This window comes from Aerophototrophica crusticola, from assembly GCF_012913305.1.
Lineage (GTDB): Bacteria > Pseudomonadota > Alphaproteobacteria > Azospirillales > Azospirillaceae > Niveispirillum > Niveispirillum crusticola.
In genome coordinates, this window is record NZ_CP051775.1 from 833,967 (window position 1) to 886,516 (window position 52,550).

Sequence of the window (52,550 nt, forward strand, 5' to 3'; positions counted from 1 at the left end):
CCAGGGTCGTCGGCAGCACCTGGTCGGCATAGAAGCGGCCGGTGACCAGCTTGGCATCCAGGAACTTGTGGTCGGCGGACGGGTCGCGCTGCTGCTCCACCGCGGCCATCATGCCCTTGGCGGTCAGGTAACCGCCGATGGTGACGCCGAACATGCGCAGGTAGTTCACCGCACCGGACGCCGCGGCCACCGGGTCGGCCTTGCCGGCTTCCAGCAGCCACGTCGTCGCCTGCTCCACCGCGTGGGCGGCGGCCTGCAAGTTGGTGCCGATGGTGGCCAGGTCGTCGCCCGGGCCGTCCTTGGCCTGGGCTGCCACGTTCTTGATGTCCGCCAGCAGGGCGAAGGCGGCGGCCCCGCCGTCGCGGATCACCTTGCGGAACACCAGGTCGTTGGCCTGGATGCCGTTGGTGCCCTCATAGATCGGGGCGATGCGGGCGTCGCGGAAATGCTGGGCGGCGCCCGTCTCCTCGATGAAGCCCATGCCGCCATGGACCTGCACGCCGATGCTGGTCAGCTCCACGCCCAGGTCGGTGCACCAGGCCTTGCAGATGGGGGTCAGCAGGTCATTCAGCCCGGCATAGTGCTTGCGCGCCTCGGCGTCCGGGTTGTTGTGGGCGTTGTCCAGGGCGAAGGCGGTCAGGTAGGCCAGCGCGCGGGCCGCCTCCACCTGGCTCTTCATGGACAGCAGCATGCGCCGCACGTCCGGGTGGTTGATGATGGCGACCGGGTTGGGGTCCTTGCCGGTCAAGGCGCGGCTCTGCACCCGGCCCTTGGCATAGTCGCGGGCCTGCTGGTAGGCGCGCTCGGCGATGGCCACGCCCTGCATGCCCACGCCCAGCCGGGCGTTGTTCATCATGGTGAACATGTACTCGATGCCGCGGTTCTCCTCACCGACGAGGTAGCCGACGCACGCATCGTTGTCGCCATAGGCCATCACGGCGGTGGGGCTGGCATGGATGCCCAGCTTGTGCTCCAGCCCCGCGCAGCGCAGGTCGTTGCGGTCGCCAAGGCTGCCGTCGGCGTTCACCAGGAACTTGGGCACCACGAACAGGCTGATGCCCTTGATGCCCGCCGGGGCGGTGGGCGTGCGGGCCAGGACCAGGTGGATGATGTTGTCGGTGAAGTCATGCTCACCGAAGGTGATGTAGATCTTCTGGCCGCTGATCCTGTAGCTGCCGTCGCCCTGTGGCACGGCCTTGGTGCGGACGGCACCCACGTCGGAACCGGCCTGCGGCTCCGTCAGGTTCATGGTGCCCGTCCACTCCCCGGTGATCATCTTCTCCAGGTACAGGCGCTTCTGCTCCTCGGAGCCATGGGCCGTCAGCAGCTCCACCGCCCCCTGGTTCAGCATGGGGCAGAGGCTGAAGCTCATGTTGGCGCTCTGCCACATCTCCTGGATCGGTAGGGCCAGGGTCCAGGGCAGGCCCTGCCCACCATAGTCCGGGCTGAAGGGCACGCTGTTCCAGCCGCCCTCCACATACTTCAAATAGGCGTCGCGGAAGCCGGTGGCGGTGCGGACGACGCCGTTCTCCAGCGTCGCGCCCTCCTGGTCGCCCACCCAGTTCAGGGGCGCCAGCACGTCCCGGGCCAGCTTGCCCGCCTCTTCCAGCACGGCGTCCACCAGGTCGGGGGTGACCGCGTCGAACCCGGGCAGCTCCGCCACCTTGGGCAGGCCCACCACATGGTTGAGCGTGAAGCGCATGTCCTGGATCGGCGCGTTGTACGGAATCATGGCGAGCAAACCCCTCCCGGCTTTTCGAATTCGAAAGGCGGGGTGCCGTGCCCGCCCGGGCCGTAACATGGCCGGAAGCGCGCGGCCGGACAAGGGCCGGGGGGGAAGGCCGCTCAACCCGGGGTGACAGCCCTGGGCGCCATCGCTAGGCTGTCCGGAAAACGCCCGCAAGGTTCCTTGGAGGAAGCATGCCCACCGTCATCGTCACCGGCGCGAACCGCGGCATCGGCCTGGAGTTCGCGCGCCAGTATGCCGCGGACGGCTGGCGGGTCATCGCCACGACCCGTGATCCGGCCAAGGCCGCCGACCTGTCCGCCACCAAGGGGGTGGAGGTACGGGCGCTGGAGGTCGCGGACCCCGCCTCGATCCAGGCCTTCGCGCAGGGCTGGGCGGGGAGGCGGTAGACCTGCTGGTCAACAACGCCGGCGTCATGGGGCCGGAATTCCCGCGCCAGTCCAAGGACGGCATCGACGTGGAGGGTTGGCTGCACACCATGCGGGTCAACACCCTGGCCCCGCTGCTGCTTGTCCTGGCCCTGCGGGAGAACCTGGCCAAGTCCAAGGCGCCCAAGGTGGCCAGCATCACCAGCCAGCTCGGCAGCATCGGGAGAACGAATCCGGCGGCATGTACGCTTACCGCGTCTCCAAGGCCGCCCTGAACATGGGCAACAAGAGCCTGGCGGTGGACCTGCGGGATCGGAACATCTGCTGCATCGTCCTGCATCCCGGCTGGGTGCAGACCGACATGGGCGGCGCCAACGCCCCGGTGAAGCCCACCGACAGCGTCGCCGGCATGCGGCGGGTCATCGCCCGGGCGGGGATGGAGGTCACTGGCTGCTTCTTCGGCCATGACGGCCGCGAAATTCCCTGGTGACCCGCGGTCCCTGACCGATCCCCCGGCGGGCGTCGTTCAGGCCGACGCCCGCAGATCCATTCCGGAATTGGCTGCCTGGATCAGGCGGGCGGCCTCCGCCATCTGGGCCGCGGCCTCATCCAGGGCGCGGCGGCTGGGCAGGCGGGACAGGTGGGACACCCTTTCCAGCAGGCTGAGGGCGGCGTCCAGGTCTTCCACGGCGGACAGGATGCGGTCGTAGCTCACGGGTTCGGCTCCGTCGGCGCGGGCGACCCGCCCTGGGCGGGCGTAGGTCGTCTTTGCCTAAAATCCAAAGTTGTTGGCGGGCTACCCATGCCACGGGTCATTTGGCCGGTCATTGATCCAAAGGGTTAGGGTGCCCTGCGCGGCCATCCGCCGCGCCTGACCCTTGCCCCAGGCCGCGGCGGGGCGCAGGATCAGGGCCAAGGCAGGCCAAAGACCTGCCGAACGGGGATGGAAGCGCGGCCATGCGCAAGAACGTGACCTTCTACTTCGATTTCGCGTCGCCCTACGGCTATCTGGCGGCGACGCAGATGGACCAGTTGGCGGCCGACACCGGCTGTGACGTGGTCTGGCGGCCCATCCTGCTGGGGGTGGTGTTCAGGGCCACGGGCAGCGCGCCCAACCTGCAGCGTCCCCTGGTGGGCGACTACCTGCTGCGGGACGTGCCCCGCTTCGCCCGCAGGCTGGGGGTGGAGCTGCACCTGCCCATGCCGTCGCCCTTCGCCTCCCTGGCCGCGGCCCGCGCCGTCTATTGGGCGGAGCAGCGGGATCCGCACCTGGCATCATCGTTGGCGAAGGCCGTCTTCGCCGCCCATTGGGCGGAGGGGCGGGACATGGCCCTGCCGGAGAACGTGCTGGACGTGGCCGCCAGCCTGGACATCAACCGGGACGACCTGGACTCCGGCATGCAGGACCCGGCCGTGAAGGACCGGCTGCGGCGGGAGACGGATTCCGCCATCGCCCGGGGCGTCTTCGGCTCCCCCTTCTTCCTGGTGGGGGATGAGCCTTTCTGGGGCGTGGACCGGCTGCCCCAGGTGGCGGACTGGCTGCGGACCGGCGGTTGGTAACCGGGGGAGGGGTCGGATGCTGTTGCTCCTGCATGCCTGGTTCACCTTCCTGCCGCCGATCCTGGCGGTGCTGGGCCTCACCTGGGGCGGGCCCTGGATCTTCCTGGCCCCGGCCTGGAGCCTGGGCGTGGCCGTGCTGCTGGACCTGGTGGTGCCGCCAGACCTGCGGCCCCGACGCGTGGGGCCGGTGACGCAGGGCCTGCTGGGGCTGCTGACCTGGCTGGTGTTGCCGGTGGTTGGCTTCGTGGTGGGCTACGGCCTGTGGATCGTTGCCACCGTGCCCTCGCCTGGTGGGAGGTGTGGGCGACGGCGCTGGCGGTGGGCATGGTCTCCGGCGGGATCGGCATCAACACGGCGCATGAGCTGGTCCACCGCCGCCATGCCTGGGAGCGGGGTTTGGGTGTCGCGCTGCTCAGCCTCACCCTCTACGCCCATTTCCGGATCGAGCATGTGCACGGCCACCACCGCCGCGTGGCCACCCCGGACGACCCGGCCACGGCCCGGCTGGGGGAGGGGGTCTATGCTTCTATGCCCGGACCATCCCGGCCCAGTGGCGCAGCGCCTGGACCCTGGAGGCGGAGCGGCTGGCCCGCCGCGGCCACGGAACCTGGTCCTGGCGCAACCGGATGCTTTGGTACGCGGCCGTCCAGCTCGGCCTGCCGGCCCTGGTCCTGGCGTTCCTCGGGCCCTGGCCCTGCTGTTCTTCCTGCTCCAGGCCCTAGTGGCGGTGCAACTGCTGGAGACGGTGAACTATGTGGAGCATTACGGGCTGGAGCGGCGGCCCACCCGGCCCGGCGCCTATGAGCCGGTGCGCCCCCGGCACAGCTGGGACTCGGCCCACCGGCTGACCAACTGGACCTTGTTCAACCTGGGCCTCCATGCCGACCACCATACCCATGCCGGCAAGGCTTCGCCGAGTTGCAGCCGGAACCGCAGAGTCCGCAGATGCCCACCGGCTATTCCGGCATGGTCCTGCTGGCCCTGGTGCCGCCCCTCTGGCACCGGGTGATGGACCCGCGGGTGCGGGCGTGGCAGCAGGGCATGGCGCTCAGCGCGGCGGGCTGACGGGGCGGGCGCGCAGCCGGTCGAAGCCAAGGCCCAGCGCCATCGCCGACAGGGCCACCCCAGCCACAGCAGCCGGTTCAGCAGCAGCCCGCCTTCCAGCGGCACGGGCAGGCTGTTCCGCTCCTGCACCGACCAATAGCGCGTCGCCTCCGCCAGGGCGCGCAGGCCGGACGGGTCCGCCAGGGCCGCGGTGCCGCGGCAGTCCGGCCCCACCATGAAGACCTGGCCCCCCAGCCACCAGGCCAGCAGCCCCAGTATCGCCAGCCGCCCAGCCCAGGCATTGCCCGTCACCCGCCCGCGCGCGAAGGCCAGGGCGCAGGCCAGCAGCAGGGTCGGCCAGCCCATCAGCAGCAGCGCCGCGACGTGGCCCCAGGGGCGGAAAGGACCCGTCTCCACCGATCCGAACGGTCCCAGGGCACTGCCGACCGCCAACCCCAGCGGCACGCCCGTGAAGGCCAGGACGACGGCCGCGGTCGCGCCGGCGAAGCGGGCGCCATCCACGGTCCCGCCCTCGGCCGGCAGCAGCAGCTGCGGGATCGCCAGCCCGAACAGGCTGAGGATCGCCACGGACTCGGCCAGCGTCACGGGGCTGTTCGCCGCGACCCCCGCGCCACCGCCCCCCCGGCCAGCACGGTCGCGGCGCTGGCCAGGAACGACAGCCCGAAGCAGGCCCAGAAGGCCGGCCGGCAAATCTCCAGACAGAAGGCGGACAAGGCGGGGTGAAGGGTCATGACACCCCATCCATCCCCCGCGCGGCGCTCGGTGCCAAGGTCCAAACGATGGGCTGGCGGGGGTGCCGCCCGCCTGCTTCCGCCGCCCGCCCGGACGGGCTATACAGTGCCGCCGCAGCCCACCCCCGGTATGCCGTGATCAAGCGCACCTACACCCGCAAGGAAGTCCAGGACCTGCTCAACGCGCTGGAGCGCCAGGCGCGCGACGCCCTGCGCCTGGCCAAGCTGGCGGAGGATGAGGCGGCCAAGGACAGCTTCCAGGCCTATAACGACTTCCGCGCCAAGGTGGGGGAATTCAAGGCCCTGTGCATCCTGATCGAGGGCCGGCTGAAGAACCTGGAGGCCGTCCGCGCCGACGACCTTCAGGAGGAATATGCCCGCCTGGACACCATGATGCTGGGCGTGCTGGTGCGGGCCAGCATGCGCGCTTCTTCTTCGTCCTGTCTGCCAAGACCATGCTGCCCATCGGCGCGCGGGAAATCTTCGTGTCTGAGCTGCGCAGCCTGTACGAGGCGGCGGAAAAGCTGAAGCGCCCGAATATGCCGGCAAGCTGGGCGACAAGCTCCAGGGCGACCTGGACACGGCGGAGATGATCCTGGAAGAGATCATCCACAAGGCCCCGTCGATGCTGCAATTCAGCTGAAGCGAAACAGTTTCAAAGCCGACGCGGTTGCGCCCTGCCCGTAGGTCGGATTAGGTGCGCTAGCACCGTAATCCGACGTTGGCCCAGCCGATGGCTGTCGGATTACGCTCCGCTAATCCGACCTACGGCACGACCACGGGATGCCCCATGACCGACCGCGACGCCCATTACCTCCGCCATGCCGCCGACCTGTCCCGCAAGGGCATGGATTCCGGCGCCGGGGGGCCGTTCGGGGCGGTGGTCGTGCTGGACGGTCAGGTGGTGGGGGAGGGGTGGAACCGTGTCACCAGCACCAACGATCCCACCGCCCATGCGGAGGTGGTCGCCATCCGGGAAGCCTGCGCCAAGCTGAACCGCTTCGACCTGCGCGGCGGCGTGCTCTATGCCAGTTGCGAGCCCTGCCCCATGTGCCTGGCCGCCAGCCTGTGGGCCCGGCTGGACCGGATCGTCTATGCCAACACCCGGGACCAAGCCGCCGACATCGGCTTCGACGACGCGGAACTCTACGCCCAGGTGGCCCTTCCCCCCACCGCCCGTGCCGTCCCCTGCATCCACCAGCCGTCCGACGCGGCGCTGGACGTGTTCAAGGCCTGGGCGGACAAGACGGACAAGATCCCGTACTAGGTTCCCTCTCCCTGGGGAGAGGGTGCCGAGCGAAGCGAGGCGGGTGAGGCAGACGGGAGCAGGCCGACGACAGGGTTTGCGTCTCGCCCTACGCCCACCTCCCCCGCCTTCGCGGGGCAGGCTCTCATCCGGCGCTGGCGCGCCACCTTCTCCCCAAGGAGAAGGAACGGAGGAAAGTCCATGCACCCCACCGACACCGACGTCCTCATCCTCATCGACATCCAGAACGACTTCTGCCCCGGCGGCGCCCTGGCCGTGCCGGACGGGGACGCGGTGGTGCCGGTTGCGAACGCCTTGGTGCGCCGGTTCCGCCATGTGGTGCTGACCCAGGACTGGCACGCCCCGAACATGCCAGCTTCGCCAGCCGCCACGGCCTGGCACCCTTCTCCGAGGTCAGGCTGGACTATGGCCAGCAGACCCTGTGGCCCGACCACTGCGTCCAGGGCACGGCGGGCGCCGACTTCCACCCGGGGCTGGAGGCGACCGAGGCCGAGCTGGTGATCCGCAAGGGCTTCCGCCCCGCCATCGACAGCTACTCCGCCTTCTTCGAGAACGACCGGCGCACCGCCACGGGCCTCGCCGGCTATCTCCGGGAACGGGGCTTCACCCGCTGTGTCTTCGCCGGCCTGGCCACCGACTATTGCGTCGCCTTCTCGGCGGAGGACGCTGTTCGCTGCGGCTTCCAAGCGGTGGTCGTGGAGGATGGCTGCCGCGCCATCGACCTCAACGGCTCCCTCGCCGCCGCCATGGCCCGGCTGCGGGCGGCGGGGGTGGGGGTGGTGCAGAGCGGGGAGATCGGTTGACTCACGGCAGGCTTTTTCCTGCTTCCCCGCGAAGGCGGGGGCCCACAGTTCTTTTGCGACGGTTCCGCTGCTGATGGGGTCAAAAACCGTGGACCCCCGCCTTCGCGGGGGATGCGTTGTCTCTGCGGCAACGGTGGTTCACCTACCTTGGCGATTTCCCCGCCATGCGCCCCATGGCAGGCCGTCCCCGGAAACCGTCACTGGCGCGGTACCGTCCGTTCGGGCTATGACGCGGCGCAGTGGGGTGCCTTGCGCGCCGTCCCGGGTGAGGGTCCCTTGGTTTCCTATTCGGTCGTCATCCCTGTCCTGAATGAGCAGGACAACATCCTGCCGCTGGTGGAGGAGCTGGTGGCGGCGTTGTCCGCCGGCCCAGCCTTCGAGGTGGTGTTCGTTGATGACGGCTCCACCGACGACACGCCGGCCCGTCTGTGTGAGGCGAAGGCCAGGTTCCCATGGTCCGGGTGCTGCGCCATGCGGCCAAGTCGGGCAAGTCCGCCGCCTGCGCAGCGGCGCCCGCGCCGCGCGGGGGGACTGGGTGGTGACCATGGACGGGGACGGCAGAACGACCCCGCCGACGTCCCCCGGATGCTGGAACTCATCGCCGCCGACCCCGCCCTGGCCCTGGTGGCCGGCAACCGGCGGCGGCGGCAGGACACCGTGTGGAAGAAGATCGCGTCGCGCACCGGCAACGGCATCCGCCGCGCCCTGCTGCATGACGCCTGCCCGGACACGGCCTGCGGGCTGAAGCTGATCCGCCGCGACGTGCTGCTGGCCTGCCCTTCTTCAACGGCATGCACCGCTTCTTCCCGGCCCTGGTGCAGGGCCACGGCCACCGTTACGCGAACCTGTTGGTGAACGACAGGCTGCGGGCGGCGGGCACGTCCAAATACACCAACCTGGGCCGCGCCTTCGTCGGCCTGTTCGACCTGTTCGGCGTCGTCTGGCTGCTGCGCCGGACCACCTTGCCGCCGGCAGCACCCGAGGTCTGAGCCATGATCTGGACCCATATCGAGGCCTGGTGGCACGCCGCCATCGCGGACAAGGGCTGGCTAGTGCTGTTCGGCCTGTCCGCCCAGATCATGTTCATGATGCGCTTCGTGATCCAGTGGGTCAGCAGCGAGCGGGCGGGGCGGTCCGTGGTGCCGGAGGCCTTCTGGTACTTCAGCCTGGGCGGCGGGATGATGCTGGTGGTCTATGGCGTGCTGCGGCCGGACCTGGTGATCATCGTCGGCCAGTTGCCCGCCCTCGTCATCTACAGCCGCAACATCGTGCTGATCCGGCGGGAGAAGCGCCGCCTGGGCAGCGTGGACGCGCGGGAGGAAGCGGTGCGGGAGGCGGCGGCCGAATGACCCACGCGCCCCACCGGCTGACCCGCCTGACCCCCATCCATTGGGCCCTGCTGGTCCTGGTCAGCCTCGCCTGCTTCCTGCCGGGCTTCGCCACCATCCCGCCCTTCGACCGGATGAGAGCCGCTATGCCCAGGCCAGCCACCAGATGCTGGAAACCCGAGACTTTCGTGGACATCCGCTACCAGGAAGAGGCCCGGCACAAGAAGCCGGTGGGCATCTACTGGATGCAGGCGGCCAGCGTCAGCCTGCTGACCGGCGGGGCGGAGCATGGCGCCATCTGGATGTACCGCATCCCGTCCCTGCTGGGCGCCATCGCCGCCGTGCTGCTGACCGCCTGGACCGCCAGCCGCCTGTTCGGGGCGACAGTGGGGCTGGCCGCCGGCCTTGCCATGGCCTGCACGGTGATCCTGGGCGTCGAGGCCCGCATGGCCAAGACGGACGCCGTGTTGCTGGCCACCATCGTGGCGGCGCAGGGCGTGCTGGCCCGCATCTACCTGGACCGGGAAAAGCCCATCCCGCCGCCCCTGGCCTGGTGCTGGCCTTCTGGCTCGCCATGGGCCTCAGCATCCTGGTCAAGGGCCCGATCATCTTCATGGTCACCGGCGGCACCATCCTGGCCCTGCTGGCGGTGGAGCGGCGGGGCGGACTGGCTGCGGCGCCTGCGCCCCGGCATCGGCATCCCGGTGATGCTGGCGGTGGTGCTGCCCTGGCTGGTGGCCATCGGCATCCAGACCCAGGGCGCCTTCTTTCAGCTACGCCATTGGGCACGAGTTCCTCGGCAAGGCCGGCACGGGGCAGGAGAACCATGGCGGCCCGCCCGGCTATTACCTCGCCACCTTCTGGCTGACCTTCTGGCCCTGGTCGCTGCTGGCGGTGTTGGCGCTGCCCTGGATCTGGCGCAACCGGTCGGAGCCGGCGGTGCGCTTCTGCCTCGCCTGGATCATCCCGACCTGGCTGGTCTTCGAGGCGGTGGTGACCAAGCTTCCCACTACCGTCGTCACCTTCCCCGCCATCGCCGCCCTGACCGCCGCCGGCGGCGCTGGACCGGCACGCGGCCGGGTGGTGCGCAAGCCTGGCTGCTGGCCCTGGCCGGCTTCCTCTACATGGCCGTGACGCTGGCGTTCGCCGCCATCATCGCCGGCTTCCCCTACCAGCTCACCGGCAGCGTGCTGCCGCTGGCCCTGCTGGGCGGGGCGGTGATTCCTCTGCACGGGGGTGGCCGTGCTGGTGCTGGAAACGGGGCGGGAGCCCAACCGCCTGCTGCTGGGCGGCGTTGCCGGCGCCATCCTGACCTATGTCGCCGTCCACGGCGTGGTGTGCTGGCCGAACCTGACCCATGTGGCTCAGCCCGCAGGTCAAGGCGGTGGTGGACCAGCACAAGCCCTGCCCGGACACCCTGCTGGCGCGCCGCTGGCTATACGGAGCCCAGCATGGTCTTCCTGGTGGGACCAAGACCCGCCTCGGCAACGGGCGCCATGGTCGCGACCACCTGGCCACAACCCCGCCTGCGCCCTTGGCCTGGTGACCACGGGGGAGGAGGAAACCCTGTTCCAGCAGACCCTGTCCGCCAAGGGCCTGTCCCCCGGCAGGTGGCCGAGCTGCAAGGCTTCAACTACTCCCGCGGCAAGCCGGCGACCCTGCGCTTCTACACGCTGGGCGCCTGCGTCGTAGGTCGGATTAGCGAAGCGTAATCCGACATCCCAGGTCCAACGCGGGGCCGTCGGATTACGGAGCCTGCCGGCTCCTAATCCGACCTACGAGGGTTGCGCATTCCGGCCTTTTCGGGAGGTCGCGCCCTGCTTACTGTCCCGCCCCAACAACCAACCAAGGAGGGACACCATGGCCGGTCGCATCGACGCTCGCCTGAAGGAATTGGACATCGAGCTGCCCAAGGCGGCGGCCCCTGTCGCGGCCTATGTGCCGGTCATCCGCACGGGCAACCTGCTGTTCACCTCCGGCCAGATCACCGTGTTCAACGGTGAGGTCAAGTTCATCGGCAAGCTGGGCGCCGAGCTGGACGTGGAAGCCGGCAAGCAGGCCGCCCGCCTCTGCGGCCTGAACATCATCGCCCAGGCCAAGGCCGCCCTGGACGGCGACCTGGACCGGGTGGTCCGCGTGGTCAAGCTGGTGGGCTTCGTCAACTCCACCCCTGACTTCACCGACCAGCCCAAGGTGATCAACGGCGCCTCCGAGCTGATGCAGGAGGTCTTCGGCGACGCCGGCAAGCACGCCCGCTCCGCCGTCAGCGCCGCCTCCCTGCCGCTGGGCGTGGCGGTGGAGGTCGAGGCGATCCTCGAGGTGCAGTGAGTGGGGGGGCCGCAGGCCCACCGCAGCTTTCCTTGTTTCCCCCGCGCAGGCGGGGGTCCACGGTTCTTGACCCGGTGCTTGGCGGTGCCGTGGCTGAAGACCTGTGGTCCCCCGCCTTCGCGGGGGAAGCAGTCGGGATGGCGCGATCCGTAGCGTCAGCATCTCGACTACCTTCCTTGCCCAAGCCCGGCATCGTGCTACATGCGGGAAGTCATCCCGGAAGCCCGAGGGCCCATGTCCGCCGGACCCGACCAGCCCCAGACCCTGTCCGTCGCCCTTGTCGACCGCGTTGCCGACGTGCCCCCGGCCGACTGGGACGCCTGCGCCGGTACCGCCAACCCCTTCGTCGGCCATACCTTCCTGCGCCTGTTGGAAGAGAGCGGGTCGGTGGGGGAGGGGACCGGCTGGGGCCCGCAGCACCTGACCGTGCGTGACGCGGCGGGCAGGCTGGTGGGCTGCGCGCCGCTGTACGTGAAGACCCATTCCCAGGGGGAATACGTCTTCGACCATGGCTGGGCCAACGCCCTGAACCAGGCCGGTGGGCGCTATTACCCCAAGCTCCAGGTGTCGGTGCCCTTCACCCCGGTGCCGGGCCCGCGCCTGCTGACCCATGCGCAAGCCCCCGCCGGCACCCGCCGCGCCATGATGGATGCCCTGGCCACCATCGCCCGGCAGAACCGCCTGTCCTCCGTCCACGCCACCTTCACCACGGCGGAGGAGCATGAGGAGTTCGGGGAAGCCGGCTGGCTGCAACGGCTGGGCACCCAGTTCCACTGGGAAAACCGGGGCTACACGGACTTCGACGACTTCCTGGCGGCCTTCTCCTCCCGCAAGCGCAAGGCGGTGAGGAAGGAACGGCGGGAGGTGGCGGACAGCGGGCTGGAAATCCTGTCCCTCACCGGCCCCGACCTGAAGCCGGAGCACTGGGACGCGTTCGACAAGCTGTACCGTGCCACCAGCGACCGCAAATGGGGTTCCCCCTACCTGACCAAGCGCTTCTTCCACCTGCTGGGGGAAGCGATGCCCGACAAGGTTCTGCTAGTCATGGCCCGCGACGGCGGGCGCTGGGTGGGCGGGGCCCTGAACCTGATCGGGGCGGACACGCTGTACGGCCGCAATTGGGGTGGGGCGGGGGAATACCCCTACCTGCATTTCGAATGCTGCTACTACCGCGCCATCGAGTTCGCCATCGAGCACGGCCTGAAGCGGGTCGAGGCGGGCGCGCAAGGGGAGCACAAGATCCAGCGCGGCTACCTGCCGGTCCCCACCTACAGCGCCCACTACATCACCCACCCGGGCCTGCGCCGGGCGGTGGCCGATTTCCTGGAACGGGAAACCCCCGCCATGGAAGCCACGATCCAGGCCTATGGCGAGGAAAGCCCGTACCGGAAGGACGGGGAGGGCTGAATCGCACTTTCGAATTCGAAAACGGCCCGGCAGGTCTCCCCGCCGGGCCGCTCCGCATCCCAACCTAACTGGCTGGGATCACATGCCGATGGCCTGCTCCGGCGCCACCACGGGGCCCAAATGGGCGATGCCGGGGTGGGTGAGCTTGCCGCGGAACACGTTCAGGCCGTTGCGCAGGTGCACGTCGTCGGCCAGGGCGCGCTGCCAGCCCTTGTCCGCCAGCGCCAGGGTGAAGGGCGCGGTGGCGTTGTTCAGGGCGAAGGTGCTGGTGCGGGCGACCGCACCCGGCATGTTGGCCACGCAATAGTGGATCACGCCGTCCACCACATAGGTCGGGTCGGCATGGGTGGTGGCGCGGCTGGTCTCGAAGCAGCCGCCCTGGTCGATGGACACGTCCACCAGGACCGAGCCCTTCTTCATGCGGCCGATCATGTCGCGGGTGACCACCTTCGGCGCCTCGGCGCCCGGCACCAGCACGGCGCCGATCACCAGGTCGGCCTCGAGCACCGCCTGCTCGATGGTGTCCACGTTGGCATAGACGGTGTTCAGCCGGCGGCCGAACTGCATGTCCAGCAGGCGCAGCCGGTCCAGGCTCTTGTCCAGGACGGTCACATAGGCTTCCAGGCCGATGGCCATGCGGGCGGCGTTGGTGCCGACCACGCCGCCGCCGATGATGGCGACCTTGGCCGGGGGCGTGCCGGGCACGCCGCCCAGCAGGATGCCGATGCCGCCGTAGGACTTCTCCAGGCAGTGGGCGCCGGCCTGGATGGACATGCGGCCGGCCACCTCGGACATGGGGGCCAGCAGGGGCAGGCCGCCGTTGCGATCGGTCACCGTCTCATAGGCGATGCAGATGGCGCCGGATTCCTGTAGCAGCTTGGTCTGCTCCGGATCGGGGGCCAAGTGCAGGTAGGTGAACAGGACCTGGCCCTCGCGCAGCATCTTGCACTCATGGGGCTGCGGCTCCTTCACCTTCACCACCATGTCGGCGGCGGCGAAGATCTCCTGGGCGCTGTCCACGATGCGGGCGCCGGCGGCCACATACTGGTCGTCGGCCAGGCCGATGGAGGTGCCGGCATCCTTCTGCACGATCACCTGGTGCCCATGGGCGGTCAACTGGCGCACGTTGCCGGGGGTCAGGCCCACCCGGTACTCATGATTCTTGATCTCTTTCGGCACGCCGACGAGCATTGGTCCCACTCCCTGTCCGGATTATGGGCGCAAGGATACGCCGAAGACCTGTGAATGTCCTTGCAAAGGCGGGCGCAGCCATGCCTCCTTTTCGCAGGATCGTGCGCGGTTCGGCCGATCCGTCGAAGACTCTGCCCTAGGTCTTGCTGCAATGCGCAAAATCGAGCTTGATTCCCTGGACCGGCGTATCCTGGACTGCATCCAGGCGGACGGCCGCGTCTCCAACGCCGACCTGGCGGACAAGGTCGGCCTTTCCCCCTCCGCCTGCCACCGCCGCCTGCGCAGGTTGGAGGAGGAAGGGGTGGTCGAAGGCTATGTGGCCCTGCTGAACGGGGCGGCGCTGGGCCGGGGCACCAGCGTCTTCGTGCAGATCACCCTGGACCGGCAACAGGAACAGGACCTGCGCGCCTTCGAGGCGCGGGTGATGGAATGCCCGGAGGTGATGGAGTGCTACCTGATGGCTGGCGACAGCGACTATCTGCTGCGGGTGCTGGTGGCCGACGGCAGCGACTATGAGCGCCTGCACACCCAGACCCTGACCCGCCTGCCCGGCGTCGCCCGCGTCCGCAGCAGCTTCACCCTGCGCACCGTCGCCAAGCGCACGGCGCTGCCCATGGGGTAGGGACGTTGCCACGGGGGAGGGGGCCGTGGGATGATGGCCTTGAACTGGTTGGAGGCACGCATGGGCGCGATCAGGAAAGTTGCCGGACTTGACCCCGCCCTGCTGGAGCGGGCCAAAGCATTCTGCATCGACGTGTCATCGGGGAATGAGGATGCAATCCGTGCAGAGGTGGAGCGTTGGGAACGCGCCTCTCTCCAGGAAATCATGGACAGGCAAATGGAGCTGATGAACGAATGGCAGAAGGACAAGCTCTTGCCTTCTGATGAGTTCGGGATTCACTGATGCACCAATATGACGTCCACAGGAACATCGGCCGCTCTCGCAGGCAGTTCCCTTTTTTTGTGGTCGTCCAGTCCGGCTTGTTGAACAAATGGGACCGGCGGCTTGCCTGTCCATTTGGTGATGCGGCGGGATTCATCGTCTATCCTGCCATGTTTCCTGTCTTCAACATTGTGGGGCATTCCTTACACTTTCTCCCACATTTGATTTCCGCCATCCCCATGAACGTCCTGGGTGAGGTGGTCACCAACCTCTCCGACGACGCGGAGAAACTGATCAACGCCATCGACCTGGTGCTAAGCCGTGGCCACCCCACCTGACCCCCAGCCCCGCGTCGGCGTGGGCGCCTTCATCCTGCACCATGGGAAGCTGTTGCTGGTCCTGCGCAAGCGGGACCCGGAGGCCGGCCATTGGGGCCTGCCCGGCGGCAAGGTGGACTTCCTGGAACCACTGGAAACGGCCATCGTGCGGGAGGTGGCGGAGGAGCTGGGCGTCACCATCCGGCTGGACGGCCTGCTCTGCGTCCTGGACCAGATCGACCCGCAGGCCCGCACCCATTGGGTCGCCCCCACCTACCGCGCCCACATCACGGCCGGGGAGCCGACGGTGCAAGAGCCGGACGCCCTGGGCGGCTGCGGCTGGTTCGAGCTGGACGCCCTGCCGCAGCCCCTGACCCTGGCCACCCACACGGCATTGGCCCACCTGCTGACCCGCGGGGGCTGATCCCATGTCCGTGAAATTCGAACCTGCCATCCCGGTCTTGCGCATCTTCTCGGTGGAGAAGGCGCTGGAGTTCTACCGGGACTGGCTGGGCATGGTGGTGGACTGGGAGCACCGGTTCGGCCACGGTTACCCCCTCTACATGCAGGTTTCCCGCGGGCCCCTGGTGCTGCACCTCAGCGAGCACCATGGCGACGGCACGCCGGGCACGGTGCTGTTCGTCCCCTTGCGCGGCCTTGACGCGTTGCTTGCGGAGCTGGAGGGGCGTCCCTATCCCTACCAGAGGCCGGCGATCGTGCCCCAGGATTGGGGGCGGGAGCTGCAGCTCACCGACCCGTTCGGCAACCGCCTCCGCTTCTGCGAATATCCCGCTGACGACCAGGCCCCGCCATGATCCTCCCCGTCGCCAACGTCCTCACCCCGGAACAGGTCGCCGCCTTCCGGGAGCGGTTGGGTGCCGCACGCTTCCAGCCCGGCGCCGCCACCGCCGGCTGGCATGCCAAGCTGGTAAAGGAGAACGAGCAGCTCCGCCCCGACGACCCGGCCCATGCCGATTTGCGGGCGGAGGTGGAGCGGGTGGTCCGCGCCAACCCAGTGGTGGCCATGGCCGCCCGGCCCAAGGCCTTCGGCCCCATCCTGTTCAGCCGCTACGGCAACGGCCAGCATTACGGCAGCCATGTGGACGACGCGCTGATGGGCGGCGTCCGCACCGACGTGTCCTTCACCATCTTCCTGGCCGACCCCGACAGCTACAAAGGCGGGGAGCTGGTCATGGAAACGGCGGCGGGGGAGATGGGCTACAAGCTGCCTGCCGGCTCCGGCATCTTCTACCCGTCCACCACCCTGCACCATGTGGCCCCGGTCACGGGGGGTGAGCGGCTGTGCGTCGTGGGCTGGATCCGCTCCTTCGTCCGCGACCCGGCCGACCGGGAGTTGCTGTTCGACCTGGACACGGCCCGCCATGCCCTGTTCAAGGCGGGGGGCAAGTCGGCGGAATTCGACCTGCTGTCCAAATGCCTGTCCAACCTGCTGCGGAAGTGGGCGGAGGATTGACCCGGCCGCAGGTCTCCTGCCCATGAGGGGGTGTTGAGGTGGCCGGCCCGCGTCCCCATCCTCTGGCAACGTGAAGAGCCATCCCGAATGTCGTAGCGCGGACGGGCCTCCATTTGGCTATAGTCCCCGCAACTTGCTGTCGCCGAAGGTTTCCCGTCCCGTGAAAGCCATCATCCTCAGCGCCGGCCAGGGCAAGCGGCTGATGCCGCTGACCGCCGACCGGCCCAAATGCCTGATCGACCTGTCCGGCCGCTCCCTGTTGGAATGGCAGGTGCGCGCCCTTGCCGCCTGCGGGGTGGAGGAGGCGGTGGTGGTCACCGGCTTCCGGGCCGACACGGTGGAGGCGGCGCTGGAGGCCATGGCCGTCCCGGGCATCCGGTCCCGCACCCTGTACAACCCCTTCTACGCCCTGGCCGACAACACGGCGAGCTGCTGGGTCGCCCGGCATGAGATGACGGACGGGTTCCTAATCCTTAACGGCGACACGCTGTTCGAGCCGGCCATCGCTCGCCGCCTGCTGGAGTCGCCAACCGCCCCGGTGACGGTCACCATCGACCGCAAGGACGGTTACGACGCCGACGACATGAAGGTGCAGACGGCCCCGGACGGGCGGCTGCTGTCCATCGGCAAGACCCTGGACCCCAGCATCGTCAACGGCGAATCCATCGGCTTCCTGCGCTTCTCCCCCGAGGGCGGGCGGGAGTTCGCCGACTGCGTGGAGCGCACCCTGCGCACGCCGGAGGGCCTGCGCCGCTGGTACCTGTCGGTGATCGACGGGATGGCCAAGGCCGGGACCCATGTCGCCACCGCCTCCATCGAGGGGCTGGAGTGGGGGGAGATGGACTTCCCCGCCGACGTGGAGCGCAACACGGAGCTGACCGCCGGCTGGATGGCCCGGGCTTAGGTCTTGTTTTCCTCAAGCGCCCCCGGATCGGGGTCCGGGGCAGGCTTGCCGCATCCGCAGCTTGGCTTAAGCGCACACGGGTGCGCGCGGCGCCGGTCGCCGCCGTGGCGTGTTGCCAAACGCGGGGCATTCAACTGACCGGTCACCTCGGCTGGGCCTCAACCCGCACCCGGTCGAAATCCTTGGCGATGGTGGTTTCCGGGAAGAAGCAGCGCGCCTCCGCCAGCACCTCCTCCGGGTCATAGCGGTCGGACTGGTGTGTCAGGACCAGCCGGCCCACCCCCGCCGCCTTCGCCAGGGTGGCCGCGTCCTTCACCGTCAGGTGGCCGCGCCCGCGGGCGGTGGGCTTGTCCTTCGTGCGGTAGGTGGCCTCGATCACCAGCACGTCCACGCCGCGCACCGCGTCGGCCAGGGCACCGGCGTCCTCCGTGTCGCCCACCACCGCCAGCCGGGCCCCGCGTTCCGGTTCGCCCAGCACCTCCGTCGGGGTGATGGTGCGCCCGTCCGGCAGGGTGGCCGGCTCACCCCGGGCAAGGGCCTGCCGCGGCGGGCCGTTGGGGACGCCTGCTGAGTCGAGCTTGTCCCCGTCAAGGGGTTGGTGGGCCGCCTCCTCGAACAGGAAGCCGAAGCTGTCCGTATCGTGGTGCCGCACGGGGAAGGCGCTGACCCGCACCCCGTCCCGGTCACGGAAGCACCCGGGCGACAGGGGATGGTAGGTGACGTCCAGCCCCGGGTGGCCGTCGGGGAAGGTGACCTTCTCCATCAGCACCCGCGCCATCTCCAGCGCGTCCTTGCCGCCATGGATATCCAGCCGGTCACCCTGGTGCCAAAGCTCCAGCGTCCCCGCCAGGCTGGCCAGGCCCAGCACATGGTCCAGATGGCCATGGGTCAACAGCACCACGTCCAGGCGCCGCAGCCCCACATGGGCCGCCCGCATCTGGCGCAACGTGCCCTCGCCGCAATCCACGAGGTACCGGGTCTGGCCATGCTCCACCAGCAGGGACGACAGGCCCCGCTCGGCGCTCGGCACCGTGGCGCCGGTGCCCAGGAAGGTGATCTGGAACATGGGGGTGCATCCTCTGCCGCCGGCCGGTCCTGCCGAAGTCTTCCAGCAACGGCAGCCGCCGGGCCATGATCCGGCCCGGCCCGCGAATCAGCGCCCGCTCATATTGCGGACCGGTAACCTGTCGGATGGTTCAATACGGCAACTTTTATTGATCCTCGTCAATGCCGCGGGTGCAGCAAGAGCCGATGGTAGGCCTACTGCATTCAGACCCCGGGGCCGCCGCCATGCCAGACTCAGCCTTCCGTTTCCGGTCAGAGGATGCCATCGCGCTGTGCCTGATGGACCTCGCCAACGCCATCGCCCGCCACAGCGAGGCGATCCTGGAGGAGGCGGGCCTGACCGCCCCGCAATGGACGGTGCTGCTGAACGTGGCCGGTGATGCCAACTTCCAGGATGGCACCCGCGTGGGCGGCAGCATCTTCTCGTCGGAGATCGCGGCCGCCCGGGGCCTGTCCCGCCCGCACATCAGCGCCACCGTGACGGAGCTGATCCGCAAGGGCCTGATCCGCCAGGACGACGATCCCCAGGACCGCCGCCGCAAGCTGCTGACCGTCAGCCCTGCCGGCCTTGCCATGCTGCGACGGCTGCAGCCGCTGCGCCAGTCGGTGAACGACATGCTGCTGGCCGACCTGACGGTGGAGGAGCGGGCCCGCCTGCTCGACCTGCTGATCACGCTCCGCGCCCGCGCCCGCACCGCCGAGCCGGTGCACCAGCCCGAGGCCCTGCGCATCGCCGGCTGATGAGGTCGGCGGCCCAAGCCGCCAAAGGCCGGCGACCGCTGGCCCGCCCGCCCATGCGGGCGTGAGCCAAGCCCGCGGATGCGGGCGCCCGGTGCCTGAGGGCAGAAAAGCTCCGGCGACCGCCGGCCCGCGGGCCCATGCCCGCGTGAGCCAAGCCCGCGGACGCGGGCGCCCGGCGCCTGAGGGGGCCGTTGGGCGGTTACGATCAACGGCCACGGGTATGGCTTCCCGTCGGCGGGCCCGTCGGCTACGGTTCTCCCGATGAACCGTCCCGGCGGCCCGGGACGCGCAGAGGAGGCACGCCCATGACCGCCGACATCCGCCGTATCGACGACCGGATCTCCGTCGCCCGCAACTGGGGGAGGCGGACTTCGCGGAGATCGCCGCCCGCGGCTTCACCACCGTCATCAACAACCGCCCTGACGGCGAAGACCCAGGGCAGTTCCCCGCCGCCAGGGGGGCCGAGCTGGCCCACGCGGCGGGACTCGAGTATGTCCACATCCCCGTGACGACCCAGGGCCTGGGACCCGCGGATGTGCAGGCGTTCGCGGACGCCCTGGCAAGTTCCCCCGGCCCCGTCCTGGCCCACTGCCGCAGTGGAACCCGTTCCACCATCCTCTGGGCGATGGCGGCGGCGAAACAGGGGAAGCAGGCCCCGGACGAGATATTGCGGCTGGCGCAGGCTGCCGGATACGATCTTTCCGCACAACGCCCGATCCTGGAGGGATATGCGCGCCAAGCGGGGTGAGTGACCATTCCGTGCCCTTAAAAGCATTGTAAAGCATCCAGGGCTGTGCGAGTGTCCGGCCGATTGTCGGCACAAGACCGGCACGGGAGGGCGTAAGGGATATGGCACAGCGTTGGGCCCGTGGGCTCCTCGCATTGTTGTTTTGCCTGATCCTGGTCCAGGGGCTGACAGTCCCCGGGGCCACGACGGCCGCCGTGTCCCCCCGCATGGGTGCTCCCTCCTTCCACCAGGGGTTCGGGGAAGGCTCCGGCCATACCCCAAACTAGACGTGAAGGGCCTCGAGGCCGCCAACGGCCGTTCCGCCGGTGCGCTCCGTCGTGACGGGGTCTCCGACGGGCCGTCTGACGACCCGGTGACCACCCTTGTGGTGGTCGCCATCGCCTTGGTCTTCGCGCTGCCGCTGCGGGGCAGCGAGGTCGCCCGTTCCCTGACGATCGGGCTGACCCCGGAAGGCCGCCACCGCGAAGCAGGACGCTGCCCGACGGGTCCGCCCTGCCTCGCGGCTTGAGTGAAGCCGTCCGGCCACCGCGGGATGCCCCGGGGGCCTGACGACCGCGTTCCCTGAAACCGGCCCGAGCAACCCGTGACCCGGGTTCCGTGGCCCCGCATCCGGAACCGTGGCGTGGACGCCAGCCCGTGCAAGCGGGACGGCGCCCGTGACCCGGGCGTGATAGGAACCCGAACGGAAAACCGTTTGCCCCGGCAGACGGTTCCCGGGGTGGGGAGGATCGCGGCGGATGCCTCATCCCGTGGACCGAGCAACCGACCGATGTCATACCTGTCTCAGCAATCGCCATATCGGCGGCCAAAGCCGCCCATGACCGGGCGCTTGGTGGGCATCGGGCTGGTGGTCCTCCTGCATATCGGGCTGGTTTACGCCCTTATCACCGGCCTCGCCCGCGACCTCGTGAAGGAAGTCACGAAGGACATCGTGGTCGAGACGGTGGAAGAGCCGCCGCCGCCGCCGGAGGAACTGCCGCCGCCCCCGCCACCGCCGACGGACGTGCCGCCGCCGCCGCCCGCGGCGCTCCCGCCGCCGGTGATCAAGATCGAGAACCCGCCGCCCCAGCAGAACCCGCCGACGCAGGTGGTGCAGGAGACGGTGCAGCGGCAGGAGGCGTTCGCGCCGCCGGCCCCTCCGGGTCCGCCGGCTCCCCCGGCACCGCCCCAGGGCGGCTCGATCAACGTGAAGAGCCTCCAGACCAACCGGCCTGACTATCCTTCCCAGTCCATCCGGCTGGAGGAGGAAGGCACGACGCGCATGCGCCTCTATTGCAGCGCCGAGGGCCGGATCACGGAGGGCACGGTCGAGAAGTCCAGCGGCTATGAGCGGTTGGATAACGCTTGGCTGAACATGGCCAAGCGCGGTCGGTGGAAGTGCGACCCGCTGGTCCAGGACGGCAAGCCGACGGGGGCGTGGCTCCCCGCGGTGGTGCCGCTGACCTTCCGCCTGGAAGACGCCCGCTGACGCCCAGGGAACAGGTTTCCGTCCGAGACGAAACACCAAGGTATGGAACAGATTAAGATGAAGAGCATCCTCTCCGCCGCTGGCCGCCTCGCCGCCGTGGCCGCCATCGTCGCCCTGTCCGCGGGCCCGGCCTTCGCCCAGGCCCCCGCCACCCCGGCCCCGGGCGCCCCCGCCCCGACGGCCCCCGCCGCCCCGGCCGACCCGGCTGCCGCCCCCGCCGCCCCGGCTGCGACCGACCCGGCCGCCGCCCCGGCTGCCCCGCCGGCCACGGACCCCGCCGCCGCCCCGGCCCCGGAAGCCGGCGTGGGTGGTTCCGCCACCACGGAGACCATCGAGAACCCCTACGGCCTGAAGGCCATGTGGGAGCACGGTGACTTCGTGTCCAAGGGCACCCTGTTCATCATGATCATCATGTCCATGGGCACCTGGTACATCCTGGTGACCAAGCTGATCGAGCAGGGCATGCTGCTGTCCCAGGCGAAGGCCGCGGAGAAGAACTTCTGGACCGCCCCGAGCATCCAGGAGGGCGCCCAGCGCCTGAAGGCCTCCAGCGCCTTCCGCGCCCTGGTGGAGGACGGCCTGCGCGCCACCGAGCACCATGACGGCGCCATGACCGACCACATCGACCTGCACACCTGGGTGACCATGTCCCTGCAGCGTTCGGTGGACGCCATCAACGCCCGCCTGCAGGGCGGCCTGGCCTTCCTGGCCACCGTGGGCTCCACCGCCCCGTTCGTCGGCCTGTTCGGCACGGTGTGGGGCATCTATCACGCGCTGGTGAGCATCGGCGTGTCCGGCCAGGCCTCCATCGACAAGGTCGCGGGCCCCGTGGGTGAGGCGCTGATCATGACCGCCATCGGTCTGGCCGTCGCCGTGCCGGCGGTGCTGGCCTACAACTGGCTGACCCGCCGCAACAAGGCCGCCATGGACAAGCTGCGCAACTTCGCCGCTGACCTGCATGCCCTGCTGCTGGCCGGCCAGAAGGCCAACGGCACCGTGGCCCGGAGCGCCTGACAATGGCAATGAGCGTCGGCCCCGCTGAGGGCGAAGATGATGTGGTGTCGGAAATCAACACGACACCGCTCGTCGACGTGATGCTCGTGCTGCTGATCATTTTCCTCATCACCATCCCGGTGGCGATCCAGACCATCCCCGTGCAGCTTCCGCTGGAGCGGAACGTACCCACGGTGACCCGGCCTGAGAACGTGACCATCGCGGTGGACCGTGAAGGGAACCTGTACTGGAACGCGGTCGGCGTGGCGGACTACAACGCCCTGCTGGAGCGGATGAAGGAGATCGCGGTGCTGGACCCCCAGCCCGAGATCCACATCCGCGGTGACCGCAATGCCAAGTACGAGGCCATCGGCAAGGTGGTCTACAAGGCTCAGCAGGCGAGCATCTTCAAGATCGGCTTCATCACGGAGCCGCCCATGGGGGTCGCTGCCGCGCAGTGATGCGCGGCAGTACTCCGGGTTCGAATGGGAGACTGAACCATGGGTATGAGTGTCGGTGGTGGTGGCGCGGAAGAGGGTGAAGTCCCGCCCGTCATGAACACCACGCCGCTGATCGACGTGCTTCTGGTGCTGCTGGTGATGCTCATCATCACCATCCGGTCCAGACCCACGCCGTGAAGCTGGACATGCCAGTGAACAACCAGCCTCCTCCGCCAACGACGGAAGAGCCGCAGGTCATCAAGCTGGACGTGGACTTCGACGGCACCGTGTACTGGAACGGGGAGGTGATCCCCAACCGCCAGGACATGGAGTTCCGGATGCAGAATGCCGCGCAGCAGGCCGACCCGCCTGAGGTGCACCTGCGCCCGAACAAGCTGGTTGAGTACAAGCATGTGGCGGCGGTGCTCGCCTCGGCCCAGCGTCTCGGTCTGAACAAGATCGCGATGATCGGCAACGAGCAGTTCGCCGACTGACCGGTGGGGAGGGTGGCAGCGCCGCCACCCTCCCGCCGCTTTCGTCAGCCAATATCCGAATTCCCGGGCCCGCGTGACGCGCGAGCCCCTTGTCAGCAATCCCGCGCCGCTGGTCCCGGCCCGAGGACGCTTGTCCCGGGCAACGGCAGGGCGGTCGGCCAGACGTTGAGACAGGACGATGAACCGCACACGACTTTTCACCGCAGCCTTGCTCGGCTCCGCCCTCTCCGTCGGCATCATGGCCACCCTGGTCCCGAGCGATGCCTTCGCCCAGCGCGCCGGCGCCCAGAAGGAAGAGAAGAAGGCCGAGGACCCCGGCAAGGCACCCGAGGGTGACGCAGCCCGCCCAGCCGTGGGCACTCCGCTGAACGCGGCGCAGGAGCTGATCAAGCAGAAGAAGTACAAGGAGGCGTTGGCGAAGGTGAAGGAAGCCGACGCCGTTCCCAACAAGAACGCCTACGAGGACTTCCTCATCGACCAGATCCGCTTCATCGCCAGCCTGTACGGCGGCGACCTGGGCGTGGCGGAGAACACCTTTAACAACCTGGAGAAGACCGGCCGCCTGTCCCAGCAGCAGCAGGTTCAGTTCCTGCAGGCCCTGGCCGGCTCCTACTACAACAACAAGAACTATGAGAAGTCGCTGGCCCTGATCGACCGGTACTTCAAGGCGGGCGGCAACGACGCGCAGATGCGCGAGGTCCAGCAGGCCGCCAAGATGCAGTCCGGCGACGTCACCGGCGCCGCCAAGCAGGCCGCCGCCGACGTGGCCGCCGCCGAGAAGGCGGGCAAGGCGCCGGAGGAGAAAGACCTACGCCTGATGGCCCATGCCGCCAACCTGTCCAAGGACGAGGCGGGCTATGTGCTGGCGGTCGAGAAGCTGCTGAAGTACTACCCGAAGAAGGACTATTTCCAGGACCTGCTGATCCGCGCGCAGAAGAAGCCGACCTTCCGCCGCGACCGCCTGTCGGTGGACGTCTACCGGCTGATGAACGCCACCGGCCTGCTGGAGAAGCCGGAAGACTACATGGAGTTCGCGCAGCTCGCCCTGCAGGCCGGCGCGCCCGGCGAGGCGCAGCAGGTGGTGGAAAAGGGCTACCAGCTGGGCAAGCTGGGCCAGGGTGCGGACGCCGATCGCCACAAGCGCCTGCGCGACCTGATCGCCCGCAGCGTCGCGGAGGACAAGAAGGTGCTGGACAGCACCGCCGTCGAGGCTGCCAACCGCAACGACGGCGGCCCGCTGGTCCGCGTGGCGGAGGCCTATGCCGGCTATGGCCAGTATGACAAGGCCATCGCCAACATGGAGAAGGGCCTGGCCAAGGGCGGCTTGAAGAACCCGGAGGACGCCCGCCTGCGTCTGGGCACCTACTACCTGATGGCCGGCAACAAGGCGAAGGCCGAGCAGACCTTCAAGGCGGTCAAGGGTACCGACGGCACGGCCGACCTGGCCAAGCTGTGGGTGCTCTCCGGCGGCAAGGCCGTCTGACCATGGGGACCCGCGGCCAGTCAGAGCCGGCCGCGGAGGGACCCTGGCGGGGGAACCGGTCGCGGCGGAGCTGGAACCAGCCTACCGCCCGCGACTTGTCTACCCCGAGCGGGCCTTGCGCCTGCGTCGCGAGGGGCGTGTCGTGGTGGAGTTCAGGGTCGCCCAGGACGGGGCGACCCAGGACCTCCGTGTTCTGGAGGCGGAGCCGGCCGGCCTGTTCGAGGGCGCGGCCATGCGCTACGTCGCCGCGTTGCGCTACACCCCCAGTGACGTGGCCGGCCACCCTGTCCAGGGCCGGCACCGGTACATCGTCCGCTTCGAGTTGCGCGGCCAGCACGGCTGAGCGCGTCCCGGCGCCACTCCTCCGCTGCGCGTTGGCAATTCTTTACCGAGCTGTGGCATGATCCGGCCGTGCCGGCCCCGGCGGGTCGGCAGGGGCCGCCATCCGCGGCCCTTCAGTCGGATTTCAGGAGAACGCCCCCATGGGCAGCTTCAGCCTCTGGCATTGGGTCATCGTCCTCGTCGTCGTGCTGATCGTTTTCGGCACGGGCAAGCTCCCCAAGGCCATGGGCGACCTGGCCAAGGGCATGCAGGCGTTCCGCAAGGGCCTGAAGGACGACAGCGACGACAAGCAGGTCGTCGCCGCGAAGGAGGGGGAGGGCGCCCCCCGCGCCTGACCCGGGCGCCGGGTGCACCGGCGCCTTCGTCACCCCGACGATATAGCGGACCAGTTCCGGACGGGCGCGCGGTGCATGCCGCGCGCCCTTTTCCGTATGCGCGCGGCGTCCGAGGGGCAGGCCCCCCGCCATCCACGCCGCCCACCCCTTCCTGTGACGATCATAAGTGTTAACCTTTGGGTTACTCCCCCGCTTCATGATGGCTCCCGAATTTGGGCAATGTTATCCTCCTTCTACTCCGGTTTCGTTGGCACGAATACTGGATCAGAATTAGATCGGATTTCATTGCGCTTTCTGTGGATCGCGTGCGGACAGGAGGGGCAGGGGAATGAGCGGGGCTTCAACCGCCGCGGATTTGGTGGTCTTGTCGCGGGAGCGGGTGTCCGCCGGCCGGGCCTACCAGGACCTTGCCCGCGTCATCGAGCGGCTGCATCGCCGGTTCCTGGACGTGATCCGGATCGAGCTGGCCCGCCTGCGCCTGGACGACATCAGCCCGGTCCAGGCCCTGATGGTCATGACCATCGGCGGGGAGGAACTGTCGGTCCGTGACCTGATAGAGCGAGGCTACTACCTGGGCTCCAACGCCAGCTATAACCTGAAGTACCTGGTCGAGGCCGGTTATGTGGACCGGACCCAGAGCCAGCGCGACCGCCGCTCCGCCCGGCTGAAGCTGGCGCCCAAGGGCCTGGAGCTCTGGGGCGAGCTTCGCCGCATGGAGACCGGCCACATCGACAATCTGGCCCGCACCGACGCCGAGGCGACGGATGTGGAGGCCACCTATCGCACCCTGCGCCGCCTGGAACGGACCTGGACCGATGTCATCCGGTACGACGGTTCCGACTTCGAGTGACCGCCGCGCCCTGAGTGAAGGCGCCGCGAGGCGCCGCCCCGATATCACGATTTCAGCACGATTTTTCGTCGAACCCCGGCCTTTCCGAAGCCTGGGCGCGAAGCGTCGTGCCCTGTGCCGGCCCTATGGGAGGATCATGCCATGACTGTCGCCGCTACCGCCCTGTCCGTCTCCGACCTGACCAAGCTCCGCGCCGACAGTTCAGCCCAGGCGCGCATCGACACCATGGAAAAGGTCGTCGCCGACCTGGAGGCCGGCCGCCTTGCCGGTCGGGAGGCGGAGATCGCCCGGGACTTGCTGGAACGCTTCGCCAGGGACGCGGAGGTGGCGGTGCGCGAGGCCGTGGCCTGGCAGATCTACAACAGTCCGCTGCTGTCCGACGATTTGGCCCGGCAACTGGCCGACGATGTGGGGCATGTCGCCTTCCCGGTGCTGCGCCATAGCCTGAGGCTGCCGGACGACGTGCTGCTGGAGGTCATCGCCCAGCAGGATGGGCAGAAGCAGGTGGCCATCGCCGGCCGGCCCAACGTTTCCGCCGTCGTGTCCGACGCCATCGTGGAAAGCGCCAACCTCCGCGCCATCAACACCCTGCTGGTCAATGACGGGGCCGACATCCTGACCCTGACCCTGGAGAAGCTGGCCGACCGCTACGGCGACATGCCCCTGGTGGCGGAACCCCTGGCCGGCCGCGCCCAGCTTCCCCTGACCGTGGTGGAAAAGCTGGTCCACCGGGTGTCGGAGGGAATCCGCCAGGGCCTCGTCCAGCGCTACCACCTCTCGGCCCCCATGGTGGCGGAGCTGGTGACCCGGGCGCGGGAGGCCGCCACCATCCTGATGCTCCAGCCCCTGGCGCGGAAGGGCACGGACATGGCCCTGCTGGCCACCCACCTGCACGTTAACGGCCGCCTCACCCCGTCGCTGCTGTTCCGCGCCCTGTGCGGCGGCGATATCGGCCTGTTCCTGGCCGGCATGGCGGTGCGGGCCGGCATCGGCGCCGACAACGCCCGCACCCTGCTGCTGGATGACGGCCCCGCCGGCCTGAAGGCCCTGTTCGACAAGGCCCGCTTGTCCACCGTCCTGCTTCCGCCCTTCCGCTCCGCCATCAAGGTGCTGAAGGAGATGGGCTACCATGGGGAGGAGGAGCGCCGCCGTGCCTACCAGGTCAACGTCCTGGCCCGCGTCTACAAGGAGTGCGGCCATATCGAGGAGCGGGCGGTGGATGACCTGCTGATGCAGCTCTTCGACCAGAAGTCCGACGAGATGATCGACCAGGCCATGGAAATGGCCGCCATGCCCTTCGTCCCGCTGCGGGATGGCGAGGTGCGCGGGGCGCGGGTGTGAAAGCAAATCCTGGTGCGGGTGGGCATGGCCGAGCCCACCCGGGCGGTCATGGGTGGTCGTGTTCAGACCAGCTTGTCCAAGCCGCCTCCCGGCTTCCTCGGGGTGCCGCCCAGGAGCTGAACAGCCAAGTCTTCCACGCTTGCCTGGGTTTTGCCGGCTGCCATGTCGGATTTGAACAACCTGCCGGCCTCGGCGGACAAAGTAATCTTGTCGTTCGGCTGATTTTGTCGGGCCAGATAGGCAAGGGCGCGTTCTGACCCGCCCGGTTTATGTTTCTGGAAGTCGTCCATCACGGCTACCCATTCCTCGACCGCTGGCAGCTTCATGAACGCACGCCGATCCTTGGTGCCTGACTGGTCGGCCATGGCCTGCAACCGGTCACCCATCGCGGTGCGTATGTTGTTGTAGTCACGCACCTCACCCAAGGTGTGCAATCCGACTTTTTCCCCTAGGTTCGTCCAGACTTTGGTGTTCTGCTCATCTTCGGAAAGCGAGTCGACAAAGGCGCTCGCGGCTGCCGCAGATTGCTTCGCAAGTTCTGCAAATCGACGGAGTAGTTGGTCGTTCCCGCCGGCACCCGCAAGATTTGCCTTGTCCTGTGGGGAAGGGGGAGAATTGCTGCCGGCGCCGATATTCGTGCGATTGTCGATGGAAGTCATTTTGGGCCTTCCTGTGAGGGAGCGACCGGATTTTCCGGTGCCATTGTCCAATCTACTCGATTTTGCATACTACATCAAGCAACGCTAAGCGGGATTCGCATAATGCGCGTGGGCTGGCCGGCTTATGATCTGAATATGGCTGCGTCGGCTGCCTGCCAACCGGCGAAGCGCGGCAGCCCGGCTTTGGCCGTCCGGACCCGCCGCCCCAACCCGACCCTTCTCCTTCGAACGTAAGTTGGAACAAGCGTGAATGGGCCGGCGTTGACCCTGGCAACCGGCGGGACACAACCCGCCCTCCAGGACGGCGGAGCAGCCCGTGGCGGACGGCAAGGTCAGGGTGGCACTGGTGGGGGTCGGCAACTGCGCCTCCTCCCTGGTGCAAGGCATCGAGTATTACCGGCACGCGAATGACGACCTGCCCGTGCCGGGGCTGATGAACGTCAAGCTGGGCGGCTACCATGTGGGTGACGTGGAGGCCGTGGCGGCCTTCGATGTCTCGCGGGAGAAGGTGGGCCTGGACCTGGCCGACGCCATCCTGGCCCCGCCGAACAATACCCAGATCTTCGCCAAGGTGCCGCGCACCGGCGTCACGGTCCGCCGCGGCCCCACCCTGGACGGGTTGGGCGCCTATCTCCGCCAAGCCGTGCCGGAATCCGATGAGCGCCCCTGCGACGTGGCCCGAGTGCTGCGCGACAGCGGCGCCCAGGTGCTGGTCAGCTACCTGCCCGTCGGCTCGCAGAAGGCCACGGAATACTATGCCGAGCAGGCCCTGGCCGCCGGCTGCGCCTTCGTCAACTGCATCCCCGTCTTCATCGCCAGCCGGCCGGAGTGGCGCCAGCGTTTCGAGGAGAAGCGGCTGCCCCTGATCGGCGACGACATCAAGTCCCAGGTGGGCGCCACCATCGTCCACCGGGTGCTGGCCAACCTGTTCCGGGAGCGGGGGGTGAAGCTGGACCGCACCTACCAGCTGAACTTCGGCGGCAACAGCGACTTCATGAACATGCTGGAGCGGGACCGGCTGGAGTCCAAGAAGATCTCCAAGACCCGCGCCGTCACCAGCCAGATGGACATCCCCCTGTCCAACGACGACGCCCATGTGGGCCCCAGCGACTATGTGCCGTGGCTCCAGGACCGCAAATGGTGCCACATCCGCATGGAAGGCACCGCCTTCGGCGACGTGCCCCTGAACCTGGAGCTGAAGCTGGAGGTCTGGGACAGCCCCAACTCCGCCGGGGTGGTGATCGATGCCGTGCGCTGCGCCCGGCTGGCCCTGGACCGCGGCATCGGCGGCGCGTTGGAAGGGCCCAGCAGCTATTTCATGAAGTCCCCCCCGCGCCAGTTCACCGACGCGGACGCCCGCGCCCGCACCCGCGCCTTCATCGACGGGGCCCAAGCCGTCGGGCCGGGTGACTGATGCCCCGTTCCCGGGTTGAAGGGGTTCCTGCCGCCGCGGGAGGCATATGTGAAGCTTGTCGTCTTCGGCCTCACCATCAGCTCGTCCTGGGGCAACGGCCACGCCACCCTGTGGCGGGGGCTGTGTGCTGCCCTGGCGCGGCTAGGGCACACGGTCGTCTTTTTCGAAAAGGACCAGTACTGGTACGCCAACAACCGGGACCTCTGGGAACTGCCCGGCGGGGAGCTTGTGCTCTACCAGCGGTGGGAGGAGGCGCTGCCCATCGCCCGGCGCCATTTGGCCGATGCCGATGCCAGCATGGTCACCAGCTACTGCCCCGACGGCATCGCCGCCACGGAGCTGGTGCTGGAGGAGGGGCGGTCCCTGCGCACCTTCTATGATCTGGACACCCCCGTCACCCTGGCCGCGCTGGATGCGGGGGAGGAGCTGTCCTACATCGGCCCCGGCGGCCTGTCCGGCTTCGACCTGGTGCTGAGCTATACGGGCGGGGAGGCGCTGACCGCCTTGCAGCGCCGGCTGGGCGCCCGGGCCGTGGCGCCCCTCTATGGCCATGTGGACCCGTCCGTGCACCGTCCCGTGCCGCGCCAGGACCATTACCGCGCCGACCTGTCCTATATCGGCACCTATGCGGAGGACCGGCAGCAGGCGCTGGAGACGCTGTTCGTCCAGCCCGCCCGTGCCTTGCCGCGACGGCGCTTCCTGATCGCCGGGTCCCAGTACCCGCAGGATTTTCCCTGGACCGACAACATCTGGTTCGTCCGCCACCTGCCGCCGAGCGAGCACCCGGCCTTCTTCTGCTCCAGCCGGCTGACCCTGAACGTCACCCGCGCCGCCATGGCCGCCATGGGCTGGTGCCCCTCGGGCCGCCTGTTCGAGGCGGCGGCCTGCGGCGCGCCCATCCTGTCCGACTGGTGGCAGGGGCTGGACGCCTTCCTGGTGCCGGGGGAGGAAATCCTGGTAGCCCGCACGGCCGATGAGGCCCGGGCTGCCATCGACCTGCCCGACGCAGACCTGCGCCGCGTGGCGGCGGCCGCCCGCGCCAAGGTTCTGGACCGCCATACCAGCGACGCCCGCGCCCTGGACCTGCTGGCCGCGCTCGAGGGCGCCCGGCGACCGGCGCGGGCCCCGAACACCGGCCACGCCAGGCCGGACCACCACACCCAAGGGGGCTGAACCCATGTGGGGCATCGTACCCGCCGCCGGCAGCGGCACGCGAATCCAGCCACTCGCCTTTTCCAAGGAGCTGCTGCCCGTGGGCAGCCGCCAGGACGGCGACACCGAGCGTCCCCGTGCCGTCAGCGAGTATCTGCTGGAGCGGATGGTGCTCGGCGGGGCGGACAAGGTCTGCTTCGTCATCGGCCCCGGCAAGTCCGACATCCTGGAATACTACGCCGGCGGCTACGGCACCGCCGCCATCGCCTATGTGGTCCAGCCGCGGCCGGGCGGGCTGTGCGACGCCATCTTCCGCGCCTGCCCGCTGATCCCCAAGGACGAGCCGGTGATCGTCGGCCTGCCCGACACGGTCTGGTTCCCGGAGGACGCGTTGCGCCACCTGCCCGACGACCGGCTGGGCTTCCTGCTGTTCCCGGTGGACCGGCCGGCCCTGTTCGACGCCGTCGTCACCGCCCCCGATGGGACGGTGGAGGAAATCCAGGTGAAGCGCGCCGACGCCGCGACCGACTGGATCTGGGGCGCCTTCAAGATGCCCGGCCATGTGCTGCACGAGCTGCACGACCTCTGGCGGGAGCGGGATCGCCGGGACGAGTACATGGGCACCCTGGTCAACGCCTGGATCGCCCGCGGTGGCAAGGCGGTGGGGGTGAAGGCGGGGGAATCCTACGTGGACGTGGGCACCATCCATGGCTACCGCAGTGCCATGACCCTGCTGTCCGGCCAGGACCCGGTGGGCCTGTCCGGGGCCGCTTCCGCGCTGAGGGCCATCGACCGTGACGGCGGGGGCCCCTGGCTCGCCACCCCGCCCACCATCCCCGGCGGCCGGTGAGAGGGGAGGGACCATGCCCATGGACAGCCTGCCCCCGCGCCTTGACCGGGATGACATCCGCCGCCGGGTGGAGGCCCTCGGCCCCTGGTTCCACAACATGGACGTCGGCGGCGTGCGCACCGCGCCCGAGCACTTCCTGGGCGACTATCCCCAGGTGAAGTGGCGCGGCTTCGCCCACGCGATCCCGGCGGACCTGACCGGCAAGTCGGTGCTCGACATTGGTTGCAACGCCGGCTTCTATGCCCTTGAAATGAAACGCCGCGGGGCGGAAACGGTGGTGGGCATCGACGAGGATGACCGCTACCTGGCCCAGGCCCGCCTGGCGGCGGAGGTGGCCGGCGCGGACATCGAGTTCCGCAACCTCTCCGTCTATGACGTGGCCAGGCTGGGCCGCCGCTTCGACGTGGTCCTGTTCATGGGGGTGCTCTACCACCTCCGCCACCCGCTCCTGGCCCTGGACCTGATCCACGAGCATGTGGCCGGCGACCTGCTGGTGTTCCAGTCCATGCAGCGGGGCAGCGCCGGGGTCGACCCGGTGGAACCCGACTATGACTTTGCCGAGACGGCGCATTTCGACAGCCCCGGCTATCCCAAGCTGCACTTCATCGAGCAGGACTACGCCCACGACTGGACCAACTGGTGGGTACCCAACGCGGCCTGCGCCGAGGCCATGTTGCGCAGCGCCGGCTTCCAGGTGACCGACCACCCGGAGCAGGAGGTCTACATCTGCCGCCGCGTGGAGACCCCGCATGGGATTGGGGCCGTCTACCCGGCCCGCGGCGTTTGAGCTTCGCGTGGGCGTTCCCGGATCGTCCGGGAACGCCACGGCGGCGACCGCCGCCGCGCGGGCAGGTGCCCGCGTAAGCCAAGCCGCCGGAGGCGGTGCCGGCGTTTGACGAACAGGAAGAGATAGAAGGACTGCCCATGCTCGACAGCGTGATGATCTGGAACGAGCCCAACAACAAGTCCCATTGGGACATCGAGCTGGACCGGGACTGGGCGATGTTCGCGGAGATGGCCCGCCTGGCCGGCAAGGCGGTGGGGGAGGCCTGCCCGGGCCTGCCACGGGTGCTGGGCGGTATCAGCCCCATCGACCCCAACTTCATCCGCAACATGGCGGAAAGGGGCGCCCTGGACACCATGGACGCCGTGGCCGTGCACGGCTTCCCCTTGGACTGGAACCACTGGCAGCTCAACGACTGGCCGTCCAAGCTGGAGGAGATCCGCCAGGTCACCTCCAAGGAGCTGTGGGTGTCGGAGGTGGGCATCAGCACCTTCGGGGCGGAGGAGGTGCAGGAGTTCGGCCTGAAGCGCACGGCGGAGCTGCTCATCGGCCGGGTGCCGCGCATCCACTGGTACAGCCTGTTCGACCTGCCCAAGGCCTGGCCGGCCACCACCCGCCACCGGGAGGCGGAGGGCTCCAGCTACTATCGCCACTTCTACATGGGCCTGGTGCGGGAGGACATGACGGAGAAGCTGGCCTACAGGCATTTCAGCGCCTTCACGCCGGAGGTCGGCCTCTGCCAGTGGTTCCATTTCGAGGACCACCGGCTGGAGGAAGCGGTGCGCCGCATGAAGGAACTGGGCGTCACCTACCTGCGCACCGGCCTGTCCTGGGCCGATTACTACCGGCCCAATGCGCTTGACTGGTTCGACCGGCAGATGGAGGCCCTGGCCGACTTCAAGGTCACCGTCACCTATTGCTTCACGCCGGAGCACAAGGGCCTGGGGGAGACGCCGAACTACACCAGCCCGCCCCTGGACCCGCGGGAGTTCGCCGATTTCTGCGCCGAGATGACCCGCCGTTACGCGCCCAAGCCTGGGCGCCAGGCACAGGAGGCGGCGCCCGCCATGGGTCTGGCGCCGACAGGCGCTTGACCCCCGCCAGGGCCAACCGGCCCGGCATCATCCGCGGCATCCCGCTGGCGGAGGCCTTCCTGCACGACCTCGGCCCCAGCGGCCCCGGCGTGCTGGACGCGCGGCGCGTGGCCCTGGTCTGCGCCCACCCGGATGATGAGACCATCGGCCTGGGCGCCCAGCTCCCCCGCCTGGCGGGGGTGCGGGTGATCCATGTGACCGACGGCGCCCCCGCCGACATGCGCGACGCCGTCTCCCACGGCTTCGCCACGCGGGAGGACTATGCCCAGGCCCGGCGGGACGAGCTGGAGTCCGCCATGGCCGTGGCGGGCATCCCGCCGGTGCGGCTGGTGGGGCTGGGCATCGCCGACCAAGAGGCCTGCCAGGTCATGGCCGGCATCGCCCGCCGGCTGGCCGAACTGGTGGACCAGAAGGATATCGGCATCATCCTGACCCACGCATTCGAGGGTGGCCACCCCGACCATGACAGCACCTGCTTCGCCGTCCACGCCGCCGCGGCCCTGCTGCGGCTGGAGGGCCGGCCCGCCCCGGTGATCCTGGAGTTCACCGGCTACCACACGGGCCCGGACGGCAACCTGGAGTCCGGCATCTTCCTGCCCGACCCCGGCAAGCCCGAGGAACTGGCCATGCCCCTGGCGGAGGAGGACCGGGACCTGAAGCGCCGCCTGCTGGACTGCCACAAGAGCCAGGCCGCCGTGCTGGTGCAGTTCCCCCTGGTACCGGAGCGGGTGCGCGTCGCACCCACCTACGACTTCTTCCAGCCACCCTTCGCCCAGGCCTGGTACGACCAGTTCTCCTGGGGCTGCACGGCGGACCGCTGGCGCGACATGGCGGCAGAGGCCATCGCCCAGCTCGGCCTGGAGGCGCCGCCATGGGCCTGACCATCCTGCAGGTGGGCTACCCGCTCGCCCCCGTCGGCCCGGATACGGTGGGCGGGGCGGAGCAGGTGCTTTACCACCTGGACGCCGGCTTGGTTGCCCGCGGCCACCGCTCCCTGGTCGTCGCCCCGGAAGGCTCCCGCCCTGCCGGCGACCTGGTCCCCGTGCCGGCCGTCAGCGGCAGCCTGGATGGCCCCGTCCGGCAGCAGGCCCAGGCCCGCCATGCCCGGGCCATCGAAAGGGCCTTGGACCGTTACGGGATCGATCTGGTCCACCTGCACGGCATCGACGCCTTCAGCTACCTGCCCCCGCCCGGCGTGCCCGTGCTGGTCACCCTGCACCTGCCCCCATCCTGGTACCCCGCGGAAACCTGGGGGCAGGGGCGGCCTGATACCTGGCTTGTTCCGGTATCGGAACACCAGCGGCGCCAGTGCCCGGACAGCCCGGCCCTGCTGCCGCCCGTGCTGAATGGCGTCCCGGCGAAGGCCCTCTCCAGCCCCTACGGCAAGCGCAACCTGCTGGCCGCCATGGGACGCATCTGCCCGGAAAAGGGCTTCGAGCATGCGGTGGACGCGGCCAAGGCCGCCGGCAAGCCCCTGCTGCTGGCCGGAAAGCTCTATGCCTACGGCGCCCACCAGGATTATTTCGAGAACGTACTGACCCCGCGCCTCGACAGCCGACGCCGCTTCATCGGCCCGCTCGGCTTCCTCGGCAAGCGGCACCTGCTCGGCATGGCCCGGGCCCTGCTGGTGCCCAGCCTGTGTGAGGAGACCAGCTCCCTCTCCAGCATGGAGGCGCTGGCCTGCGGCACCCCCGTCATCGCCTTCCCCAATGGCGCCCTGCCAGAGGTGGTGGAGCATGGCGTCACCGGCTTCATCGTCCCCGACGCCGCGGCCATGGCCGACGCCATCGCCGATCTGGGGCACATCGACCCCGAGGCCTGCCGTGCCACCGCCCGCGCCCGGTTCTCCCTCGACGCCATGGTGGAGTCCTACCTGGCCACCTACCGCCGCATCCTCGGCCGCGAGGCCCGCACGGAGGCGGCGTGAGGACGGTCCACGGCCTGGAAGCCTTGCGCGCCCTCGAGCCCGCCTGGTGGCACCTCTGGCACGCCGACCCCCACGCCACGCCCTTCCACAGCCCTGCGTGGCTGCTGCCTTGGGCGGAAGTGTTCCAACCGGGGAGTTGCCTGGCGGTTGTTGGCTCTGTCGATGTTGGCAACCGTAAACCCGGCGCAAGCTACGGCATCCGAGGCGCGCTTTCCGGTAGGGAGATTGGTCGAACGGCGCCCCCGCGTCCCCTCCCCCATAGGGGGAGGGACAGGGAGAGGGGTTGTCTTGTCTCCGGAAAGGGAGCCTGCGGACAAGCGCCTGCTGTCCCGATCTGGCCACCCCTCTCCCTGTCCCTCTCCCCCTGGGAGAGGGGACGGAACGGTGAGGTTCGACCTAACTCCACTCAGCACCCAAGGCTCTCCGCGGCCCCGGATGAAACTTGGAATGAAGGACGTGGTGCCGAGTCAGGGAACATCACCTTCCTCCTCCCGCTCTTCACCCTGGACGGTGGCCGCCACGTCCTCCCCCTCGGCGCCGGTACCACCGACTGGCTCGGCCCCCTGTCCACCCATCCCGCGGAAGCCCCGATCCCCTGGCCCGACACGGCCGTCCTGATCGACCTTCCCGGCCTGCCCCTACCACCCCATCCCTGCCGCCCCCGCCCGGCTGGCGGGAGAAGGGCGGGGAGGGGGAGCCGTGCCCCGCCCTGGACTTGCCAGCGACCTTTCCCAGATCCCACCGCCAGAACCTGCGCACCGCCCGCAACCGGCTGGACCGCCTGGGCAGGGTCGCCATCCGCCAAGTTTCCGGCCCCGACATCTCCCCCGCCCTGGACGCCCTGTTCACCCTGCACGCCGCCCGCTGGCAGCAGGATGGGGAGGCCGGGGTCCTGGCCGACCCGCTGGTGCAGGCTTTCCACCGCCAGGCCGCCCCCTTGCTGGATGCTGCCGGCCTGCTCCGCCTCTACGCCCTGGACCTGGACGGGCGGACCGTGGCCGTCCTCTACGGCCTCGCCGCCAAGGGCCGGTTCCACTACTACATCGGCGGCCACGACCCAGCCCTGGCCGCGTGCAGCCCCGGCAGCCTGCTCTTGTCCCACGCCATCGACCGGGCCACGGCAGAGGGTTGCACCCTGTTCGACTTCCTGCGTGGCCAGGAGCCCTACAAATACCGCTGGGGCGCCACCGACCGGCCCAGCCATTGGCGCCGCTTTACCCGGGACCTGCCATGAGCACGAACCTGTCCCCCATCGGCATCCGCTGGACGATCGGCGCCGTCAGCGAACGCGGCTTCCAGGCCCTTCGCCTGTCCATCCTCGGCGCCCGGAAAATCTTCGGCCCCAGCGCCGCCTATGCCGTCGTCGTCAATACCCTGAACCCGGCGGACGCCCGCGCCCGCGCCGGCGACATCCCGCCAGAGGTGGAATGGTTGCCCGCCGGCGACTTGCCGGATGGCCTCGCCCGATTCCTCGGCCCCGACATGGCGGAGGGGTGGCCTGGAAGCTGGCGCCCTTGCGCCTGTTCCCGGATCGCTGGGAAGTGGCCCTGGACAACGACCTCATCCTCTGGGACCTGCCGCCATCCCTGGGGACTTGGCTGGCCGATGGGACAGGGCGCGCTGCCTGTTGGCGGAGGATGTGGAGCGCGCCCATGGCGCCTTCGACCATCTCTGCGGCCCGGACAACCTGAACACCGGCATCCGCGGCTTCCCGCCCGGCTTCGACCTGGAATCCGCGCTCCTCGCCATCCTGCGCCAGCACCCGGCGCCCCTGTCTGGGGAACTTGACGAGCAAGGGTTGCAGGTGGCCGCCCTCCAGAAACAGAAAACCCCCGCCGTGGTCCGCACGGCGGAGGTCAGCATCTGCTCCCCCTTCTGGCCGAAGAAGCCGGAGTTGGGCAGCCACGGCGCCCATTTCGTCGGCCTGAACGCCCGCAACCTGCCCTGGGACTGGTACGGCCGCCCGGCCAGCGACTGCCAGAACGAGAACTTCGACCGTTGGGCGCCGGAGATGGCGCGACGTGTAGCCTAGACCTGTTTCCAGCCGGCTGGAAACAGGTCTCGCTGTCCGTGTCCCTCAGACGCCGGCGCCGCATCCGCGGCTTGGCTTACGCGGCCACGAGGCCGCGCGGCGGCAGTCGCCGCCGAAGCGTGTTTCCGCTCACCGGAAACACGCTCCAACCCGTCACTCCGCCGACCGGGAGACGCCGCCGCGGGCTTGGATGTCCTTCAGGGCCTTCTGGTTCTCCGCCTCCATGGCGGCCCATTCCTTCTTGGTCTTGCAGACCTTGTTCTTGCCCAACCGCGATCCGGTGATCTTCAGGGTCTTGCAGACTTCCTCATCATCCCCGGCGGCGGCGGGCTGGCCGGAGGGCTGCTGGGCGGGCGTTGGCGGCGCGGTTTCCTGCGCGAGCCCAGGACCCGCGAATACCATTCCCGCCAAGACCAGGGCAACGAACCGAACAGCCATGCTGCACCCCTTCCACGGCATCCCCTGAACATCACGCAACAGGGGTAGTGGAAAGGGGCGCTCCTCGCCATCCCACGAAAGTAAGTGGTCTAACCTTCGCCGGCCGAATTGGCACCACGGCGTCAGAACGCCCGGATCTGCATCTGGATGGGCCCTTCGGCCCGGCCGTGGATGAACTGGTCCACGAAGGCATTGCCCGAGTTATCGATCTCGCTGGTGGGGCCCACCCAGACCAGCTTGCCCTTGTGCAGCATGGCGATGCGGTTGCTGATCTTCCGCGCGCTGGCCATGTCATGGGTGATGGACAGGGCGGTGGCGCCCAGATCCTGCACGCACTTCACGATCAGGTCGTTGATCACGTCCGACATGATGGGGTCCAGGCCCGTCGTCGGCTCGTCGAAGAAGATCACTTCCGGCCGGGTGCAGATGGCCCGGGCCAAGCCCACGCGCTTCTGCATGCCACCGGACAGTTCCGACGGGAACAGGTCCGCCACTTCCGGGGTCAGGCCGACGGCACCCAGGGTGGCGATGGCGCGCTCCTTCGCCTCCCGCCGGCCCACGCCCTGGCCCTGGATCAGGCCGAAGGCCACGTTCTCCCACACCGGCAGGCTGTCGAACAGGGCGGCGCCCTGGAACAGCATGCCGAATTTGCGCATCACCGCCTCACGCTCGCGGCCCGTCACGTGGGTCGTGTCCTCGCCGTCGATCCGGATGGTGCCCTGGTCCGGTTGCAGGATGCCCAGGATGCATTTCAGCAGGACCGACTTGCCCGTGCCCGACCCGCCGATGATCACCACACTCTCGCCGCGCGCCACGTCCAGGTCGATGCCGTCCAGCACCACCTTGGGCCCGAAGGCCTTGCGCACCCCGCGCAGGGAGATTTTCGGCGTCCCGCCGGCGCCGTTGGTCCCGTTCACCGCGCTCATGAGAAGAAGATCCCCGTCAGCAGGTAGTTCAGCACCAGGATCAGGATGCTGGCGCTGACCACCGCGTTGGTGGTGGCCGCACCAACGCCCTGGGCGCCACCCTTGGAATGGTAGCCGTGGTAGCAGCCCATCAGCGCGATGACGAAGCCGAACACCGCCGCCTTGACCAGGCCGGACACCACGTCCATGAACTCCAGGTATTGCCAGGTGTTCCGGACATAGGTCGCCGGGTTGAAGTCCAGCCGGTAGACGCTGACCAGGTACCCGCCGAACACGCCGATGATGTCCGCCACCAGCACCAGGATGGGCAGCATGGTGGTGCCGGCGATCAGCCTTGGCACCACCAGGTACTTGTAGGGGTTGGTGGACAGGGTGGTCAGGGCGTCCACCTGCTCCGTCACCCGCATGGTACCCAGCTCGGCGGCCATGGCGGCGCCGATGCGGCCCGCCACCATCAGCCCGGCCAGCACCGGCCCCAGCTCACGGGTGATGGACAGCACCACCACCGTGGCGATGGCACTTTCCGCGTTGAAGCGGGCGAAGCCGCTGTAGCTCTGCAACGCCAGCACCATGCCGGTGAACACGGCCGTCAGGCCCACCACGGGCAGGCTGTAATAGCCGATGTCCACCATCTGCCGCCCGATCAGGCGCAGGTAGAAGGGCGGGCGCAGGCAGTGGGACAGGGCCATGAAGGTGAACATGGCCAGCCGCCCCGTCGCCTCCATGAACAGCAGGGTGGTCCGGCCGATCGTGCCGAGGAAATTCATCAACCATGCCTCATCCGGCGGGGGACCCACGTACCGCTAGCCAACGCGCGGCCCCCTGTCAATGTTGCGCCGCCGCGGACGGACGCAAGGGGGCAGGCCGGCGAGACCGCTACATCGCGGCGCCCAACGTTCTGGGGGACGGGAACGGTGGGTCACGCGGGGCCCAGATATTCCCTGTGATAGCGCGGCCCCAGCCGGGTCAGCACCTCATACCCGATGGTCCCGGCCTCTGCCGCCACCTGGTCCACCGTGCGGTGGGGGCCGATGACCTCCGCCCAGTCGCCCTCTGCCAGGAAGCGGGCCGGCACGTCGGTCACGTCCACCGTCAGCAGGTCCATGGAGACGCGGGCGATGATCGGGGCCCTGTGCCCGCCGACCATCACCTGCCCCTTGCCCTGGAGCGACCAGGGATACCCGTCGGCATAGCCCATCCCCAGGGCCGCCACCTTGCGCTTGCCGGCCACCCGGTGGGTGGCGTCATAGCCCACGGTCCGCCCGGGCTCCACCATCCGCACCTGGTGGATGCGGGCCAGCAGCCGGATGGTGGGCCGCATGGGGTTGGGCATCCAGGGGGCGGGGTTGGCCCCGTGCAGGGCGATGCCCGGCCGCACCAGGTTGAAATGGTAACCCGCCCCATGGAACACGCCGGCGGAGTTCGCAAGGCTCGCCGGCGCCTTCGGCAGCCGCGCCAGTGCGGCGCGGAAGCGGCCGAGCTGCTCCGCCGTCATGGGGTTCCCGGGATCGTCGGCGCAGGCCAGGTGGCTCATCCAGGCCTGCACCTCCAGCCCTTGCAGCAGGGTCCCCGGGTCGGCGGCCAGCCGGTCCAGCTCTGCCGCCTCCAGCCCCAGCCGGTTCATGCCGGTGTCGATATGGACGAAGCAGGGCAGGGGGCGTCCCAACCGCGCCGCCTCCTCCCGCCAGCGCTGGATGTCGCCCAGGGTGTTCAGGATGGGCGTCAACCGTTCCGCCGCGATCTCCGCCCCGGCCCCCGGCGGCACCCCGTGCAGCACGGCGATGCGGGCATCCCCGGGCAGGGCCGCCCTCAGCCGCACCCCGCCGGCGATGTCCGCCACGAAGAAGGTCCGCGCCCCGGCGGCATACAGGGCCCTGGACGTGGGCACGGCGCCCAGCCCGTACCCGTCCGCCTTCACCACCGCCCCGCACTCCGCGCCCTTGGCCAGGGCCGCCATGGCCCGCCAGTTGTCCGCCACGGCGGCAAGGTCGACGAACAGAACCGCCCCGGCCCGCTGGGCGGCCGGGGTCCGCAGCGCGGCCATCAGGGCCGGGTCCAGGGGGGCTCCGTCATGCCGCGACCGTCACTCCTCGTACCCGCCGCCGGGATGGGTGGTGTCCAGGTCGCCGAAGCGGGTGTAGTTGCCGTCGAAGAACAGCCGCACCGTGCCCACCGGGCCGTGGCGCTGCTTGCCGATGACCACCTCGGCGGTGTTGTGCACCTCGCCCAGCCGCTCCTGCCAGCGCTGGTACCGGTCGTTGTACTTGTCCTCCGACTCGTCGGGCCGGCGGCCCGGCTCGGCGCGCTCCAGGTAATACTGTTCGCGGAACACGAACATGACCACGTCCGCGTCCTGCTCGATGGAGCCCGACTCGCGCAGGTCCGACAGCTGGGGCCGCTTGTCCTCACGCTGCTCCACGGAGCGGGAAAGCTGGGACAGGGCGATGACCGGGACGTGCAATTCCTTGGCGATGGCCTTCAGGCCGCGGGTGATCTCGGAGATTTCCTGGACCCGGTTCTCCGGCCCCCGGCCCGCCCCGCCGCCGCGCAGCAGCTGCAGATAGTCCACCACCACCAGCCCCAGCCCATGGGTGCGCTTCAGCCGGCGGCATCGGGTGCGAACCGCGGTGATGCTCAGGGCCGGCGTGTCGTCCACGAAGAAGGGCACGCGGGACAGGAACTGGCTGGCCTCCACGAACTTGGGGAAGTCGCTGGCCGCGATCTCACCGCGGCGGATCTTGTCGCCCGACACCTCCGCCTGGTCGGCCAGGATACGCAGGGCCAACTGTTCGGCGCTCATTTCCAGGCTGAAGAAGCCGACCGGCGCCCCTTCCTTGCCGCCCGACAGCATGTAGGCCTTGGCGGCGTTGAAGGCGATGTTGGTGGCCAGCGCCGTCTTGCCCATGGACGGGCGGCCGGCAAGGATCAGCAGGTCCGAGGGGTGGAGGCCGCCCAGCTTGCTGTCCAGGTCCCGCAGGCCGGACGTCACGCCGGTGACGTGGCTGGTGCGGCGGAACGCGGCCTCCGCATTGTCGATGGCCAGCTTCAGGGCCCGCTCGAACGGGATGAAGTCGCCCTTCACGTCGCCGAAGCTGGCCAGCTCGAACAGCTTCTTCTCGGCCTCCTCGATCTGGTCGTTGGCCGTCACGTCCAGGTCGTGCTTGTAGGCATGGTTGACCATGTCCTCGCCGACCTCGATCAACTGCCGGCGCAGGTAGGCGTCGTGGATGATCCGCCCGTAATCCTCCACGTTCTGCACGGTCACGATGGCCGCGGCCAGCCGGGCCAGGTACTCGGTCCCGCCGATCTCCGCCAGGTCCTGGTCCTGCTCGAAATAGGCCTTCAGGGTCATGGGGCTCGCGACCTGGCCGCGGTCCACCATCTTCATGATGGCCTGGTAGATCTTCTGGTTGGCCGGGTCGAAGAAGTGCTCCGGGCGCAGGAACTCGCCCACCTTCTCGAAAGCCTTGTTGTTCACCAGGACGGCGCCCAACACCGCCTGCTCCGCCTCCTCGTTGTGGGGCGGGGTGCGATAGGTGGGGATGGTCAGCGCCTTTGACGGCGGGTCGATCAGCTTGGTGTCCATGATGCCAGTGTAACAGGGCGGGGGCAGCGACGGGACATCCGTCCACGCCCCAGCCTAGGTGCAAGCCGTGGACAGGATGTGAACGGTTCTGTGGACAAGTGTGGGGGAGGGTAGCGTTTCAGCGGGAAAGGGCGAGGGGATTTTTCTGCCACGGTCCCGAACAAACGAAAACGGCGCAGCCTTGCGACTGCGCCGTTCCGGTACTCGAACCCGATGGACGGGGAAGGGGAAGCCTCAGGCCTCCGTCTCCTCGTCGCCTTCGGGGGCCTCCTCGGCCTGGTCCTCGTCCTCGTCGTCGGTGCGGGCGACCATGCCGCCGCGCTGGGCCTGCAGGGCGGCCTCCTCGGCGGAACGGGCCACGTTGACCGTCACGGCCACGGCGACCTCGGGGTGCAGCACGACGCGGACCTTGAACAGGCCCAGGGTCTTGATCGGGGTGTCGATCGCCACCTGGCCCTTGCTGATGGTCACGCCGTTGGCGGTCACCGCCTCGGCCACGTCACGGGACACGACGGAGCCGTACAGCACGCCGGTCTCGCCGGCCTGGCGCAGCACGACCACGGTCATGCCGTCCACGCCCTTGGCCACCACCTCGGCCTCCTTGCGGAGCTCCAGGTTGCGGGCCTCAAGCTGGGCCTTCTGGCTGTCGAAGTAAGCCAGGTTCTCCTTGGTCGCGCGCAGGGCCTTCTTGCGGGGCAGCAGGTAATTGCGGGCGTAGCCCGGCTTCACCTTCACCACCTGGCCCATCTGGCCGAGCTTCTCGATCCGCTCCAGCAGAATGACGTCCATGTCTGTTCTCCTGGCCTTACTTCACGATGTACGGCAGCAGGGCGAGGAAGCGGGCGCGCTTGATGGCGCGGGCCAGCTCACGCTGCTTCTTGGCCGACACCGCGGTGATGCGGGACGGGACGATCTTGCCGCGCTCGGAGATGAAGCGGGACAGCAGCTTGATGTCCTTGTAGTCGATCGCCGGCGCGTTCGGGCCGGAGAACGGGCAGGTCTTCCGGCGACGGAAGAACGGGCGACGGCCACCGCCGCCACCACCGCCACCGGAACGGGGGCCGCCGGGGCCACCGGCGCCAGGGGTACGTTCGGCGTTCATGCGCGGTCTCCTTCACCCTCGGACCGGGGCTCCGCGTCGCGGCGGGGACGGTCACCAAACTCACGACGGGGGCCACGGTCGCCGAAGTCACGGCGCGGGCCGCGGTCGCCGAAGCCGCCACGGGGGCCGCGCTCGTTGCGCTCGCCCTTGTTGGCCAGCATGGCGGTCTGGGCCTCGTCGATCTTCTCGACCTTCACGGTCATGAAGCGCAGCACGTCCTCGCTGATGGACATGTTGCGCTCCATCTCGGCCACGGCCGCCGCGGGGGCGTCGATGCCGAGATAGACGTAGTGGCCCTTGCGGTTCTTGTTGATCCGGTAGGCGAGGGTCTTCAGCCCCCACTGCTCGGTCTTCACGACGGAGCCGCCGTTTTCCTTCAGGATGTTGCTGAAGGTCTCGGTCAGCCCCTCCACCTGCGAGGACGCGATGTCCTGGCGGGCGATCAGGATGGTTTCATACAGTGCCATACAACTCCCCATGGCTGTTGCTGGCCCGCCGCCGGAGGTCCCCCATGTCGGGAGCCCGGCCGCACGGGCCTAGCCGGCACCTGGCGAGTGCCGGCGGGGTTTCGGAAGGCGCGCACTATACACAGGGGCGGCCGGGGGGCAAGGGAAAATGCCGGACTGAGCCATGCGCCGCCGTAGGTCGGGGTGAGCGGCAGCAAACCCCGACATCCCACGGCGCCGTCACATGTCGGGGTTCCCGATGGTCACCCCGACCTACCGTCCCCCCTCCAGCTTGAACCGGTAGGACAGGTCGAACCACGTCCCGTCCGGTTTGCCGTCCACGGTGCCGGGCTGGCAGGTCCAGCCGCCGCGGCGGGCCTGGGTCAGGGCGGCGTTGTCCAGGCGGGGCTTGCCGCTGCCCTCCGCGATCTCGGCCACGGTGATCCGGCCGCTCACGTCGCAGAACAGGCGCAGCACCACGCGGCCTTCCTCCTCCAGCCGCACCGACTGGGACGGGTATTCCGGCGCGGTCCAGGTCTTCGGGTCGATCCTGCCGGGCACGATAGCCCGCTTGGCCGGGACCCCCGCCACCGGGGTGGGGCCCGTCACCGTGTCGGCGGGGGCGGTGGCCACCGGACGGTTGGCAGAGGCGGGCGGGGTCTCGATGTTGATGGTCGTCGTCACCGTCGGGATGCGGTTGGTCACCTGGGTCGTCACGGTCTCGGTGACCGGCGGCGGGGGCGGCAGTTCCTTCACCGTCTCCGTCCGGGTCGTCACCTCCATGACCGGCGGCTTCACCGGGGTGAAGGTCAGCAGCGACGGCTGGCTCAGCACATAAAGGGCAAGCCCCAGATGGGCCGCGCCGACGGCGGCGAGGCCGGCAATCCTGGCGGGGCTGTGCGCGGCCCGGCGGTGGTTGAGGGGAACGGCGACCATGCGTACCTCCCTTGACCAGATGGATAGGGGTAACAGCATGACCCATGGACCTTGTCTTTTCTAAGGAAAATTCACAGGGCACCTGTGCCGGCGAACAATCTTTCCCGACTCGCCCAATGGGCGGATGGCTGCCCACCTTCCGTAATCGTCACGGCTTGACTAAGGCGGTACAGCCGTTATCAAGGGCGCGAAATCGGGGCAGTCCCCAAATCAACGCCAATCCACCACGGGCGGGACCAGTCAATGACGCGCGCGTTCGTCTTTCCGGGCCAGGGCAGCCAGGCCGTCGGCATGGGCAAGGACCTTGCCGAGGCATTCCCCATCGCCCGCCAGACCTTCGAGGAGGTGGACGAGGCCCTGGGCCAGAAGCTCTCCACCCTCATGTTCGAGGGCCCGGGCGATGAGCTGACCCTGACCGAGAACGCCCAGCCGGCCCTGATGGCCGTCTCCGTCGCCGTCACCCGCGTGCTGGCGGCGGAGAAGGGGCTGGACCTGAAGGCCCACGCCGCGTTCGTCGCCGGCCACAGCCTGGGCGAATACTCCGCCCTCTGCGCCGCCGGGGGCCTGGGCCTGGCCGACACCGCCCGCCTGCTGCGCCTGCGCGGGCAGAGCATGCAGAAGGCCGTGCCCGTGGGCATGGGCGCCATGGCCGCCATCCTGGGTGCCGACCTGGACGCCGCGGTGGAGATCGCGGCCGCCGCCAGCGCGGATGGTGAGATCTGCACCGCCGCCAACGACAACGCCCCCGGCCAGGTCGTTGTCTCCGGCCACAAGGCGGCCGTGGAGCGGGCCATGAAGATCGCGGCGGAGCGGGGCTTCAAGCGCGCCGTGCTGCTGCCTGTCTCCGCCCCCTTCCACTGCCCCCTGATGCAGCCGGCCGCCGATGCCATGGCCGCCGCCCTGGCCGACGCGAGGATCAGCGCCCCCGTGGTGCCCGTGGTGGCCAACGTGACCGCGTCCGCGGTGACTGACCCCGACACCATCCGCCGCCTGCTGGTGGAGCAGGTGACCGGCACCGTGCGCTGGCGTGAGGGCGTGCTGTTCATGAAGGGACAGGGCGTGACGGAGCTGGTGGAGCTGGGCACCGGCAAGGTGCTGTCCGGCCTCGCCAAGCGCATCGACAAGGAACTGGCCGGCCTGTCCGTCGGCACCGCCGCCGACGTGGCCGCCTTCACCATCGCCTGATCTGACCCAGGGAACGGGAGACACCCCATGTTCGACCTCACCGGCAAGACCGCCCTGGTCACCGGCGCCTCCGGCGGCATCGGCGCCGCCATCGCCAAGGCCCTGCATGCCCGCGGCGCTACCGTCGCCCTGCACGGCACCAAGGTGGCCGCCCTCGAGTCCCTGGCCGCGGAGCTGGGGGAGCGGGCCAAGGTCGTCCCCGCCAACCTGTCCGACCCTGCCGCGGTGGAACAGCTCGCCAAGGATGCGGAGGCAGCACTCGGCCAGGTGGACATCCTGGTCAACAATGCCGGCCTGACCAAGGACACCCTGATCCTGCGCATGAAGGATGAGGACTGGCAGACCGTCCTGGACGTGAACCTGACCGCCGGCTTCCGCCTGTCCCGCGCCCTGGTGAAGGGCATGATGAAGCGCCGCTGGGGCCGCATCATCGGCATCACTTCCGTGGTCGGCGTCACCGGCAACCCGGGCCAGGTGAACTATGCGGCCAGCAAGGCCGGCATGATCGGCTTCTCCAAGGCCCTGGCCCAGGAAGTCGCCAGCCGCAACATCACCGTGAACTGCCTCGCCCCCGGCATGATCCAGACCGCCATGACGGACGTGCTGACCGACGCGCAGAAGGAAGCCATGTCCGGCCGCATCCCGGCCGGCCGCCTGGGCACGCCCGGCGACATCGCCGCCGGCGTCGTGTACCTGGCGAGCGAGGAGGCGGGCTATGTCACCGGCCAGACCCTGCACGTCAATGGCGGCATGGCGATGATCTGACCAGGGGCGCTCAAGCCCTGGGGGAGCGGGTGGGCACCTACCCCGTTCTCGGGTGCTGGTCAGGGGCCGCGGTCTATGGTAAGTGACGGCACTTTTCTGACCGGCACGGGTAAGACCGGGGCAAAACGAACCTCCAAGGGTCCGCCCTCCTCCTCGAACGCCACAGAATCCCAACTGACCACCGGAAGATCCTGAAAGGTCCAAGCAGATGAGCGACATTGCCGAGCGCGTGAAGAAGATCGTCGTCGAGCACCTGGGTGTCGAGGAGGCCAAGGTCACCGAGACCGCCAGCTTCATTGACGATCTGGGCGCCGACTCGCTGGACACCGTCGAGCTGGTCATGGCCTTCGAGGAGGAGTTCGGCATCGAGATCCCGGACGACGCCGCGGAGAAGATCCTGACCGTGAAGGACGCCATCGACTTCATCCAGTCGAAGTCCGCCTGATTTTCCGGCCGGTGGACGGGGCCGGCCCTCGCGGGCCGGCCTCGACATCTTTTGCCAGAAGCCCCACCTGAGGGGCGTGCCAGACAGAAATTGCCACAGGTCCTGCCATGCGCCGCGTCGTCGTCACCGGTCTTGGACTCGTCACCCCCCTCGGGGTCGGCGTCCAGCACAACTGGGATCGCCTGATCGCCGGAACGTCCGGCATCAGCGCCATCTCGCGTTTCGACGTGTCGGACATCCCCTGCAAGGTCGCCGGCCAGGTGCCGCGGGGGACGGAGGTGGAGGGGGGCTTCATCCCCGACGCCTACGTGTCGCCGAAGGACCAGAAGAAAATCGACGACTTCATCCTCTACGCCATCGGCGCGGCGGATGAGGCCATCAAGGACAGCGGCTGGAAGCCCGCCGACGATGAGCAGGCCGAGCGCACCGGCGTGATGATCGGTTCCGGCATCGGCGGCCTGCCGGCCATCTATGACGGGTCGGTGCTGCTGGCGGAGAAGGGGCCCCGGCGCCTGTCGCCCTTCTTCATCCCGTCGGCCCTGATCAACCTCGCCTCCGGCCACGTCTCCATCATCCATGGCTACAAGGGCCCGAACCACTCGGTGGTCACGGCCTGCTCCACCGGCGCCCACGCCCTGGGCGACGCGGCGCGCCTGATCGCGCTGGACGATGCCGACGTGATGGTTGCCGGCGGCACTGAGGCCGCTGTCAGCCGCCTGGGCCTGGCCGGCTTCGCCGCCGCCCGCGCCCTGTCCACCGGCTACAACGACACGCCCGAGAAGGCCAGCCGCCCCTATGACAAGGGCCGCGACGGCTTCGTCATGGGTGAGGGCGCCGGCGTGGTGGTGCTGGAGGAGCTGGAGCACGCCAAGAAGCGCGGCGCCAAGATCTATGCGGAGATCGTGGGCTACGGCATGTCCGGCGACGCCTACCACATCACCGCCCCGGCGGAGGACGGCAATGGCGGCTTCCGCTCCATGCGCATGGCGCTGAAGCGGGCCGGCCTGAACACGGACGAGATCGACTACATCAACGCCCACGGCACCTCCACGCCCGTCGGCGACCTGATCGAGTTGGGCGCCGTGCGCCGCCTGTTCGGCGACGACCTGTCCGGCGCCTCCATGTCTTCCACCAAGTCCGCCATCGGCCACCTGCTGGGTGCCGCGGGATCGGTGGAGGCCATCTACTCCATCCTGTCCATCCGGGACCAGGTGGTCCCGCCCACCCTGAACCTGGAAGACCCGTCCGAAGGGACGGAGGGCGCCGACCTGGTCCCGCTGAAGGCGAAGGAGCGCAAGGTGCGCGCTGCCCTGTCGAACAGTTTCGGCTTCGGCGGTACCAACGCCTCGCTGGTCTTCAAGCAGTTCGCCTGAGGCCGTGGCCGGGGCGACCCCTGACACGCCAAAGCGCCGCCGCTGGCTGATGCCGGCGGCGGCGTTGCTTTTGCTGCTGCTGGCCGCGGCGGGCGGGGCGGCATGGTATGGGTGGCAGCGCTATGTCGGGCCGGGGCCGCTGGCCCAGGACACCACGATCGTCATCGCCCGGGGCACCGGCGTCCAGGCCATCGCCCGGCAGCTTGATTCCACGGGGGTGGTGCGCAGCGAACGTGACGTGCTGGTGGCCCTGAAGCTGCGCGACTCCGTCCGCCGCCTGAAGGCCGGCGAATACGCCATCCCCGCCGGGATCAGCCTGAAGGACGTGCTGGACCTGATCGAGAGCGGCAAGACCGTCATCCGCCGCTTCACCGTCCCGGAAGGCCTGACCAGCGCCCAGATCGTGGAGTTGCTACGGGCCGAGCCGTCCTTCAGCGGCGAGGTCACCGCCATCCCCGCCGACGGCACCCTGCTGCCGGAGACCTACCATTATTCCTGGGGCGACGACCGCGCCGCCCTGCTGGCCCGCATGGCGGCCGACATGCGCAAGGCCCTGGAAAGCCTGTGGCCCGACCGCGCCCCCGACCTGCCGGTGAAGACGGTGGAAGAGGCGGTGACCCTGGCCAGCATTGTGGAGAAGGAAACGGGCATGGCGGCGGAGCGGCCCAAGGTGGCCGGCGTCTTCGTCAACCGCCTGCGGATGGGCATGAAGCTCCAGTCCGACCCCACCACCATCTACGCCCTGACCGGCGGCAAGGGCCCGCTGGAGCGGCCCCTGACCCGGGCCGACTGGAAGCTGGAAAACCCCTACAACACCTATTTCATCGACGGCCTGCCCCCCGGCCCCATCGCCAACCCGGGTCTCGCCTCCCTGAAGGCCACCCTGAACCCGGAATCCCACAAGTACCTGTACTTCGTCGCCGACGGCACCGGCGGCCACGCCTTCGCCGAGACCCTGGACGAGCACAACCGCAACGTCGCGGCCTGGCGGCGGGTGCAGGACGGGCGGCAGTAAGGCAGGGGAGGGGGATCAGACCTCGGTGGGCAACGCGGCCTGCCGGTCGACCCGGCGCAGCAGCTTGACCGCTTTCTGATCGAAGCTCAGGAACAGGGGCGCCCCCATCCGGCTTCCCATGTGCGCGACGGCGCCATCCGCGAAGTCGCCACCGGCGTGAAGCATGGCGAGGCCAGCGTCAACGGCTTCGGTATCCAAGATCGCATTCTCAAAATCGCGCAAGGCAAAGATGGCAACGGCCAGGGCGGACCTTGTGTACCCATAAGTCCGACTTAGAACCCACGCCAGCTCGCACAGAACTGGGGTAGGCACAGCAAATTTCTGAGCGGTCTGCAAACAACGGGTCGCGATCGGGCTTTGCGCAGGATCATCCTGCATGATGGCTCGCACCAGGATATTGGTGTCGACTGTGAAGATCATGGCTCCCCAGCCCAACCCTTTGCGATTGCCTCATTTATCTCCTCAATCGTGGGCGGTGGCCTCTTGATTGGGGGCGGCCCCAGGATGCCGAACAGCTCTTGGATATTCCGTTTCTTCCCGACCGGCTGGTCAGGTAGAGACCGCCGGACGATGGCCCGCCCTTCGGGCAGCACCTCTACCTCGACCACGTCCCCCGGCTTGACGCCCAACTGCTTCAGCACGTCCTCCGGCAGGACCGCTTCGCCCTGGTCGTTGACCTTGATCGTCGTAGACATCTGCCGTTGTCCTCCGTACCCCTCCCACAAATGTAGGATAGTCCGCGGGCGGGCACAACAGGGCCCCATAAAGGCCGGCGACTGCCGGCCCGCGGCTCCATGGCCGCGTAAGCCAAGCCCGCGGATGCGGGCGCGAGCCTGCCCCGGCCCCCGAGCCGGGGGCGTATGAGGGGCCGTTGATCGGTCACGATCAATGGCGGCTTGCCTCAGGCCTTCTTCTCCCAGCCGCCGCGCTCGTTCTGCTGCCAATAGGTCAGGGCGTGGCCGGCGTCCTTGGCGGTTTTCCAGCGGCGGCGGGCGGCGCTGACGGCGTCCGGGTCGTTGCCGTCGAACAGGTCGCAGGCCAGCTCATACTCGGCCATTCGCCCGCTTTCCGCCCCGTCGGTCAGGAACAGCACCTGCGCGCCGTTGGGCCGCTCATCCTCCGGCGTCAGGTACACGGGCTGCCGGTCCGGGTGGTCATCCTTGGCCGTGCCGTGGGGCAGGAAGCCGTCCGGCTTGTAGGTCCAGAGGTGCTGGGCCAGCGCCTCCGCCCGCTCCTCGCTGCCCGTCAGCACCACGGCCTTCCAGCCCCGCTCCAGCGACTTCTCCAGCAGCCCGGGCAGGGTCTGCTCCAGGGTCTTGCGGGTCAGGTGGTAGAAGCGCAGCTCGGCCATGGGGCAGGGGCCTAGCGGTCGGTGAGCAGGGTGAAGTTCGCTTCCTTGGCCAGGGCGGCCAAGTCCTGCAGGGTGGCGCTGTCGGTCACGAGCATCAACAGGCCGGTGGTCCCGGCGGGGATCTGCACGGTCAGCCGGCGGGGGTCTTGGCCTCCGCCACCACCGCCCGGCGCCCGGCCACCACCTCGACCCGGGCGCCGGGGGGCAGGGTGCCCGTGTTGGCGATGGAGCCGGCGATGGCCTTGTTCAGCGTGTTGCTGCGGGTGGCGGACACCACGACCCGCATGTCGCCCTTGCTGTAGGTCCGCTCGGCGGAGACGCCGGAATACATGGCGATCACGCCGCCAGCCAGCCGTACCTCGTCCGCCTTCCAGCCGTCGGGCGGGTCGGGCAGCACGTTGGTCATCTGGCCGTTGGGTTCCCGCTGCGGCGCCTGCTGGGCCTGGGCGGGCAGGGCGACCGTGGCTGCCAGGGGGGAGAACAGCAGGGCCGCGGCGACCAGTCGGGCGAGGGGGCGGGCCATGGGGAACGCTCCGAAACGGGTTTTCCATCAAATGGGCACGGCCCCGGCGGGCAGGAAGGCCTGCCGCCGGGGCCGTGTGTCGGGGCCGGCCTCAGCCCTCGTAGTGGTCGGCCACCAGCCGGTCCAGCAGGCGCACGCCGAAGGCCGTGGCGCCCTTGGGGATGTAGCCGCGGTCGGTCTTGCTCCAGGCCGTGCCGGCGATGTCCAGGTGGGCCCAGGGCACGTTGTTGACGAAGCGCTGCAGGAACTGGGCGCCGATGATGCTGCCGGCGGTCATCGGGCGGCCGATGTTCTTCATGTCGGCCGCGTCGCTGTCGATGTCCTTGTCATAGGCGGGGGCCAGCGGCATGCGCCACAGCATCTCGCCCGCCTTCTTGCCGGAGGCCGCCAGCTTGTCCGCCAACTCGTCATTGTTGCTGAACAGGCCGGCATGCTCGTTGCCCAGGCTGACGATGATGGCGCCGGTCAGCGTGGCCAGGTTGACCATGAACTTCGGCTTGAAGGTGGCCTGCGTGTACCAGAGGGCGTCGGCCAGGACCAGGCGGCCTTCCGCGTCGGTGTTCAGCACCTCGATGGTCTGGCCGGACATGCTGGTGACGATGTCGCCCGGGCGCTGGGCGTTGCCGTCGGGCATGTTCTCCGCCAGGGCCACCACGCCCACGACGTTCGCCTTGGCCTTGCGGCCGGCCAGGGCGGCCATCAGGCCCACGACGGCGCCGGAGCCCGCCATGTCCCACTTCATGTCTTCCATGTTGGCGGCCGGCTTGATGCTGATGCCGCCGGTGTCGAAGGTGATGCCCTTGCCGACGAAGGCCACCGGCGCGTCGCCCTGGGCGCCGCCGTTCCAGCGCATGACCACCAGCCGGGGCGGCCG

70 protein-coding genes (2 of these 70 cut by a window edge) are annotated in these 52,550 nt (G+C 69.1%); 50 read left to right on the forward strand and 20 right to left on the reverse strand.

Translation table 11 applies throughout. The features are described 5' to 3' along the window. Positions 1-1,732 carry the 5' portion of an acyl-CoA dehydrogenase gene (locus HHL28_RS04010; protein ID WP_075769985.1) on the reverse strand. It extends 65 nt beyond the left edge of the window, so only the first 1,732 of its 1,797 coding nucleotides appear in the window; it begins with the start codon at positions 1,730-1,732; its stop codon lies off the left edge, out of view. A 188-nt stretch (positions 1,733-1,920) separates the two neighbouring features. Here HHL28_RS04010 and HHL28_RS18270 point away from each other — a divergent pair, with 188 nt between their 5' ends. From HHL28_RS18270 to HHL28_RS18280, 3 genes are read left to right on the forward strand one after another with little or no spacing between them, the layout of a single operon-like run. Next, positions 1,921-2,136, forward strand: a complete 216-nt coding sequence (locus tag HHL28_RS18270; RefSeq protein WP_404326444.1) for an SDR family NAD(P)-dependent oxidoreductase — start codon at positions 1,921-1,923, stop codon at positions 2,134-2,136. Between the two features lie 26 nt (positions 2,137-2,162). Next, positions 2,163-2,390, forward strand: coding sequence for a Rossmann-fold NAD(P)-binding domain-containing protein (locus HHL28_RS18275; RefSeq protein ID WP_404326446.1), 228 nt, complete (start codon positions 2,163-2,165; stop codon positions 2,388-2,390). Then, positions 2,357-2,605: an SDR family oxidoreductase gene (locus HHL28_RS18280; protein WP_404326448.1), complete on the forward strand. Its 249-nt coding sequence runs from the start codon at positions 2,357-2,359 to the stop codon at positions 2,603-2,605. Before HHL28_RS18275 ends, HHL28_RS18280 begins: the two co-directional genes overlap by 34 nt. Before the next feature lie 36 nt (positions 2,606-2,641). Here HHL28_RS18280 and HHL28_RS04020 read toward each other — a convergent pair whose 3' ends face one another. Then, positions 2,642-2,830 (reverse strand): hypothetical protein, encoded by a 189-nt coding sequence (locus tag HHL28_RS04020; RefSeq protein ID WP_075769987.1) that lies wholly within the window; start codon positions 2,828-2,830, stop codon positions 2,642-2,644. Positions 2,831-3,072: 242 nt separating this feature from the next. On the opposite strand from HHL28_RS04020, the gene HHL28_RS04025 reads away from it, so the two are divergent. The 3 genes from HHL28_RS04025 (at position 3,073) to HHL28_RS04035 (ending at position 4,684) form a co-directional block, all read left to right on the forward strand. Further along, positions 3,073-3,675: a 2-hydroxychromene-2-carboxylate isomerase gene (locus HHL28_RS04025; protein WP_075769988.1), complete on the forward strand. Its 603-nt coding sequence runs from the start codon at positions 3,073-3,075 to the stop codon at positions 3,673-3,675. A gap of 324 nt (positions 3,676-3,999) precedes the next feature. Continuing rightward, the gene (locus tag HHL28_RS18285; protein ID WP_404326865.1) at positions 4,000-4,479 is read left to right on the forward strand and encodes a fatty acid desaturase; all 480 of its coding nucleotides are present in this window, start codon (positions 4,000-4,002) and stop codon (positions 4,477-4,479) included. After that, complete coding sequence (locus HHL28_RS04035) at positions 4,421-4,684, forward strand: fatty acid desaturase (RefSeq protein ID WP_404326867.1); 264 nt, start codon at positions 4,421-4,423, stop codon at positions 4,682-4,684. The genes HHL28_RS18285 and HHL28_RS04035 overlap by 59 nt, the downstream gene beginning before the upstream one ends. 637 nt (positions 4,685-5,321) lie before the next feature. Here HHL28_RS04035 and HHL28_RS04040 read toward each other — a convergent pair. Continuing rightward, positions 5,322-5,471 (reverse strand): hypothetical protein, encoded by a 150-nt coding sequence (locus tag HHL28_RS04040; RefSeq protein ID WP_169654750.1) that lies wholly within the window; start codon positions 5,469-5,471, stop codon positions 5,322-5,324. A 135-nt stretch (positions 5,472-5,606) separates the two neighbouring features. Between HHL28_RS04040 and HHL28_RS04045 the strand changes: the two genes are divergently transcribed. From HHL28_RS04045 to HHL28_RS04080, 10 genes are all read left to right on the forward strand, one after another. After that, positions 5,607-5,999, forward strand: coding sequence for a hypothetical protein (locus HHL28_RS04045; RefSeq protein ID WP_404326450.1), 393 nt, complete (start codon positions 5,607-5,609; stop codon positions 5,997-5,999). A 262-nt stretch (positions 6,000-6,261) separates the two neighbouring features. Next, the gene (locus HHL28_RS04050) at positions 6,262-6,738 is read left to right on the forward strand and encodes a nucleoside deaminase (protein ID WP_075769992.1); all 477 of its coding nucleotides are present in this window, start codon (positions 6,262-6,264) and stop codon (positions 6,736-6,738) included. Positions 6,739-6,918: 180 nt separating this feature from the next. After that, on the forward strand, positions 6,919-7,239 hold the full coding sequence (locus HHL28_RS18290; RefSeq protein ID WP_404326452.1) for an isochorismatase family protein: 321 nt from the start codon (positions 6,919-6,921) through the stop codon (positions 7,237-7,239). Then, the gene (locus tag HHL28_RS18295; protein WP_404326868.1) at positions 7,158-7,541 is read left to right on the forward strand and encodes an isochorismatase family protein; all 384 of its coding nucleotides are present in this window, start codon (positions 7,158-7,160) and stop codon (positions 7,539-7,541) included. The genes HHL28_RS18290 and HHL28_RS18295 overlap by 82 nt, the downstream gene beginning before the upstream one ends. Before the next feature lie 276 nt (positions 7,542-7,817). Further along, positions 7,818-8,396 carry a glycosyltransferase family 2 protein gene (locus tag HHL28_RS04060; RefSeq protein WP_404326454.1) on the forward strand — a complete coding sequence of 193 codons (579 nt, stop codon included), beginning with the start codon at positions 7,818-7,820 and terminating at the stop codon, positions 8,394-8,396. Next, positions 8,393-8,530 carry a hypothetical protein gene (locus HHL28_RS18300; protein ID WP_404326456.1) on the forward strand — a complete coding sequence of 46 codons (138 nt, stop codon included), beginning with the start codon at positions 8,393-8,395 and terminating at the stop codon, positions 8,528-8,530. Before HHL28_RS04060 ends, HHL28_RS18300 begins: the two co-directional genes overlap by 4 nt. Before the next feature lie 3 nt (positions 8,531-8,533). Further along, positions 8,534-8,890, forward strand: a complete 357-nt coding sequence (locus HHL28_RS04065; RefSeq protein WP_075769995.1) for a lipid-A-disaccharide synthase N-terminal domain-containing protein — start codon at positions 8,534-8,536, stop codon at positions 8,888-8,890. Beyond that, entirely contained in the window at positions 8,887-10,581 is a 1,695-nt protein-coding gene (locus HHL28_RS04070; RefSeq protein ID WP_169654752.1) for an ArnT family glycosyltransferase, read from the forward strand. The genes HHL28_RS04065 and HHL28_RS04070 overlap by 4 nt, the downstream gene beginning before the upstream one ends. A 148-nt stretch (positions 10,582-10,729) precedes the next feature. Further along, on the forward strand, positions 10,730-11,197 hold the full coding sequence (locus HHL28_RS04075) for a RidA family protein (RefSeq protein WP_075769996.1): 468 nt from the start codon (positions 10,730-10,732) through the stop codon (positions 11,195-11,197). 234 nt (positions 11,198-11,431) lie between these two features. Then, on the forward strand, positions 11,432-12,604 hold the full coding sequence (locus HHL28_RS04080; RefSeq protein ID WP_075769997.1) for a GNAT family N-acetyltransferase: 1,173 nt from the start codon (positions 11,432-11,434) through the stop codon (positions 12,602-12,604). Between the two features lie 78 nt (positions 12,605-12,682). Here HHL28_RS04080 and ald read toward each other — a convergent pair whose 3' ends face one another. Beyond that, positions 12,683-13,795 carry an alanine dehydrogenase gene (ald, locus tag HHL28_RS04085; RefSeq protein ID WP_075769998.1) on the reverse strand — a complete coding sequence of 371 codons (1,113 nt, stop codon included), beginning with the start codon at positions 13,793-13,795 and terminating at the stop codon, positions 12,683-12,685. A gap of 151 nt (positions 13,796-13,946) precedes the next feature. Between ald and HHL28_RS04090 the strand changes: the two genes are divergently transcribed. From HHL28_RS04090 to HHL28_RS04120, 7 genes are all read left to right on the forward strand, one after another. Next, positions 13,947-14,417, forward strand: a complete 471-nt coding sequence (locus HHL28_RS04090; RefSeq protein ID WP_075769999.1) for an Lrp/AsnC family transcriptional regulator — start codon at positions 13,947-13,949, stop codon at positions 14,415-14,417. 30 nt (positions 14,418-14,447) lie between these two features. Beyond that, positions 14,448-14,699 (forward strand): type II toxin-antitoxin system CcdA family antitoxin, encoded by a 252-nt coding sequence (locus HHL28_RS04095; protein ID WP_075770000.1) that lies wholly within the window; start codon positions 14,448-14,450, stop codon positions 14,697-14,699. After that, entirely contained in the window at positions 14,699-15,016 is a 318-nt protein-coding gene (locus tag HHL28_RS04100; RefSeq protein WP_075770001.1) for a CcdB family protein, read from the forward strand. The genes HHL28_RS04095 and HHL28_RS04100 overlap by 1 nt, the downstream gene beginning before the upstream one ends. Continuing rightward, a complete protein-coding gene (locus HHL28_RS04105) occupies positions 15,000-15,419 on the forward strand; it encodes an NUDIX hydrolase (RefSeq protein ID WP_075770002.1) in 420 nt (139 codons plus the stop codon). The genes HHL28_RS04100 and HHL28_RS04105 overlap by 17 nt, the downstream gene beginning before the upstream one ends. Positions 15,420-15,423: 4 nt before the next feature. Beyond that, entirely contained in the window at positions 15,424-15,810 is a 387-nt protein-coding gene (locus HHL28_RS04110; RefSeq protein WP_404326461.1) for a glyoxalase superfamily protein, read from the forward strand. After that, on the forward strand, positions 15,807-16,469 hold the full coding sequence (locus HHL28_RS04115) for a Fe2+-dependent dioxygenase (RefSeq protein ID WP_075770003.1): 663 nt from the start codon (positions 15,807-15,809) through the stop codon (positions 16,467-16,469). Before HHL28_RS04110 ends, HHL28_RS04115 begins: the two co-directional genes overlap by 4 nt. Positions 16,470-16,629: 160 nt before the next feature. Next, a complete protein-coding gene (locus HHL28_RS04120; RefSeq protein WP_075770004.1) occupies positions 16,630-17,373 on the forward strand; it encodes a phosphocholine cytidylyltransferase family protein in 744 nt (247 codons plus the stop codon). 142 nt (positions 17,374-17,515) lie between these two features. Here HHL28_RS04120 and HHL28_RS04125 read toward each other — a convergent pair whose 3' ends face one another. Beyond that, on the reverse strand, positions 17,516-18,439 hold the full coding sequence (locus HHL28_RS04125) for an MBL fold metallo-hydrolase (protein ID WP_075770005.1): 924 nt from the start codon (positions 18,437-18,439) through the stop codon (positions 17,516-17,518). A gap of 224 nt (positions 18,440-18,663) precedes the next feature. On the opposite strand from HHL28_RS04125, the gene HHL28_RS04130 reads away from it, so the two are divergent. The 13 genes from HHL28_RS04130 to HHL28_RS04185 all read left to right on the forward strand — a co-directional run bounded on the left by HHL28_RS04130 (position 18,664) and on the right by HHL28_RS04185 (position 27,673). Beyond that, positions 18,664-19,179 carry a MarR family winged helix-turn-helix transcriptional regulator gene (locus HHL28_RS04130; protein ID WP_075770006.1) on the forward strand — a complete coding sequence of 172 codons (516 nt, stop codon included), beginning with the start codon at positions 18,664-18,666 and terminating at the stop codon, positions 19,177-19,179. A gap of 406 nt (positions 19,180-19,585) precedes the next feature. Then, positions 19,586-19,927, forward strand: coding sequence for a TIGR01244 family sulfur transferase (locus HHL28_RS04135; protein WP_404326870.1), 342 nt, complete (start codon positions 19,586-19,588; stop codon positions 19,925-19,927). 268 nt (positions 19,928-20,195) lie between these two features. Then, entirely contained in the window at positions 20,196-20,435 is a 240-nt protein-coding gene (locus HHL28_RS04140; protein ID WP_169654754.1) for a hypothetical protein, read from the forward strand. A gap of 309 nt (positions 20,436-20,744) precedes the next feature. Next, positions 20,745-21,395 carry an energy transducer TonB gene (locus HHL28_RS04145; protein ID WP_075770009.1) on the forward strand — a complete coding sequence of 217 codons (651 nt, stop codon included), beginning with the start codon at positions 20,745-20,747 and terminating at the stop codon, positions 21,393-21,395. Positions 21,396-21,452: 57 nt separating this feature from the next. Beyond that, positions 21,453-22,409 (forward strand): MotA/TolQ/ExbB proton channel family protein, encoded by a 957-nt coding sequence (locus HHL28_RS04150; RefSeq protein ID WP_404326465.1) that lies wholly within the window; start codon positions 21,453-21,455, stop codon positions 22,407-22,409. Positions 22,410-22,453: 44 nt separating this feature from the next. Then, positions 22,454-22,849, forward strand: coding sequence for an ExbD/TolR family protein (locus HHL28_RS04155; protein ID WP_449687298.1), 396 nt, complete (start codon positions 22,454-22,456; stop codon positions 22,847-22,849). Positions 22,850-22,888: 39 nt separating this feature from the next. Next, positions 22,889-23,026 (forward strand): hypothetical protein, encoded by a 138-nt coding sequence (locus HHL28_RS18305; protein WP_404326467.1) that lies wholly within the window; start codon positions 22,889-22,891, stop codon positions 23,024-23,026. Between the two features lie 8 nt (positions 23,027-23,034). Beyond that, positions 23,035-23,322, forward strand: coding sequence for an ExbD/TolR family protein (locus tag HHL28_RS04160; protein ID WP_404326469.1), 288 nt, complete (start codon positions 23,035-23,037; stop codon positions 23,320-23,322). Positions 23,323-23,500: 178 nt separating this feature from the next. Beyond that, positions 23,501-24,805, forward strand: coding sequence for a hypothetical protein (locus tag HHL28_RS04165; protein ID WP_169654758.1), 1,305 nt, complete (start codon positions 23,501-23,503; stop codon positions 24,803-24,805). 115 nt (positions 24,806-24,920) lie between these two features. Continuing rightward, entirely contained in the window at positions 24,921-25,148 is a 228-nt protein-coding gene (locus HHL28_RS04170; protein ID WP_169654760.1) for an energy transducer TonB, read from the forward strand. Between the two features lie 139 nt (positions 25,149-25,287). Beyond that, on the forward strand, positions 25,288-25,482 hold the full coding sequence (locus HHL28_RS04175; RefSeq protein ID WP_075770014.1) for a twin-arginine translocase TatA/TatE family subunit: 195 nt from the start codon (positions 25,288-25,290) through the stop codon (positions 25,480-25,482). Positions 25,483-25,810: 328 nt separating this feature from the next. Continuing rightward, positions 25,811-26,332: a MarR family winged helix-turn-helix transcriptional regulator gene (locus tag HHL28_RS04180; RefSeq protein WP_075770015.1), complete on the forward strand. Its 522-nt coding sequence runs from the start codon at positions 25,811-25,813 to the stop codon at positions 26,330-26,332. Positions 26,333-26,473: 141 nt separating this feature from the next. Continuing rightward, the gene (locus tag HHL28_RS04185) at positions 26,474-27,673 is read left to right on the forward strand and encodes a DUF2336 domain-containing protein (RefSeq protein WP_075770016.1); all 1,200 of its coding nucleotides are present in this window, start codon (positions 26,474-26,476) and stop codon (positions 27,671-27,673) included. A 62-nt stretch (positions 27,674-27,735) separates the two neighbouring features. Here the strand turns inward: HHL28_RS04185 and HHL28_RS04190 are convergent, their stop codons facing one another. Continuing rightward, entirely contained in the window at positions 27,736-28,332 is a 597-nt protein-coding gene (locus tag HHL28_RS04190) for a hypothetical protein (protein WP_169654762.1), read from the reverse strand. Between the two features lie 316 nt (positions 28,333-28,648). On the opposite strand from HHL28_RS04190, the gene HHL28_RS04195 reads away from it, so the two are divergent. From HHL28_RS04195 to HHL28_RS18310, 9 genes are all read left to right on the forward strand, one after another. Beyond that, entirely contained in the window at positions 28,649-29,746 is a 1,098-nt protein-coding gene (locus HHL28_RS04195) for an inositol-3-phosphate synthase (RefSeq protein WP_075770018.1), read from the forward strand. 48 nt (positions 29,747-29,794) lie between these two features. Next, a complete protein-coding gene (locus tag HHL28_RS04200) occupies positions 29,795-30,919 on the forward strand; it encodes a CgeB family protein (protein WP_075770019.1) in 1,125 nt (374 codons plus the stop codon). A gap of 4 nt (positions 30,920-30,923) precedes the next feature. Beyond that, a complete protein-coding gene (locus HHL28_RS04205) occupies positions 30,924-31,748 on the forward strand; it encodes a sugar phosphate nucleotidyltransferase (RefSeq protein ID WP_075770020.1) in 825 nt (274 codons plus the stop codon). Between the two features lie 13 nt (positions 31,749-31,761). Next, positions 31,762-32,535, forward strand: a complete 774-nt coding sequence (locus HHL28_RS04210) for a TIGR04290 family methyltransferase (protein WP_404326474.1) — start codon at positions 31,762-31,764, stop codon at positions 32,533-32,535. A gap of 137 nt (positions 32,536-32,672) precedes the next feature. Further along, positions 32,673-33,626: a beta-xylosidase gene (locus tag HHL28_RS04215; protein WP_075770022.1), complete on the forward strand. Its 954-nt coding sequence runs from the start codon at positions 32,673-32,675 to the stop codon at positions 33,624-33,626. Then, the gene (locus HHL28_RS04220) at positions 33,623-34,507 is read left to right on the forward strand and encodes a PIG-L deacetylase family protein (protein WP_169654764.1); all 885 of its coding nucleotides are present in this window, start codon (positions 33,623-33,625) and stop codon (positions 34,505-34,507) included. The genes HHL28_RS04215 and HHL28_RS04220 overlap by 4 nt, the downstream gene beginning before the upstream one ends. Further along, positions 34,498-35,553, forward strand: coding sequence for a glycosyltransferase family 4 protein (locus tag HHL28_RS04225; protein ID WP_075770023.1), 1,056 nt, complete (start codon positions 34,498-34,500; stop codon positions 35,551-35,553). The genes HHL28_RS04220 and HHL28_RS04225 overlap by 10 nt, the downstream gene beginning before the upstream one ends. A gap of 715 nt (positions 35,554-36,268) precedes the next feature. Continuing rightward, positions 36,269-36,787: a GNAT family N-acetyltransferase gene (locus HHL28_RS04230; protein ID WP_075770024.1), complete on the forward strand. Its 519-nt coding sequence runs from the start codon at positions 36,269-36,271 to the stop codon at positions 36,785-36,787. Positions 36,788-37,147: 360 nt separating this feature from the next. After that, positions 37,148-37,585: a hypothetical protein gene (locus HHL28_RS18310; RefSeq protein WP_404326476.1), complete on the forward strand. Its 438-nt coding sequence runs from the start codon at positions 37,148-37,150 to the stop codon at positions 37,583-37,585. Between the two features lie 153 nt (positions 37,586-37,738). Here HHL28_RS18310 and HHL28_RS04240 read toward each other — a convergent pair whose 3' ends face one another. The 9 genes from HHL28_RS04240 to HHL28_RS04280 form a co-directional block, all read right to left on the reverse strand. After that, the gene (locus HHL28_RS04240) at positions 37,739-38,023 is read right to left on the reverse strand and encodes a hypothetical protein (protein ID WP_075770026.1); all 285 of its coding nucleotides are present in this window, start codon (positions 38,021-38,023) and stop codon (positions 37,739-37,741) included. A 122-nt stretch (positions 38,024-38,145) separates the two neighbouring features. Continuing rightward, positions 38,146-38,949 (reverse strand): ABC transporter ATP-binding protein, encoded by an 804-nt coding sequence (locus HHL28_RS04245; RefSeq protein ID WP_075770027.1) that lies wholly within the window; start codon positions 38,947-38,949, stop codon positions 38,146-38,148. Further along, a complete protein-coding gene (locus tag HHL28_RS04250) occupies positions 38,946-39,716 on the reverse strand; it encodes an MlaE family ABC transporter permease (protein ID WP_075770028.1) in 771 nt (256 codons plus the stop codon). The genes HHL28_RS04245 and HHL28_RS04250 overlap by 4 nt, the downstream gene beginning before the upstream one ends. A gap of 152 nt (positions 39,717-39,868) precedes the next feature. Further along, complete coding sequence (alr, locus tag HHL28_RS04255) at positions 39,869-40,993, reverse strand: alanine racemase (protein WP_075770131.1); 1,125 nt, start codon at positions 40,991-40,993, stop codon at positions 39,869-39,871. Positions 40,994-41,032: 39 nt separating this feature from the next. Then, positions 41,033-42,535, reverse strand: a complete 1,503-nt coding sequence (locus tag HHL28_RS04260) for a replicative DNA helicase (protein WP_075770029.1) — start codon at positions 42,533-42,535, stop codon at positions 41,033-41,035. 234 nt (positions 42,536-42,769) lie between these two features. Beyond that, the gene (rplI, locus tag HHL28_RS04265) at positions 42,770-43,324 is read right to left on the reverse strand and encodes a 50S ribosomal protein L9 (RefSeq protein ID WP_075770030.1); all 555 of its coding nucleotides are present in this window, start codon (positions 43,322-43,324) and stop codon (positions 42,770-42,772) included. A 16-nt stretch (positions 43,325-43,340) separates the two neighbouring features. Further along, positions 43,341-43,637, reverse strand: coding sequence for a 30S ribosomal protein S18 (rpsR, locus tag HHL28_RS04270; RefSeq protein WP_075770031.1), 297 nt, complete (start codon positions 43,635-43,637; stop codon positions 43,341-43,343). Beyond that, positions 43,634-44,104, reverse strand: coding sequence for a 30S ribosomal protein S6 (gene rpsF, locus HHL28_RS04275; RefSeq protein WP_075770032.1), 471 nt, complete (start codon positions 44,102-44,104; stop codon positions 43,634-43,636). The genes rpsR and rpsF overlap by 4 nt, the downstream gene beginning before the upstream one ends. 252 nt (positions 44,105-44,356) lie before the next feature. After that, a complete protein-coding gene (locus HHL28_RS04280) occupies positions 44,357-45,019 on the reverse strand; it encodes an energy transducer TonB (protein ID WP_075770033.1) in 663 nt (220 codons plus the stop codon). Between the two features lie 243 nt (positions 45,020-45,262). Between HHL28_RS04280 and fabD the strand changes: the two genes are divergently transcribed. The 5 genes from fabD to mltG all read left to right on the forward strand — a co-directional run bounded on the left by fabD (position 45,263) and on the right by mltG (position 49,802). Further along, entirely contained in the window at positions 45,263-46,204 is a 942-nt protein-coding gene (gene fabD, locus HHL28_RS04285) for an ACP S-malonyltransferase (protein ID WP_075770034.1), read from the forward strand. A gap of 27 nt (positions 46,205-46,231) precedes the next feature. Continuing rightward, positions 46,232-46,969 (forward strand): 3-oxoacyl-[acyl-carrier-protein] reductase, encoded by a 738-nt coding sequence (fabG, locus tag HHL28_RS04290; protein WP_075770035.1) that lies wholly within the window; start codon positions 46,232-46,234, stop codon positions 46,967-46,969. Between the two features lie 208 nt (positions 46,970-47,177). Continuing rightward, on the forward strand, positions 47,178-47,414 hold the full coding sequence (locus HHL28_RS04295; protein WP_075770036.1) for an acyl carrier protein: 237 nt from the start codon (positions 47,178-47,180) through the stop codon (positions 47,412-47,414). A 107-nt stretch (positions 47,415-47,521) separates the two neighbouring features. After that, complete coding sequence (gene fabF, locus HHL28_RS04300; RefSeq protein WP_075770037.1) at positions 47,522-48,787, forward strand: beta-ketoacyl-ACP synthase II; 1,266 nt, start codon at positions 47,522-47,524, stop codon at positions 48,785-48,787. Between the two features lie 4 nt (positions 48,788-48,791). Beyond that, positions 48,792-49,802: an endolytic transglycosylase MltG gene (gene mltG / locus HHL28_RS04305; protein WP_404326482.1), complete on the forward strand. Its 1,011-nt coding sequence runs from the start codon at positions 48,792-48,794 to the stop codon at positions 49,800-49,802. 15 nt (positions 49,803-49,817) lie between these two features. Here mltG and HHL28_RS04310 read toward each other — a convergent pair whose 3' ends face one another. From HHL28_RS04310 to HHL28_RS04330, 5 genes are all read right to left on the reverse strand, one after another. Then, positions 49,818-50,222, reverse strand: coding sequence for a type II toxin-antitoxin system VapC family toxin (locus tag HHL28_RS04310; RefSeq protein WP_075770039.1), 405 nt, complete (start codon positions 50,220-50,222; stop codon positions 49,818-49,820). After that, the gene (locus HHL28_RS04315; RefSeq protein ID WP_075770040.1) at positions 50,219-50,497 is read right to left on the reverse strand and encodes an AbrB/MazE/SpoVT family DNA-binding domain-containing protein; all 279 of its coding nucleotides are present in this window, start codon (positions 50,495-50,497) and stop codon (positions 50,219-50,221) included. Before HHL28_RS04315 ends, HHL28_RS04310 begins: the two co-directional genes overlap by 4 nt. Before the next feature lie 206 nt (positions 50,498-50,703). Then, positions 50,704-51,153, reverse strand: coding sequence for a DNA polymerase III subunit chi (locus HHL28_RS04320; protein ID WP_075770041.1), 450 nt, complete (start codon positions 51,151-51,153; stop codon positions 50,704-50,706). 130 nt (positions 51,154-51,283) lie between these two features. Beyond that, entirely contained in the window at positions 51,284-51,676 is a 393-nt protein-coding gene (locus tag HHL28_RS04325; protein ID WP_169654766.1) for a hypothetical protein, read from the reverse strand. Between the two features lie 91 nt (positions 51,677-51,767). Next, a protein-coding gene (locus HHL28_RS04330; RefSeq protein WP_075770043.1) for a leucyl aminopeptidase crosses the window boundary here: on the reverse strand, positions 51,768-52,550 show its 3' portion. It continues 711 nt past the right edge of the window; 783 of the gene's 1,494 nt are visible here — the last part of the coding sequence; its start codon lies beyond the right edge, outside the window; the stop codon is at positions 51,768-51,770.

Excerpts from the sequence above, each read along its gene's own strand:
- HHL28_RS04165 (WP_169654758.1), top strand. The coding sequence starts at position 23,501 with ATGAACCGCACACGACTTTTCACCGCAGCCTTGCTCGGCTCCGCCCTC.
- HHL28_RS04160 (WP_404326469.1), top strand. The coding sequence starts at position 23,035 with ATGCCAGTGAACAACCAGCCTCCTCCGCCAACGACGGAAGAGCCGCAG.
- HHL28_RS04240 (WP_075770026.1), bottom strand. The coding sequence starts at position 38,023 with ATGGCTGTTCGGTTCGTTGCCCTGGTCTTGGCGGGAATGGTATTCGCG.
- HHL28_RS04190 (WP_169654762.1), bottom strand. The coding sequence starts at position 28,332 with ATGACTTCCATCGACAATCGCACGAATATCGGCGCCGGCAGCAATTCT.
- HHL28_RS04205 (WP_075770020.1), top strand. The coding sequence starts at position 30,924 with ATGTGGGGCATCGTACCCGCCGCCGGCAGCGGCACGCGAATCCAGCCA.
- HHL28_RS04100 (WP_075770001.1), top strand. The coding sequence starts at position 14,699 with ATGCACCAATATGACGTCCACAGGAACATCGGCCGCTCTCGCAGGCAG.
- HHL28_RS04080 (WP_075769997.1), top strand. The coding sequence starts at position 11,432 with ATGTCCGCCGGACCCGACCAGCCCCAGACCCTGTCCGTCGCCCTTGTC.
- HHL28_RS18305 (WP_404326467.1), top strand. The coding sequence starts at position 22,889 with ATGGGTATGAGTGTCGGTGGTGGTGGCGCGGAAGAGGGTGAAGTCCCG.
- HHL28_RS04065 (WP_075769995.1), top strand. The coding sequence starts at position 8,534 with ATGATCTGGACCCATATCGAGGCCTGGTGGCACGCCGCCATCGCGGAC.
- HHL28_RS04175 (WP_075770014.1), top strand. The coding sequence starts at position 25,288 with ATGGGCAGCTTCAGCCTCTGGCATTGGGTCATCGTCCTCGTCGTCGTG.
- HHL28_RS18280 (WP_404326448.1), top strand. The coding sequence starts at position 2,357 with ATGTACGCTTACCGCGTCTCCAAGGCCGCCCTGAACATGGGCAACAAG.
- HHL28_RS04040 (WP_169654750.1), bottom strand. The coding sequence starts at position 5,471 with ATGACCCTTCACCCCGCCTTGTCCGCCTTCTGTCTGGAGATTTGCCGG.
- HHL28_RS04025 (WP_075769988.1), top strand. The coding sequence starts at position 3,073 with ATGCGCAAGAACGTGACCTTCTACTTCGATTTCGCGTCGCCCTACGGC.
- rplI (WP_075770030.1), bottom strand. The coding sequence starts at position 43,324 with ATGGACGTCATTCTGCTGGAGCGGATCGAGAAGCTCGGCCAGATGGGC.
- HHL28_RS04070 (WP_169654752.1), top strand. The coding sequence starts at position 8,887 with ATGACCCACGCGCCCCACCGGCTGACCCGCCTGACCCCCATCCATTGG.
- fabG (WP_075770035.1), top strand. The coding sequence starts at position 46,232 with ATGTTCGACCTCACCGGCAAGACCGCCCTGGTCACCGGCGCCTCCGGC.
- HHL28_RS04310 (WP_075770039.1), bottom strand. The coding sequence starts at position 50,222 with ATGATCTTCACAGTCGACACCAATATCCTGGTGCGAGCCATCATGCAG.
- HHL28_RS04125 (WP_075770005.1), bottom strand. The coding sequence starts at position 18,439 with ATGTTCCAGATCACCTTCCTGGGCACCGGCGCCACGGTGCCGAGCGCC.
- HHL28_RS04130 (WP_075770006.1), top strand. The coding sequence starts at position 18,664 with ATGCCAGACTCAGCCTTCCGTTTCCGGTCAGAGGATGCCATCGCGCTG.
- HHL28_RS04295 (WP_075770036.1), top strand. The coding sequence starts at position 47,178 with ATGAGCGACATTGCCGAGCGCGTGAAGAAGATCGTCGTCGAGCACCTG.
- rpsR (WP_075770031.1), bottom strand. The coding sequence starts at position 43,637 with ATGAACGCCGAACGTACCCCTGGCGCCGGTGGCCCCGGCGGCCCCCGT.
- rpsF (WP_075770032.1), bottom strand. The coding sequence starts at position 44,104 with ATGGCACTGTATGAAACCATCCTGATCGCCCGCCAGGACATCGCGTCC.
- ald (WP_075769998.1), bottom strand. The coding sequence starts at position 13,795 with ATGCTCGTCGGCGTGCCGAAAGAGATCAAGAATCATGAGTACCGGGTG.
- HHL28_RS04090 (WP_075769999.1), top strand. The coding sequence starts at position 13,947 with ATGCGCAAAATCGAGCTTGATTCCCTGGACCGGCGTATCCTGGACTGC.
- HHL28_RS18285 (WP_404326865.1), top strand. The coding sequence starts at position 4,000 with ATGGTCTCCGGCGGGATCGGCATCAACACGGCGCATGAGCTGGTCCAC.
- HHL28_RS04185 (WP_075770016.1), top strand. The coding sequence starts at position 26,474 with ATGACTGTCGCCGCTACCGCCCTGTCCGTCTCCGACCTGACCAAGCTC.
- HHL28_RS04315 (WP_075770040.1), bottom strand. The coding sequence starts at position 50,497 with ATGTCTACGACGATCAAGGTCAACGACCAGGGCGAAGCGGTCCTGCCG.
- HHL28_RS04225 (WP_075770023.1), top strand. The coding sequence starts at position 34,498 with ATGGGCCTGACCATCCTGCAGGTGGGCTACCCGCTCGCCCCCGTCGGC.
- HHL28_RS04320 (WP_075770041.1), bottom strand. The coding sequence starts at position 51,153 with ATGGCCGAGCTGCGCTTCTACCACCTGACCCGCAAGACCCTGGAGCAG.
- HHL28_RS04210 (WP_404326474.1), top strand. The coding sequence starts at position 31,762 with ATGCCCATGGACAGCCTGCCCCCGCGCCTTGACCGGGATGACATCCGC.
- fabD (WP_075770034.1), top strand. The coding sequence starts at position 45,263 with ATGACGCGCGCGTTCGTCTTTCCGGGCCAGGGCAGCCAGGCCGTCGGC.
- HHL28_RS04260 (WP_075770029.1), bottom strand. The coding sequence starts at position 42,535 with ATGGACACCAAGCTGATCGACCCGCCGTCAAAGGCGCTGACCATCCCC.
- HHL28_RS04180 (WP_075770015.1), top strand. The coding sequence starts at position 25,811 with ATGAGCGGGGCTTCAACCGCCGCGGATTTGGTGGTCTTGTCGCGGGAG.
- HHL28_RS04075 (WP_075769996.1), top strand. The coding sequence starts at position 10,730 with ATGGCCGGTCGCATCGACGCTCGCCTGAAGGAATTGGACATCGAGCTG.
- fabF (WP_075770037.1), top strand. The coding sequence starts at position 47,522 with ATGCGCCGCGTCGTCGTCACCGGTCTTGGACTCGTCACCCCCCTCGGG.
- HHL28_RS04115 (WP_075770003.1), top strand. The coding sequence starts at position 15,807 with ATGATCCTCCCCGTCGCCAACGTCCTCACCCCGGAACAGGTCGCCGCC.
- HHL28_RS04250 (WP_075770028.1), bottom strand. The coding sequence starts at position 39,716 with ATGAATTTCCTCGGCACGATCGGCCGGACCACCCTGCTGTTCATGGAG.
- HHL28_RS18270 (WP_404326444.1), top strand. The coding sequence starts at position 1,921 with ATGCCCACCGTCATCGTCACCGGCGCGAACCGCGGCATCGGCCTGGAG.
- HHL28_RS04280 (WP_075770033.1), bottom strand. The coding sequence starts at position 45,019 with ATGGTCGCCGTTCCCCTCAACCACCGCCGGGCCGCGCACAGCCCCGCC.
- HHL28_RS04110 (WP_404326461.1), top strand. The coding sequence starts at position 15,424 with ATGTCCGTGAAATTCGAACCTGCCATCCCGGTCTTGCGCATCTTCTCG.
- HHL28_RS18290 (WP_404326452.1), top strand. The coding sequence starts at position 6,919 with ATGCACCCCACCGACACCGACGTCCTCATCCTCATCGACATCCAGAAC.
- HHL28_RS04095 (WP_075770000.1), top strand. The coding sequence starts at position 14,448 with ATGATGGCCTTGAACTGGTTGGAGGCACGCATGGGCGCGATCAGGAAA.
- HHL28_RS18275 (WP_404326446.1), top strand. The coding sequence starts at position 2,163 with ATGGGGCCGGAATTCCCGCGCCAGTCCAAGGACGGCATCGACGTGGAG.
- HHL28_RS04325 (WP_169654766.1), bottom strand. The coding sequence starts at position 51,676 with ATGGCCCGCCCCCTCGCCCGACTGGTCGCCGCGGCCCTGCTGTTCTCC.
- HHL28_RS04215 (WP_075770022.1), top strand. The coding sequence starts at position 32,673 with ATGCTCGACAGCGTGATGATCTGGAACGAGCCCAACAACAAGTCCCAT.
- alr (WP_075770131.1), bottom strand. The coding sequence starts at position 40,993 with ATGGCCGCGCTGCGGACCCCGGCCGCCCAGCGGGCCGGGGCGGTTCTG.
- HHL28_RS04145 (WP_075770009.1), top strand. The coding sequence starts at position 20,745 with ATGACCGGGCGCTTGGTGGGCATCGGGCTGGTGGTCCTCCTGCATATC.
- HHL28_RS04245 (WP_075770027.1), bottom strand. The coding sequence starts at position 38,949 with ATGAGCGCGGTGAACGGGACCAACGGCGCCGGCGGGACGCCGAAAATC.
- HHL28_RS04050 (WP_075769992.1), top strand. The coding sequence starts at position 6,262 with ATGACCGACCGCGACGCCCATTACCTCCGCCATGCCGCCGACCTGTCC.
- HHL28_RS04150 (WP_404326465.1), top strand. The coding sequence starts at position 21,453 with ATGAAGAGCATCCTCTCCGCCGCTGGCCGCCTCGCCGCCGTGGCCGCC.